This window comes from Sphingobacterium spiritivorum ATCC 33861, assembly GCF_000143765.1.
Classification (GTDB): domain Bacteria; phylum Bacteroidota; class Bacteroidia; order Sphingobacteriales; family Sphingobacteriaceae; genus Sphingobacterium; species Sphingobacterium spiritivorum.
In genome coordinates, this window is record NZ_GL379778.1 from 1 (window position 1) to 57,671 (window position 57,671).

The 57,671-nt window shown below is 39.8% G+C and carries 52 protein-coding genes, 1 tRNA gene and 1 pseudogene; 42 read left to right on the plus strand and 12 right to left on the minus strand.

The genetic code is table 11. The features are described 5' to 3' along the window. Positions 1 to 490, plus strand: a 490-nt coding sequence (locus HMPREF0766_RS20620) for a type IX secretion system membrane protein PorP/SprF (RefSeq protein ID WP_003001810.1), incomplete at its 5' end; no start/stop codon positions are given. A gap of 314 nt (positions 491 to 804) precedes the next feature. On the opposite strand, the gene HMPREF0766_RS22420 is transcribed toward HMPREF0766_RS20620, so the two are convergent. Then, positions 805 to 969: a hypothetical protein gene (locus HMPREF0766_RS22420; RefSeq protein ID WP_003001812.1), complete on the minus strand. Its 165-nt coding sequence runs from the start codon at positions 967 to 969 to the stop codon at positions 805 to 807. 196 nt (positions 970 to 1,165) lie between these two features. Between HMPREF0766_RS22420 and HMPREF0766_RS20625 the strand changes: the two genes are divergently transcribed. Then, positions 1,166 to 3,175, plus strand: a complete 2,010-nt coding sequence (locus HMPREF0766_RS20625) for a hypothetical protein (protein WP_003001815.1) — start codon at positions 1,166 to 1,168, stop codon at positions 3,173 to 3,175. 7 nt (positions 3,176 to 3,182) lie between these two features. On the opposite strand, the gene HMPREF0766_RS20630 is transcribed toward HMPREF0766_RS20625, so the two are convergent. Further along, the gene (locus HMPREF0766_RS20630; protein ID WP_003001818.1) at positions 3,183 to 3,995 is read right to left on the minus strand and encodes a helix-turn-helix domain-containing protein; all 813 of its coding nucleotides are present in this window, start codon (positions 3,993 to 3,995) and stop codon (positions 3,183 to 3,185) included. Positions 3,996 to 4,026: 31 nt separating this feature from the next. Continuing rightward, positions 4,027 to 4,692, minus strand: a complete 666-nt coding sequence (locus HMPREF0766_RS22000) for a hypothetical protein (RefSeq protein WP_003001820.1) — start codon at positions 4,690 to 4,692, stop codon at positions 4,027 to 4,029. 243 nt (positions 4,693 to 4,935) lie between these two features. Between HMPREF0766_RS22000 and map the strand changes: the two genes are divergently transcribed. From map to HMPREF0766_RS20650, 3 genes are all read left to right on the plus strand, one after another. Then, a complete protein-coding gene (gene map, locus HMPREF0766_RS20640) occupies positions 4,936 to 5,688 on the plus strand; it encodes a type I methionyl aminopeptidase (protein WP_003001822.1) in 753 nt (250 codons plus the stop codon). Positions 5,689 to 5,783: 95 nt separating this feature from the next. Then, positions 5,784 to 6,308, plus strand: a complete 525-nt coding sequence (locus tag HMPREF0766_RS20645; protein ID WP_003001826.1) for a HEAT repeat domain-containing protein — start codon at positions 5,784 to 5,786, stop codon at positions 6,306 to 6,308. 17 nt (positions 6,309 to 6,325) lie between these two features. Then, a complete protein-coding gene (locus tag HMPREF0766_RS20650) occupies positions 6,326 to 7,000 on the plus strand; it encodes a leucine-rich repeat domain-containing protein (RefSeq protein WP_003001829.1) in 675 nt (224 codons plus the stop codon). 140 nt (positions 7,001 to 7,140) lie between these two features. Here HMPREF0766_RS20650 and HMPREF0766_RS22205 read toward each other — a convergent pair. From HMPREF0766_RS22205 to prmC, 3 genes and pseudogenes are all read right to left on the minus strand, one after another. Beyond that, positions 7,141 to 7,461 (minus strand): annotated as a pseudogene (locus HMPREF0766_RS22205) (alpha-L-fucosidase); the annotation flags it as partial. A 270-nt stretch (positions 7,462 to 7,731) separates the two neighbouring features. After that, a tRNA-Lys gene (locus HMPREF0766_RS20660) sits at positions 7,732 to 7,804 on the minus strand. 138 nt (positions 7,805 to 7,942) lie between these two features. Next, positions 7,943 to 8,800 carry a peptide chain release factor N(5)-glutamine methyltransferase gene (prmC, locus tag HMPREF0766_RS20665; RefSeq protein WP_003001833.1) on the minus strand — a complete coding sequence of 286 codons (858 nt, stop codon included), beginning with the start codon at positions 8,798 to 8,800 and terminating at the stop codon, positions 7,943 to 7,945. 70 nt (positions 8,801 to 8,870) lie between these two features. Between prmC and ribD the strand changes: the two genes are divergently transcribed. From ribD to HMPREF0766_RS20680, 3 genes are read left to right on the plus strand one after another with little or no spacing between them, the layout of a single operon-like run. Continuing rightward, on the plus strand, positions 8,871 to 9,923 hold the full coding sequence (gene ribD, locus HMPREF0766_RS20670) for a bifunctional diaminohydroxyphosphoribosylaminopyrimidine deaminase/5-amino-6-(5-phosphoribosylamino)uracil reductase RibD (RefSeq protein WP_003001836.1): 1,053 nt from the start codon (positions 8,871 to 8,873) through the stop codon (positions 9,921 to 9,923). Positions 9,924 to 9,955: 32 nt separating this feature from the next. After that, positions 9,956 to 11,254, plus strand: a complete 1,299-nt coding sequence (locus HMPREF0766_RS20675; protein WP_003001840.1) for a DUF2851 family protein — start codon at positions 9,956 to 9,958, stop codon at positions 11,252 to 11,254. Continuing rightward, positions 11,251 to 11,472: a PspC domain-containing protein gene (locus tag HMPREF0766_RS20680; protein WP_003001842.1), complete on the plus strand. Its 222-nt coding sequence runs from the start codon at positions 11,251 to 11,253 to the stop codon at positions 11,470 to 11,472. Before HMPREF0766_RS20675 ends, HMPREF0766_RS20680 begins: the two co-directional genes overlap by 4 nt. Positions 11,473 to 11,475: 3 nt before the next feature. Here the strand turns inward: HMPREF0766_RS20680 and HMPREF0766_RS20685 are convergent, their stop codons facing one another. Further along, on the minus strand, positions 11,476 to 12,126 hold the full coding sequence (locus HMPREF0766_RS20685; protein ID WP_003001844.1) for an ankyrin repeat domain-containing protein: 651 nt from the start codon (positions 12,124 to 12,126) through the stop codon (positions 11,476 to 11,478). Between the two features lie 350 nt (positions 12,127 to 12,476). Here HMPREF0766_RS20685 and HMPREF0766_RS20690 point away from each other — a divergent pair, with 350 nt between their 5' ends. From HMPREF0766_RS20690 to HMPREF0766_RS22310, 9 genes are all read left to right on the plus strand, one after another. Then, the gene (locus tag HMPREF0766_RS20690; RefSeq protein WP_003001849.1) at positions 12,477 to 13,043 is read left to right on the plus strand and encodes a UbiX family flavin prenyltransferase; all 567 of its coding nucleotides are present in this window, start codon (positions 12,477 to 12,479) and stop codon (positions 13,041 to 13,043) included. A 223-nt stretch (positions 13,044 to 13,266) separates the two neighbouring features. Then, positions 13,267 to 14,532 (plus strand): dihydroorotase, encoded by a 1,266-nt coding sequence (locus HMPREF0766_RS20695; RefSeq protein WP_003001850.1) that lies wholly within the window; start codon positions 13,267 to 13,269, stop codon positions 14,530 to 14,532. Between the two features lie 6 nt (positions 14,533 to 14,538). Then, positions 14,539 to 15,207 (plus strand): hypothetical protein, encoded by a 669-nt coding sequence (locus tag HMPREF0766_RS20700; RefSeq protein WP_003001854.1) that lies wholly within the window; start codon positions 14,539 to 14,541, stop codon positions 15,205 to 15,207. Between the two features lie 3 nt (positions 15,208 to 15,210). After that, complete coding sequence (locus HMPREF0766_RS20705; protein ID WP_003001857.1) at positions 15,211 to 15,861, plus strand: DUF4199 domain-containing protein; 651 nt, start codon at positions 15,211 to 15,213, stop codon at positions 15,859 to 15,861. Positions 15,862 to 15,895: 34 nt separating this feature from the next. After that, positions 15,896 to 16,846, plus strand: coding sequence for a glycosyltransferase family 2 protein (locus HMPREF0766_RS20710; protein ID WP_003001860.1), 951 nt, complete (start codon positions 15,896 to 15,898; stop codon positions 16,844 to 16,846). 4 nt (positions 16,847 to 16,850) lie between these two features. Then, a complete protein-coding gene (locus HMPREF0766_RS20715; protein ID WP_003001862.1) occupies positions 16,851 to 17,849 on the plus strand; it encodes a glycosyltransferase family 2 protein in 999 nt (332 codons plus the stop codon). 71 nt (positions 17,850 to 17,920) lie between these two features. Then, positions 17,921 to 18,193 (plus strand): hypothetical protein, encoded by a 273-nt coding sequence (locus tag HMPREF0766_RS20720; RefSeq protein WP_003001865.1) that lies wholly within the window; start codon positions 17,921 to 17,923, stop codon positions 18,191 to 18,193. Then, the gene (locus HMPREF0766_RS20725; RefSeq protein WP_003001868.1) at positions 18,190 to 18,954 is read left to right on the plus strand and encodes an MBL fold metallo-hydrolase; all 765 of its coding nucleotides are present in this window, start codon (positions 18,190 to 18,192) and stop codon (positions 18,952 to 18,954) included. Before HMPREF0766_RS20720 ends, HMPREF0766_RS20725 begins: the two co-directional genes overlap by 4 nt. Before the next feature lie 98 nt (positions 18,955 to 19,052). Further along, positions 19,053 to 19,205, plus strand: coding sequence for a lmo0937 family membrane protein (locus HMPREF0766_RS22310; protein WP_003001870.1), 153 nt, complete (start codon positions 19,053 to 19,055; stop codon positions 19,203 to 19,205). Here the strand turns inward: HMPREF0766_RS22310 and HMPREF0766_RS20730 are convergent. Further along, positions 19,202 to 19,909: a 2-C-methyl-D-erythritol 4-phosphate cytidylyltransferase gene (locus tag HMPREF0766_RS20730; RefSeq protein ID WP_003001875.1), complete on the minus strand. Its 708-nt coding sequence runs from the start codon at positions 19,907 to 19,909 to the stop codon at positions 19,202 to 19,204. The genes HMPREF0766_RS22310 and HMPREF0766_RS20730 overlap by 4 nt on opposite strands. Before the next feature lie 87 nt (positions 19,910 to 19,996). Next, entirely contained in the window at positions 19,997 to 21,046 is a 1,050-nt protein-coding gene (gene queA / locus HMPREF0766_RS20735) for a tRNA preQ1(34) S-adenosylmethionine ribosyltransferase-isomerase QueA (protein WP_003001878.1), read from the minus strand. Between the two features lie 182 nt (positions 21,047 to 21,228). Between queA and HMPREF0766_RS20740 the strand changes: the two genes are divergently transcribed. From HMPREF0766_RS20740 to HMPREF0766_RS20775, 8 genes are all read left to right on the plus strand, one after another. Further along, positions 21,229 to 22,476: an ABC transporter permease gene (locus tag HMPREF0766_RS20740; RefSeq protein WP_003001881.1), complete on the plus strand. Its 1,248-nt coding sequence runs from the start codon at positions 21,229 to 21,231 to the stop codon at positions 22,474 to 22,476. Between the two features lie 52 nt (positions 22,477 to 22,528). Next, the gene (locus tag HMPREF0766_RS20745; protein WP_003001883.1) at positions 22,529 to 23,170 is read left to right on the plus strand and encodes a DUF2306 domain-containing protein; all 642 of its coding nucleotides are present in this window, start codon (positions 22,529 to 22,531) and stop codon (positions 23,168 to 23,170) included. A 54-nt stretch (positions 23,171 to 23,224) separates the two neighbouring features. Beyond that, positions 23,225 to 24,148 carry a YARHG domain-containing protein gene (locus HMPREF0766_RS20750; protein WP_003001886.1) on the plus strand — a complete coding sequence of 308 codons (924 nt, stop codon included), beginning with the start codon at positions 23,225 to 23,227 and terminating at the stop codon, positions 24,146 to 24,148. 124 nt (positions 24,149 to 24,272) lie between these two features. Then, positions 24,273 to 26,729, plus strand: a complete 2,457-nt coding sequence (locus tag HMPREF0766_RS20755) for a glycoside hydrolase family 31 protein (protein WP_003001890.1) — start codon at positions 24,273 to 24,275, stop codon at positions 26,727 to 26,729. 17 nt (positions 26,730 to 26,746) lie between these two features. Then, on the plus strand, positions 26,747 to 28,711 hold the full coding sequence (glgB, locus tag HMPREF0766_RS20760) for a 1,4-alpha-glucan branching protein GlgB (protein ID WP_003001892.1): 1,965 nt from the start codon (positions 26,747 to 26,749) through the stop codon (positions 28,709 to 28,711). Between the two features lie 21 nt (positions 28,712 to 28,732). Then, the gene (locus HMPREF0766_RS20765) at positions 28,733 to 30,154 is read left to right on the plus strand and encodes a glycogen synthase (protein ID WP_003001895.1); all 1,422 of its coding nucleotides are present in this window, start codon (positions 28,733 to 28,735) and stop codon (positions 30,152 to 30,154) included. A 3-nt stretch (positions 30,155 to 30,157) separates the two neighbouring features. Next, positions 30,158 to 31,429: a glucose-1-phosphate adenylyltransferase gene (locus tag HMPREF0766_RS20770; RefSeq protein ID WP_003001899.1), complete on the plus strand. Its 1,272-nt coding sequence runs from the start codon at positions 30,158 to 30,160 to the stop codon at positions 31,427 to 31,429. Positions 31,430 to 31,498: 69 nt separating this feature from the next. Beyond that, a complete protein-coding gene (locus tag HMPREF0766_RS20775; RefSeq protein ID WP_003001904.1) occupies positions 31,499 to 32,029 on the plus strand; it encodes a hypothetical protein in 531 nt (176 codons plus the stop codon). Positions 32,030 to 32,185: 156 nt separating this feature from the next. Here HMPREF0766_RS20775 and HMPREF0766_RS20780 read toward each other — a convergent pair whose 3' ends face one another. Beyond that, a complete protein-coding gene (locus HMPREF0766_RS20780) occupies positions 32,186 to 33,328 on the minus strand; it encodes a pyridoxal phosphate-dependent aminotransferase (protein ID WP_003001907.1) in 1,143 nt (380 codons plus the stop codon). A 323-nt stretch (positions 33,329 to 33,651) separates the two neighbouring features. Between HMPREF0766_RS20780 and HMPREF0766_RS20785 the strand changes: the two genes are divergently transcribed. The 6 genes from HMPREF0766_RS20785 (at position 33,652) to HMPREF0766_RS20810 (ending at position 40,987) form a co-directional block, all read left to right on the plus strand. After that, entirely contained in the window at positions 33,652 to 34,644 is a 993-nt protein-coding gene (locus HMPREF0766_RS20785) for a cation diffusion facilitator family transporter (RefSeq protein WP_003001910.1), read from the plus strand. Positions 34,645 to 34,772: 128 nt separating this feature from the next. Next, a complete protein-coding gene (gene lepA, locus HMPREF0766_RS20790; protein WP_003001913.1) occupies positions 34,773 to 36,563 on the plus strand; it encodes a translation elongation factor 4 in 1,791 nt (596 codons plus the stop codon). Between the two features lie 34 nt (positions 36,564 to 36,597). Further along, complete coding sequence (locus HMPREF0766_RS20795) at positions 36,598 to 37,482, plus strand: bifunctional 5,10-methylenetetrahydrofolate dehydrogenase/5,10-methenyltetrahydrofolate cyclohydrolase (protein WP_003001915.1); 885 nt, start codon at positions 36,598 to 36,600, stop codon at positions 37,480 to 37,482. A gap of 54 nt (positions 37,483 to 37,536) precedes the next feature. After that, on the plus strand, positions 37,537 to 38,055 hold the full coding sequence (locus HMPREF0766_RS22005) for a Tim44 domain-containing protein (protein ID WP_003001917.1): 519 nt from the start codon (positions 37,537 to 37,539) through the stop codon (positions 38,053 to 38,055). 220 nt (positions 38,056 to 38,275) lie between these two features. After that, positions 38,276 to 40,690 carry a heavy metal translocating P-type ATPase gene (locus HMPREF0766_RS20805; RefSeq protein ID WP_003001919.1) on the plus strand — a complete coding sequence of 805 codons (2,415 nt, stop codon included), beginning with the start codon at positions 38,276 to 38,278 and terminating at the stop codon, positions 40,688 to 40,690. 84 nt (positions 40,691 to 40,774) lie between these two features. Continuing rightward, positions 40,775 to 40,987, plus strand: a complete 213-nt coding sequence (locus HMPREF0766_RS20810) for a heavy-metal-associated domain-containing protein (protein WP_003001921.1) — start codon at positions 40,775 to 40,777, stop codon at positions 40,985 to 40,987. A gap of 86 nt (positions 40,988 to 41,073) precedes the next feature. On the opposite strand, the gene HMPREF0766_RS20815 is transcribed toward HMPREF0766_RS20810, so the two are convergent. Then, the gene (locus tag HMPREF0766_RS20815) at positions 41,074 to 41,469 is read right to left on the minus strand and encodes a VOC family protein (RefSeq protein ID WP_003001923.1); all 396 of its coding nucleotides are present in this window, start codon (positions 41,467 to 41,469) and stop codon (positions 41,074 to 41,076) included. A gap of 83 nt (positions 41,470 to 41,552) precedes the next feature. Continuing rightward, the gene (locus tag HMPREF0766_RS20820) at positions 41,553 to 42,533 is read right to left on the minus strand and encodes a helix-turn-helix transcriptional regulator (RefSeq protein ID WP_003001925.1); all 981 of its coding nucleotides are present in this window, start codon (positions 42,531 to 42,533) and stop codon (positions 41,553 to 41,555) included. A gap of 173 nt (positions 42,534 to 42,706) precedes the next feature. Here HMPREF0766_RS20820 and HMPREF0766_RS20825 point away from each other — a divergent pair, with 173 nt between their 5' ends. From HMPREF0766_RS20825 to HMPREF0766_RS20875, 11 genes are all read left to right on the plus strand, one after another. Continuing rightward, positions 42,707 to 44,461 carry an ABC transporter ATP-binding protein gene (locus HMPREF0766_RS20825; protein ID WP_037461072.1) on the plus strand — a complete coding sequence of 585 codons (1,755 nt, stop codon included), beginning with the start codon at positions 42,707 to 42,709 and terminating at the stop codon, positions 44,459 to 44,461. 78 nt (positions 44,462 to 44,539) lie between these two features. Beyond that, a complete protein-coding gene (locus HMPREF0766_RS20830; RefSeq protein ID WP_003001929.1) occupies positions 44,540 to 46,276 on the plus strand; it encodes an ABC transporter ATP-binding protein in 1,737 nt (578 codons plus the stop codon). Positions 46,277 to 46,541: 265 nt separating this feature from the next. Next, on the plus strand, positions 46,542 to 47,069 hold the full coding sequence (locus tag HMPREF0766_RS20835) for a sigma-70 family RNA polymerase sigma factor (protein WP_003001931.1): 528 nt from the start codon (positions 46,542 to 46,544) through the stop codon (positions 47,067 to 47,069). A 54-nt stretch (positions 47,070 to 47,123) separates the two neighbouring features. Next, positions 47,124 to 48,191, plus strand: a complete 1,068-nt coding sequence (locus HMPREF0766_RS20840) for a FecR family protein (protein ID WP_003001934.1) — start codon at positions 47,124 to 47,126, stop codon at positions 48,189 to 48,191. A 57-nt stretch (positions 48,192 to 48,248) separates the two neighbouring features. Further along, positions 48,249 to 51,605, plus strand: a complete 3,357-nt coding sequence (locus HMPREF0766_RS20845; RefSeq protein ID WP_003001935.1) for a SusC/RagA family TonB-linked outer membrane protein — start codon at positions 48,249 to 48,251, stop codon at positions 51,603 to 51,605. 11 nt (positions 51,606 to 51,616) lie between these two features. Next, positions 51,617 to 53,122 carry a SusD/RagB family nutrient-binding outer membrane lipoprotein gene (locus HMPREF0766_RS20850; protein WP_003001937.1) on the plus strand — a complete coding sequence of 502 codons (1,506 nt, stop codon included), beginning with the start codon at positions 51,617 to 51,619 and terminating at the stop codon, positions 53,120 to 53,122. A gap of 165 nt (positions 53,123 to 53,287) precedes the next feature. After that, positions 53,288 to 53,992 (plus strand): response regulator transcription factor, encoded by a 705-nt coding sequence (locus HMPREF0766_RS20855; protein WP_003001940.1) that lies wholly within the window; start codon positions 53,288 to 53,290, stop codon positions 53,990 to 53,992. An 8-nt stretch (positions 53,993 to 54,000) separates the two neighbouring features. Further along, entirely contained in the window at positions 54,001 to 55,356 is a 1,356-nt protein-coding gene (locus HMPREF0766_RS20860; RefSeq protein WP_003001943.1) for a HAMP domain-containing sensor histidine kinase, read from the plus strand. Positions 55,357 to 55,483: 127 nt separating this feature from the next. Continuing rightward, positions 55,484 to 55,999, plus strand: coding sequence for a hypothetical protein (locus tag HMPREF0766_RS20865; RefSeq protein ID WP_003001946.1), 516 nt, complete (start codon positions 55,484 to 55,486; stop codon positions 55,997 to 55,999). Next, a complete protein-coding gene (locus tag HMPREF0766_RS20870; protein ID WP_003001947.1) occupies positions 55,983 to 56,486 on the plus strand; it encodes a hypothetical protein in 504 nt (167 codons plus the stop codon). Before HMPREF0766_RS20865 ends, HMPREF0766_RS20870 begins: the two co-directional genes overlap by 17 nt. Then, a complete protein-coding gene (locus tag HMPREF0766_RS20875) occupies positions 56,470 to 57,255 on the plus strand; it encodes a YoaK family protein (protein WP_003001950.1) in 786 nt (261 codons plus the stop codon). Before HMPREF0766_RS20870 ends, HMPREF0766_RS20875 begins: the two co-directional genes overlap by 17 nt. The last annotated feature ends 416 nt before the right edge of the window (positions 57,256 to 57,671 follow it).

Genomic DNA, 57,671 nt, shown 5'->3' on the forward strand with positions numbered 1-57,671 from the left:
TGGAGATCCGGCGTTTCAGACGGTACAATACGGTACCTTGCTGTACGGGCTATCCGCTTCGCTGGTCAGACCGGACAAGTACTATGTAGGCGTATCGATGCCCCGTTCTATTTTCGGATCCAAAGAATCCGACTATGTGCGTCAGTTTGGTCGGGACAATACCTTCTATGTATCCTCCGGGGTTATTTTTGATCTGGATAATCAGATGTACATCCGTCCGAGCTTACTGGCGAGCTACCGTCCGGTGACCGGGGTTCAGTTCGATGGTACAGTGATGTTATTCTTCCATGAGAAATTCGGTATCGGGGCAGGTTACAGACAACGTGGCGATCTGATGGGAATGGCCGAATTCAATCTGGGCAGACTTCGTATCGGATACAGTTACCAGCAGAATCTGAAGAACAGTGATCTGAACAGATACATCGCAAACAGTACGCATGAACTAGGGTTGTCAGTACGCTTCGGTAACCAAAGCAGATCAAGGTTGTAAGTATCACCACTATTTATTTATAAGCAGAGAGGTTCTAAAGGTAGTTTTAGAACCTCTTTGTTTTTGGAACTTATATCATTAACCTCTCTGCCCTTCGGGCATCTCTCCTTTGGAAGGAGAAAAGGGTTATAACGACATTTTTTACGAAACTTATTCCCTCTCATTTTTAAGGAGAACCTGTTCCGACTCGTTGGAAGGGTTAGGGAGAGGTTCTGTGCTTCTATTGATTAACCTTTCTCCCGATAAATCGGGATATCTCTTTTGAAAGGAGAGAAGGGTTATGAAACTCACATCAACTTTAATATTTAATAACGTTATTTGGCGTCCCCGCCAAATGATACAACTGAAATTACCATACTGTCGGTGAGGACACCGGCAGACGCGGACAAAAATCCTTTCTCCCGATAAATCGGAATCTCTCCTTTGGGAAGGAGAGAAAAGCTAAAACAGACACGTACATATCCTTCAAAACACCTCATAATCCCTGATTTCAGGGATTGTGATGCCCATGCTGATAGGCTAACTTTGAAACATAATGATTCGCATCTATGCGAAAGCATTAATATCCCGATGGGTATGTGTGTTGAATAGTAAAATACTGTATTGTGCACCTGATCAAATGATCAGGTGCCGCAGTGTCAGTAGGAGATGTTTCTTTTAAAAGTCAAGTAAGATATGAACGGTAGATTGAATATAATTTTAGCTTTTAGTTTTACATTTCTGATCATCCTACAAACAAAAGCTCAGCAAATAGCTTCGCGTATACCCAAAGAAGCAAGCCTTGTAGCCGTAATTAATACAAAAGATATTCTAAAGCATAGCAATGCTGATTTGCTCAATGAATTACTTGTCAAGATTAATTTTTTTGACACTTTCCAACAGCAAACAGCACAAAAGCCTGTTCGTCTGGAAGATATGGGGATAGACATGGAGCAGTATAGTTATATGTATCATAAGAATACAGATAGTATATCCTATTTAGGTTATATTTTACCACTCAATAATCGGGAAAAATTTGAAGCGATGCTGCCTTATACGATTGGAAAAGTAGCAACTCAAGACGGATTCCTCAAAGCCACGAATATCAGCGGAACTTTGCTGGCCTGGAATAAAGAAGTACTCTATATATTGTCCGGTGGACTCAATTACAATTTTTTCTATAATGATTCTGTTGCAACACGTTATGGAATTGATAATGTAGATATGGCAGCAACGCCAGTCTATATAGAAAATGGTTCTTATGATGAAGTAGCAGATGCTACGCCGGATTCAACGTATAGCTATACAGAAAATAACATTGATAGTTTAATGAGCACAGGAGCGCCTGATTCCGCTTCATCTGTCATCTATGGAGATATTCGTGATGAAAAAGAAGTAACATTTGAGGCCTATGATTTTGGAAGAGAAAGAGCTGATACTATAGACATAAACGATATCTGGACTGAAGAGGATAAAAATTATTCAGATTCTATCGCACGCATACATGAACATGTACAGCAAAAAAATGACTCCATCCGGAATGCACTTGAAGTTCAATGGATAGATAAGGAAATGCAGCATTTATTATCGGCAAATCATAAAGGATTAGATGAAAAAACGTTAAAATCAATTCATGAAAAAATGCCGTTGTTGCGGGCCTGGGTCAAAAATGTAGACGAATTATATTTGGGACTGCTGCCATTAGCCTATATGAGTTCCTGGTATTACGGATTTAAACCATATTATTTCAGATACGGGTATGGGCAAGCCTTTCTGGATCTGCAGCTTGAAGAACATACTCTGAAACTAAAAACAAGAGTAGATTTGGATAAAGATTTGCTGCAGATTGCAAAGCATATTTATAATCAAAAGCCCAATCCTAAGTTCTTTCGCTATTTCACAGCGCAAACAGTAGGTTTTCTATCCTTGAATATCAATTCCGAAGCCTATATGAAGGAGCTGCCCACATATATCTCCAAGCGCTTTGGTAATCTGTTTGGTAAAGAACCTGAAATTGCTCCGTTTTTGGCTTTAGCAATGGATGTTGCTTTTGATGAACAGGCATTAGCCAAAATAATGCCGGGCGATCATCTGGTACTCCTCAACGGAGTGACAAAACTAAAGACTGAGTATACAGATTATGAATATAATAATGACTATGATCTGAAGGAAGTAAAGCGTACAAAAGAAGAGACAGTTCCACGCTTTGTCTGGATGTTTACATCTAAAGATCAGCGTCTGCTGCTGAGTGGCCTGCAACTGGCTGTAGCTATGAAAAAAGCTACTTTAGATAATGATATTTTTGAAATTGAACGAAATAGTGGTCGGGGATTTCCGATATATATGATGTGTCAGGAAGATCTTGTGTTTGTATCCAATGACCGGACGGAGCTGGAGGAAATAAAGGAAGGGAAAACTCAATCAGTGGCGAATAAGCATTTTGAAAGGATAATCAGGAATAATAAATTTTCAGCAGTCGTACAGACGAAACGCATTCCGACCATACTTAAAGACATGGATATACCTGTTTCGCAGGATTGGCAAACAAATGTAGATGAGCTGGCAGGATATGGGGATGTCACCATCACATCCAAAGGGATTGTTAATAATCAGATTGTTGGAGAGATCGGTGTCTCTTTTCCTCCACAACAGCGCAATGGACTGGAGTTTTTGTTAAAAAAGATGTCACATTATACTTCCGAATAATATCCTTTTACAGTAATCCGGTTTTAAAATACGCTTTAGGAGATTGACCTATATATTTATTGAAATCCTTTAATAGATGATTGCTGTCGTAATAGCCGATTTTGTAAGCGACATCATTCAGAGACAAGGAAGGGAAGGCTTCCAACAAAGTGTAAGCTTTCAAAAAACGTTGAATCTGTATATATTGTTGGGGTGCAATTCCCAAATGCTTTTTAAAGGCGCGTTGCCACCACTTGTAATTTATATGCTGGATAGTGGGAGAGGAGCTTTTCCCTATTTCTTCCAGTCTTTCCTGCAGCAATGCAGGTATTTTTGTACTGGGTATATGCTGGCCGGATATAAAATTGACCACAGCCTTTATCCGTGATTTTGCATCAGTAGCCTGATAATAAGTATTTATAAATGATCTGAAAAACGGCTCAGATGAGTTGGTCAGATCATAAACCGATTGAGATGCAAAACAATCAGGCTGAAGATCAAACAACCGAAAAAATGCAGGTGCGTGAAAACGAACGATTCGGATGGTACCCTCCGGTTTTGCAGACTGTAAAAAGTTTCGTTGTATAAGACCTCCGCACATCCATGCCGAACCCAATGTAATCTGTGTCGTTGTGCTTTTTACTGTTACTGTGTCTGAGCAGGAGGGCATAAGGATCAGAGCCGGATAACCGTCACTAAACAATGCAACTTGTTCACATAGCATGCTGCCGTCAAAGTCATAAATACCCTCAATAGAACTTCCACTCCCGTTTTCGAGAGGAATTTGAATATAGTTTTCTTTATTTTGTGCACGTATGGCAGTAAGAAAATTTATCGGCATCACGACAAAGTTAACAAGCTAGCTTGTGTTACTAATTGAATTTTTTTAACACTTCTTTTATTTCAAAGTTTTCTTTTTCCAGTTTTCTTAAGTTTTTCTCCATATCAATCATATGTAGAGTCAGTTCTTCAATCTTTTTAAGTAATGTAGCCTGATTTGCACCTAAATCAATCCCATTTTCTGAAACATCTTTAGCAGAAGGTACATCAGGTAAGTGACCGTTTTCCTGAATAAAATAAGCAATCTTACTTAAAGGCATTAATTGATATGATGGTTTGAAGACATAATCCGGCCAATTTAAATTCTCAACTTTCATTTCCTTAGCCCTGATGTTCCCGTTAACTGAAAGTTTTTCCAGAGGCTGGAGAGTACCAATACCAACATTACCTGAAGTGGTTAGTGTCATCACATCATTCCAATATCCGGCAGTAAGAGTCAGATTCGTATTACTTTCTGTACCAATTTTAGCATTATAACCAATATGGCTAAACATTCCTAATTTGATTCCTGCATTTGTTGTTACTAGAAGTTTTGCATGTTGAGGTCCTTTTAATTCCAATACTTTATCCCATAATTGAGAATTATCCGGATATAAAGTTCCTATTCCTACATTTCCGTCTTCGGGAAAAATATTTGTCTGTCCATAAGACAGAGAGAACAACATTGCAAACAAACTGGTTGAAATTAATTTTTTCATATAATTTATTATTACTGTCTCATTGTTAATGAGGGTGATTTAAAATAGTGAAATGATGTTTTTTTTACTTTAAAGCGAATTTCAGGTTAATTTTTTAAAAATACTTTCTTTTTGTGTTGATTCAAAACTAAATATGGTTTAATTGTTATAAAACTAAAGAAAATTATGGAAATGTCCGGATTTTACGATTTATCTCCAACATCTCCTCCTTATTTTTGTTTCTTATCCATAAGGCAATAGTATATGATTATATCCGATGATAATGAACTGAAGAAAATGAAAGCTGTAAGTCAGGCAGTAGCTGTGACTTTGCTGAAAATGCAACAATTTGCCAGACCGGGAATATCGACTCAGGAACTGGATGAATTCGGTGGTGATATATTGAGCGAGTTTGGTGCACGATCTGCTCCCCGATTGACGTATGGTTTTCCGGGATATACCTGTATCAGTCTCAATAATGAGGTCGCACACGGAATACCTTCACCCGGTAGAATTCTTCGGGATGGAGATCTGATCAATATTGACGTCTCTGCTGAGCTTGACGGGTACTGGTCTGACAATGGCGGATCTATTGTTGTAGGGGAGGATTTGCATGGACATACTCCTTTGGTTGACGCTTCAAAAAATATTCTCTTATCTGCTATATCCCGTATTAAAGGAGGAGTCAGGATCAACGAAATTGGTCATTACATTGAAACTGAAGCTAGAAAAAGAGGATATCTGGTCATCAAAAATCTGGGAGGTCATGGCTTAGGGAAAGCATTACATGAAGAGCCTTTTGATCTTTTGAATTATAAAGATCCGGATGACAAAAGACGGTTTAGAAAAGGAACAGTTGTCGCTATAGAAACATTTATCAATACGCAATCTACGTTGGCTATTGAACAAGCAGATGGATTTACTTTATTGGGTAATAAGGGAGGGTTTGCAGTTCAACATGAGCATACTCTTGTTGTGACTGATGAAAAACCTATTATACTGACAGCTGTTGAATAGTAAAAAAGATTTTTACCTGTTCGGATTAAAACGGATTTTTCTTAATTTAATTCTTCGAATATCGATATGTGCGATAAGAATCAGTTATAATAAATATGACCATCGAAGAGCTTTTTAAAGAAAAAGAAATCAAGTCTAAAGAGAAAACAGAAACGATCAGTAATTGGATTTTAGAAAAATCACTTGCTGTTGAAGAACTTCTTGTTTTTGTTGAAAACCAAAGAGACCCTGTAAAAGCGACCTGTATAGAGGCTTTGGAATACGCTACCCGGCATCATCCCGAACTTGCTGACGAACATGTGCTGCTATTTGTAACACAATCCTTGCGTTCAAAAGTTCCCCGTATAAAATGGGAAAGTGCAAAGGTTATTGGGAATATTGCCCATCTGTTCTCTACAAAACTGAAGGAGTCCATTTCCAATTTGTTGGATAATACAACGCATGAAGGCACTGTAGTGCGATGGAGTGCTGCATTTGCATTGGGGCAGATTATCAGATTAAAAACTGAATACAATGTAACATTATTGCCTGCTGTGGAGGAGGTATGTGAACAGGAGCAGAAGAAAAGTATTCAGAAGATCTATCAGGAGGCATTGAACAAAATAAAAACTAATCCCTGATATAAAAGTGAGGACTGATGGAGAAATATAAGGTAGACTACAGCGAAACTTCTCATTTTAAAGGTATTCGGATAGTATATGAATATTTGGAAGAAGGACTGGATTATGCCCGGGAAAATGGAATTCCTGAGGTTTGTGTATGGACAGATGGAGATTGGAACAAGCTGACAATTAATTTTGACTTTCTGAAAGACAGAGATTTTATTGAAACCTTTCATTGGTTGGTGCCGATGTCAAAAAAGTCAGATATTAACGGATTAAAGTATTTTCATAAATTGAAGAATCTGTGCTGGAGTGTTGCAGGAGAATTTAATCTGGATCTTTCAATTTTTCCGATTCTGGAGAAACTGAATATTGGCTATGGACCGAAAATTCACGGATGGGACAAACTGACATCTTTAAAAGAACTTTTGATTGGTAGTATTAAGCAAGCTGACCTTTCTTTTCTAAATCACGCTATCAATCTGGAATACCTGCGTATTATCGGTGGCTCATTTGAATCTATAGAAGGTCTCGAACATTGCAGTAAACTCACTACGCTGTTTCTCCAAAAGTGTAACGCACTAACCAAACTTCAGTCTACTATTTGTTATTTGGACAAACTGCAACAACTGAATCTGGAGGGTTGCAAAAAGGTGAATACTGAAGAACAACTTGCAGGTTTGGCAATAAAATATGTATCCATTATATAAAGTTCCGGTGATTAATATTCCTCTTATTGAGACAAAGTTTGAACCTGTTTTAATTTCAGAAGACAATACTAACAGGACCCATGCCATCAAAGTATAACAATTTCCGAAACACCTGCTTATCTGGAAATATATTTTAGAAATTATCTTTTCGCTTTTAAAAGTTTCCCGGCCTCTTTTAAAATAATTACACTTTGAGCCGGAACAACGTCATTACCATCCGGACCGATATTGATCAATAGATTTCCTCCCTTTTTGTTAATTTCCTGCAGTTTATCCACGATCTCTTTAGAGGTTTTCCAATCATTATCGGATTTTTTATAGCCCCATGAGTTATTCATTATGTAACACGCTTCCCAATAATAATCTAAACCTGTTGCTGGGTGTTCCTGCTCAGGAGTGCCAAAATCTCTATTTAATTCTTCCCTTTTTGCTACCCGGTTAATAATATTAAACTTATTCTTGAGATTTTCAAGATGATTATATCAGACTTAACAACACAAGTAAATCAGCAAAATGAAAATAATTGACAAACTTGCTTGGATACAAGTAAAAGACAAATATTATATCTCAGGTTAAAGCAAAACTAGCGTTGCAAGATGTTATTTTAGCGAGTAGAATAGAAACCTTTGGGTTTACTCACCGAATTACTCACTAGATTTTTGAGAATAGGTGCGAATTTTGGGATGTCCTGTAAAAGTAAAAAGCCTCAACTTTCGTCGAGGCTTTCTCTGTGATCCCGCTGGGATTCGAACCCAGGACCCATACATTAAAAGTGTATTGCTCTACCAGCTGAGCTACGGAATCCTTTCTTTTTGTGAACCGTTTCCGTTTCTGAAAGTGATGCAAAGATAGAATTTCTGTTAATATCCTCCAAATAATGCCTGCAATAAAATTTGATTTTTCATGTAACTGCCTAAAAGCTAAAAACATTAATTTGAAAAATTATCTGCGTGCATGGATCATACGGTCTGCTCCGTGCATATCTTTAATCAATTCTACAGTTGAAAATCCCTTTTTCCGTAACATATTTGCCGTTTCAGGTCCGTAGTATTGATTGATCTCAAAATAAAGATCACCTGACGGCTTCAAATGAACCAAAGCAAAAGAGGCAATAGTCTCATAAAAAAGCAGAGGTGTGCTCTCTTCTACGAAAAGAGCGAGGTGCGGTTCAAATTCTAGTACATTGCTGTGCATATCCTCTTTTTCCTTAGGTGTGATATAAGGAGGATTGCTGACAATAATGTCATATAACTGTTCTGTAAACAGATATTCCCATTCCAGAATGTCAGCATTTACAAAATGAATATCCGTCCCCAATTTTTTTGCATTACGTTTAGCCACAGCAATCGCTTCTTTGGAAATATCCAACGCGCTGACATGAGCAGAAGGCATATGCTTCTTCAGTATAACAGGGATGCATCCACTACCAGTCCCGATATCTATAATCTTTAGCGGGACAGCAGAAGAACGGTGATGTCCTATGATCAGGTGTACCAATTCTTCGGTTTCCGGTCTCGGTATGAGTACAAACTCATTTACTTCAAATATTTCACCATAAAAATCAGCCTTTTTCAATATATGTTGAATAGGTTTACGTCTTAACAGCTCCTGTAGTATACGATCCAGCTGAATCTTTTGTTCTTCGGTAACTGCTTCAGTGTTCCGAACAGCGTATTGCATTCTGTTTATACCCGTTACTTCTTCCAGAGCAAGAAAAAAAAGAGATTTAGCCTCTTCAAGGTCATATATTTTTGTCAATTGTGCTGTAAAGTATAGTTCGTATTGTTGAAGTGAATTCATAGCTCAAAAATACAATTATTCTTAGAGAACCATATAGCAGTTATCTGCCATCTAATTGATACTTTTGTATATGAATATGCAAGAACGATACATGCAAAGATGTCTGGAGCTCGCCCTACTTGGTGCGGGTACTGTGAGTCCTAATCCTATGGTCGGAGCTGTGATAGTCCATGAGAATAAAATCATTGGTGAGGGCTATACTTCGCCCTATGGCGGTCCACATGCAGAAGTCAATGCTATTCAACAGGTGAAGGATCAGTATCCGGATTCAGCAGACCGCTTGCTGGAAGAATCCGATATGTATGTCAGTCTGGAACCCTGTGCACATTTTGGAAAAACACCTCCCTGTGCTAATCTTATTGTAAAGCATAACCTCAGAAAAGTCTATATCGCCTGTATGGATCCGTTTGCTCAGGTCAACGGTAAAGGTCTCGGAATCTTGCAGGAGGCAGGGATAGAAGTAGAAGTCGGCTTGTTAGAGAAAGAAGCCCTTTGGTTAAACAGACGTTTTTTTACACGCGTCAGGCAGAACAGGCCTTATATTATCCTCAAATGGGCAGAGACAGCCGATGGATATATGGCAAAGAATACCGATGAACAAGCCTGGATCAGTAATGAAGCCAGTAAGCAACTTGTGCATAAATGGAGATCTGAAGAAGATGCTATATTGGTAGGAACTCGTACCGCATTGATCGATAATCCGTCACTGACAGTGAGAGAGTGGGAGGGAAGTAATCCCAAACGTGTCCTCGTAGATAAGCAGTTGTCAGTACCTGAGACTGCAGCTATCTTTTCCGAAGATGCAGATACCATTGTGTTCAATGCAGTCAAGACCGACTGGCAGGGGCGTATCAAGTATATCGAATTGGAAAATTATGATTTATATCTGCCTCAGAATATCCTGTACCAACTATACCTGATGGATATTCAGTCTGTTATTATAGAAGGAGGAGCTAAGACTCTTCAGCACTTTATCGATGCAGGACTATGGGATGAAGCCAGAGTGATCAAAAGTAAAGTGTTTTGGGAAGACGGTATAAAGGCGCCTGTTATCGAAGGTGAACTGAAAGAACAGCATACTGTAGCTTCTGATGACGTTTATTTAATCGTAAAGAAAAATTAGTTTTATTTTAAAGAAATGTGTATTTTTAAGGTATGCGAATACCGGAAAAATTACTTCATTTCATCTGGCGGTTTCGTTTATTTGACCAATATAATCTTCAAACGCTTCAAAAAGACGATATTAAGATAGAAGATGTAGGTCATTATAATCTGAATGCAGGGCCTGATTTTTTGCATGCTAATATAAGAATTGGCAAAGAGGAATGGAATGGCCATATCGAGCTGCATGTCACTGATAAAGCCTGGTATTTGCATCAGCATGATAAAGACAAGTCTTATGACAATGTTATTCTGCATGTGATATGGGACGGAGATGAAGAAGTACGCAGGTCTGATGGCACTTCTGTCCCCACACTCTGTCTGAAACCGCTAATCAGATCGGATCTTATTACAAAATATGAGTTTATCATGGGCAATTCAAATGCCTGGATTCCCTGTGAAAAGCAGATTGGAGATGTAGAACCATTATTTGTAAAACAATGGTTATCCCGGATAGCTGTAGAGCGTTTTCATGATAAGTATGATATCCTGATCAAACAATTCACCGGCTATGGATGTGATTTTGAAAAAATGGCTTTCGTTATGCTTGCACGGGCTTTCGGACAAAAAGTCAATGCAGACTCCTTTCAGGAACTGGCAGAGCTCATCCCTTTTACACTGATCCATAAATACAGGAATGATGTAATGAAATCAGAAGCATTGGTTTTGGGAATAGCAGGTTTTTTAGGAGAAAGCGAGGTTTTTGAAGATAGCTATGCCGGCAATCTTCATAAAGAGTATCAGTACCTCAGGAAGCTCCATCGACTGCCGGAGATGGATAAAAGCCGATGGAAATTTATGCGTATGCGACCCTATAACTTTCCCACATTTCGAATTGCACAGCTCGTCTCACTGTACCGGCAGCAGGAAGGATTATTTTCCTATATTATGGAGTTGGAAACACTTGCAGAGCTGAGGGTATTATTTGAAAAGATAAAACTTTCTGAATTTTGGGAAAGACATTATACGTTACAAAAGTCTGCTGTAAAGCATAGTACAAAAATGGGTAAATTGGCTGCAAGAACGCTGATTATCAATAGTATTGTGCAATTATTATTTTTGTATGGTAAATATTTTGATCAGGAAATGTACATTTGTAAAGCTATGGCATGGTTAGAGGAGCTGGAAGCAGAATCCAATTCTATAGTAAATAAATTTGCAGCTATAGGAGTTCCGGCATTATGCGCAGCAGATTCGCAGGCATTAATACATTTGAAGTCCCATTATTGTGCATTTAAGAAATGCCTGGATTGTCAAATAGGTTTACAGATATTAAAACCCATACGATCATGATAGAAAAGATTTTATACTATTTTGAGCAGCAATCGTTCGGAGTATGTGCTTATTTGGGAGAAAAATTCTCAATTTCTATCGCCAAGTTAAGACTGTTTTTTATCTATGCCACTATCATCGGCGCAGGATTTCCGATTCTTTTTTATTTATTTGCCGGTGTACTTCTAGACTTTCGGGCCTACGTAAAAAAGATGCGTAAGCATTTGTGGGATAGTTAATGGTTATGCCTTTAGGATTTCGGATATCTCTTTAAAACCTTTATCAGCGGCCATATCAGAAGCCGTAAGGCCCATGTCGCTTCTGGCCGAAATATCCGCACCGTTTTCTAAAAGCACAATAATCAGATCGATATTGCCGTGTTGTGCTGCCAGATGAAGAGGCGTGATCCGTGATGATTGCGCAATGTTTACATAAGCGCCGGCCTCTATCAGCATTTTACTTATCGTACTGTTATTAGCATTGAGTGCCGCATGGAGTGGATATACATTGTATCCGTTTTGAGAAGGAATATTTGGATCAGCATGGTTTTTCAGCAGAATCCGGATAATATCCTCTCTGGAGAAGTGTGTAGCTATCCCTAAAGGTGTAAACCCCTGAGTAGAAAGTTCATCTACGATCTCCGGTTTCTGCAAAATAATAGCTTCTACATGTTGCGTGAGACCTGCTGCACAAGCTTCGTGAATGGTGATCGATGTGATGTATTTTAAGATAGTTTGTACAATTTGAGTTTTATTGTAGTAACATGCCAGCATTAAAGGGGAAATATCATGACTGGTATTCTGTTTTACCAGGTCCGGATCGTTTCGTAACAACAATTCCAAATCCTGATAGTTGCCCGTTTCAATATACTCTTCTAATACCGATAAACTCATTGAATCTTGTTTTAATGATACGAAATAAATAAAAAATTGTTAATTATAAAATGAAATGTTAATAACATTCCAAGTGTGGATATTTTTTGCCAAATGAGGCTGATTGAATCCCTGTTTGATTTTGTTATACATATGTATCTTTTTACCTATACAACAATATTTAATAGGGCTGTAGTTATACGGCTACATTTTAATAATTTAAGATTAAAAAAATTTTGAATGATCGACAATTAAAGTACATTTGTACAGGCCCTCCCCAAGGGCATGTTTTTCATAGGTAGATGTAGGGTCGAATATTTCTTATTCGACCCTTTTTTTTAGCTTTGTGTTTCAATTTAATAGAAAAGACCATGTCAAATAAAATAGTGGTGGCGATTACCGGTGCCAGTGGTTCTATATATGCTAAGGTATTGTTGGATACACTGGTCCGCATCAAAGATCAGTTTGAAGAGATAGGAGTAGTGATGTCTGATAATGCAAAGGATGTATGGAAATACGAATTGCAGAATACAGCATATGAGGATTATCCCTTTACATTTTATAGCAAGAATGATTTTTATGCCCCTTTTGCTTCCGGTTCTGCAAGATTTGAGACAATGATCATTTGTCCCTGCTCTATGGGTACATTAGCACGTATCGCGCATGGTACTTCTTCGGATCTTACAACACGTGCAGCTGATGTTATATTGAAAGAGCGTCGCAAACTCATCCTTATCGCAAGGGAGACCCCGCTAAGCAAAATTCATTTGCAGAATATGCTGGCTGTGACCGATGCAGGAGGTATTATATGCCCGGCCAGTCCGTCTTATTACAGTCTTCCAAAAGATTTCGAAGAATTAGCCCGAACCGTTGTGGACAGAGCCTTGTCACTGGCCGGCATTGTTGTGGAATCCTATCAGTGGGGGACAAAAAAATAAGCAGATAATATTCCTGCAATAGTAGCTCTTTTAATAGTATTTTGTACATTTGTTTTCTAAATGACGCAGCACCTCGCTACAATTGTTTGTTATCTTCCTTTCTTTTATTCTTCAAAAGAAAAATCCATTTTTTATTTTATGTATGGTTGTTTAAAACAAATGATGTTCAGGTCAGGTGTTGTATATTTAACAGGACTTCATCAAGCAAATAGATTTTAATTTCATGAGTACATTATTAATCACTTCTGCAACTGTTATTTTGCCAGGAAACGAGCATCACCGCAAAGAGGTGGATGTATTGATTGAGAATGGTAAGATCGTAAAGATTGGTAAAAGAATAAAAGCATCGGATTCGGCAGCTAATGTCGTAGATGCAAAAGGCGCATTCTTGGCACCCGGATTTTTTGATCTTAACGTTAACTTCGGAGAACCCGGACTGGAAACCAAAGAAGATATACAGACCGGTACAGCTGCTGCCGCTGCAGGAGGGTTTACAGGAGTGGCTGTTCAGCCCAATACTGAACCTGCCATACAGAGTCGTTCGGAAGTAGCCTTGGTAATCAATGCTGCAAAAGGAAATCTGGTCGATGTATATCCTGTAGGAGCGATCAGTAAGAAGCGGGAAGGTAAAGAACTTGCAGAGCTGTACGATATGCAACAAACCGGTGCTGTCGCTTTTAGTGACGGCAACAGAAGTGTACAACAAGCAGGCCTGATGAGTCGCGCTCTTTTGTATTCCAAAGGATTCAACGGTTTGATCATATCACATCCGGAAGATGAATCCATGGCTGGCGGCAATCAGATGAATGAAGGAGTTGTCAGCACTTATCTGGGTATGAAAGGGATTCCTAATCTCGCAGAATCATTGATGTTGTCACGCGATCTTTATCTTGCTGAGTACAATGAGTCTCCTATACATTTTTCTACAATCAGTACTGCTGAAGCCGTTGACCTCATTAAGAAGGCAAAAGCTAAGGGGCAGCAGGTGACGTGTGATGTAGCAGCGCATCATCTTGTGTTGTCTGATAAGGAAGTGGAAGGATTTGACAGTAATTATAAGGTAAATCCTCCACTACGTACCAAACAGGATATTAAAGCGTTACTAAAAGGACTGAAAGACGGTATAATCAATGCGGTTGTATCTCAACATACACCTCAGGAGGTAGAATATAAAAAAGTAGAATTCCACATCGCTAAAAATGGAATTATAGGTTTGCAAACCGTACTTCCGTTACTGGTACAGGCGGGATTAGACGAAGAGATTATTGTTGAAAAACTGTCGATAGGCCCGCGTAAGGTTTTAGGATTGGAAGTTCCTTCACTACAGGAGGGAGAAGCAGCGAACATCGTATTGTTTGATACAAAACAAAAATGGACATTTGATACCGCACAGAATAAATCCAAATCTGAAAATTCTCCTTTCTTCGGACAGGAAATGACAGGTAAGGTATTACTGGTATTCAATAATGGTAAAATATTTAAAAATTAATCAATTATGAATGTTAAAATAGCTCGTGCAGTGACGCAAGGTCTGGAGACCTATGCTGCCAACGAAGGTCATGATCATCAGGAATTGTTGAACCGGCTTCATCAGGCTTTTGATGCTCAAAAACCTTTTCTGGAAAAAGTAGATCTGTTAGATGCAGCTTTTGACGATCATATGCGTTTTGATGAATTAAGAGAGATCTGCTTTGATCTGTTGCTGATGAACTTCTTCTCTGAAGATGTACAGAAGCTGGAAGAAGATTACCTGGATTCGCCGGAATGGGAAAGTATAGAAGACCAGACCATCGACAGAGGAACTGAATTACTTAATATTTTTCTTTATCTTCGTGAGTGTGCTGATGATGAAATTGAACCCGAACTGGAGGACTATTTGAAAGAATTCCTTCTTGTAGATGAAGATGAATTTCAGGATGAGCACCGTATTTATGAAAAGGTGATTGCTAATCAGATCCTGGTGGATAGCAGTTATGCAGAGATTGCAAAAGTTGCCGAAACAGTGGATAATCAGGACGAACTGTATGAAGTATTCTATCCTATGATGAGTTTCTTTTCGGAGTCAAATCCTTCTGAAAAACAACTGGAAGAATATAAAAGTGCTGCTTTAAACAAATCACTTGATTTGGCTCTTTATCAGATTATTATTAACTATAACAAATAAATTATGACCGACCAACTTTCACTTCAAGAACCCGACGGTAAAAAACAGAGTATAACCTATGGATTGTATCTTGGTGTTATTGCACTTGTACTGGGTATAGTAACGATGTACATTTCTAAAAGTACAACTTCCTTAATGGTACTATTTGGTGTTTCTGCTGTACTTAACTTAGTAATTTTTCTTGTTGTTGCAGTGTTATTTTCGATTAGTATCAGAAAAAGTATTGGCGGATACTGGTCATTTTCTGAAGCCTTGAAAAAGATCTTCATTATGTTTGCTGTTGCTGCGCTTCTTTCCTCTTTAGGTTCTTTTGCTTTTACAAAATTTGTCGAACCTACTATTCAGGAAGAAGTAATCAATAATACCAGTAACCTGACGATCGAAATGTTGGAGAAAACAGGTGCCGGAGATGAGCAGATAGACGAAACCATTGCAAAACTGGATGAACAGAAAGCGGAGATTTCAAAAATGTCGTTCTGGCAATTTTTCAAAGGAATAGGTGTTACAATGATCTTCTATTTTGTCTTAGCTCTGATTCTGGCTGCTATTTTAAAGAAAGAAAAACCTTTTTTTCAGCAACATCCTAACGTTGATCCTAATACCGATCCGAATGCAAATTATGGTGCATGGCCGGATCAGAACAATCCCAACTAATACGATAAAAAAGTTAAGATATTTAGCATAGAAAATGGATATTTCGGTAGTCGTTCCACTATTTAATGAAGAAGAATCGTTGCCAGAGCTTACCGCCTGGATCGATCGGGTTATGCAGGCCAATAATTTTTCATATGAAATTATTCTGGTTGATGACGGGAGCAATGACAGCTCCTGGAAAGTGATTGAGCGGCTTAAAGAAGGAAGCGATAATATCATAGGGGTGAAGTTTCGGAGAAACTACGGTAAATCTGCAGCATTGAATGTAGGTTTTGCAGCTGCTCAGGGTGATGTTGTCATCACTATGGATGCCGATCTGCAGGACAGTCCGGATGAAATTCCGGAACTTTATGACCGTATTATGCGTCAGGATGCAGATCTTGTATCCGGGTGGAAACAAAAACGATATGATCCGCTGACGAAGACGGTTCCTACCAAACTATTCAATGCCGTAACACGTAAAATGTCAGGTATTGACAATTTACATGATTTCAATTGCGGATTAAAGGCTTATAAAAAAGATGTTGTTAAGAGTATCGAAGTGTACGGTGAAATGCATCGTTACATTCCGGTATTGGCAAAATGGGCTGGATTTTCAGCTATACAAGAGCAGGTTGTACAACATTATCCCCGTAAATACGGTACCACAAAATTCGGCCCCGGAAGGTTTGTCAAAGGCTTTCTTGATCTGTTATCCATCTATTTTGTAGGTAAATTCGGTAAAAGACCTATGCACTTCTTTGGTTCAATAGGAGTGATCAGCTTTCTGATTGGTATTTTTATTACTTTTTACCTTATCGTGGACAAACTGATGAGTATTGCGAATCATTCCCCGTATCGCAATGTTACCGATCAGCCTTTGTTCTTTTTATCGTTGGTCGCTATCCTGATCGGTACACAGTTATTCCTGACCGGATTTGTTGCTGAGTTGGTATCCCGTAATGGTAGTGAACGAAATAAATATCAGATAGACCGGGTAATCTAATCTCATGTTCTTTTCCATTATCATTCCGTTATACAATCGTCCGCAAGAGATTGACGAATTGCTCGACTCGCTGCTAAGGCAGCGTTATAAGCATTTTGAAGTCATTATTGTAGAAGACGGTTCGCAGAAGGATGCCAAGACTATTGTAGAGCGTTATCAGGATAAGCTGGATGTACATTATTACTTCAAACCTAACGAAGGGCAGGGGTTTGCCCGGAATTATGGTTTTGAAAGAGCAAAGGGAGATTATTTTATCATTTTTGATTCCGATGTTATTGTTCCATCAGATTATCTCCATGAAGTGATCATTGGTTTACAAAGGGACCATTTTGATGCTTTCGGAGGGCCGGACGCTGCTCATGAATCCTTTACCCCGGTTCAGAAAGCCATCAGTTATTCCATGACTAGTCCTTTTACAACCGGAGGTATACGCGGAAATAAAAAACACATCGGTCAGTTCAACCCGAGGAGTTTCAATATGGGTATCTCGCGTGAAGTATGGGTGCGTACAGGTGGGTTTAAACTGGCCAGAAGATCAGAGGATATAGAATTCAGTATCCGTATGATTGAACAGGGATTCAAGGTAGGACTCATTCCAGAAGCATATGTCTATCATAAAAGAAGAACCAGCTTTTCTCAATTTTTCAAGCAGACAAATTTATTTGGAAAGGGGAGGATAGATATCTATAAATTATTCCCCAAAGAATTAAAGCCTGTACATGCTTTGCCGGCATTATTTGTGGTCGGACTCGTGATTTTAGTGTTGCTCAATCTGCTGAATGTAGTAGTTGCAGGAAAATCAGGACTTATTCTATTTCTCACATCCATCGGTAATTGGGGATTGGGATTGTATACATTGCTGCTCTTTTTTCATGCGCTGTATACTACCAGAAGTCTGCAGGTTGCATTTTTAAGTGTGATCGCCGCTTTTACCCAATTGATTGCCTATGGCAGCGGATTTATTGAAAGCTATATCCGCGAAGTCATACTGGTCAGCAAATAGAAAGTTGGGATTCCGTTTTGAATTCTTCTTGAAGGTTATTAACTTGGTTTGTTCATTTAAAAGAGTATATTTTGCTGCCTTTTACACAAAATAGTTTAGATAAGATAGAAGCATTGTTTAAAGAGTTTGGATTTAAACTGCGTTATGAAAAAGGTAATTTTCGTACAGGAGCCTGTGTGCTTCAGCATTCGAAAGTTATCGTAGTCAACAAATTTTCAAATCTGGAGGTCAAAATTCAGTCTCTGATCCAGATTCTTCATGAAATTCCGGCAGATGAGGCTTTATTAGATGAAAAGCAACGAACGCTTTATCAGGCAATCAGGCAAACAAAATTATCGATTTGAAAATTACTTTTTTAGGAACCGGAACTTCGCAGGGTGTCCCTGTTATTGCGTGCCATTGTGAGGTGTGTCAGTCTGCTGATCATCGCAATAAGCGGTTGCGCTCTTCAGTGATGATAGAATTTGAAGGAAATAATGTAGTGATCGATACCGGGCCTGATTTCAGATATCAGATGCTGAGGGAGGAAGTAAATCATCTCGATGCCATTTTGATGACGCACTCTCATAAAGATCATATTGCAGGCCTTGACGATGTGAGAGCATTTAATTATCAGCAAAAACAGTCTATTCCTATATACGGTACTCAGGCACTGCATGAAGCCCTGAAACGTGAATTCTACTATGCTTTCTCCGATATCAAATATCCCGGAGTTCCTCAATTAGAACTTCGTGAGATTGACGACAGCCAATCCTTTCATCTCTATGGAAAAGAGATTACTCCCATAGAAGTCATGCATTTCAAGATGCCTGTGCTGGGGTATCGCATAGAAAATTTTGCCTACATTACGGATGCAAAAACCGTATCAGATGAATCTGTTGAAAAATTAAAAGGAGTTGAATATTTAGTCATCAATGCCCTGCAGAAGGAGCCTCATATCTCTCATTTTACACTGGAAGAAGCCGTTGAGTTTGCTAATCAAGTGAATCCAAAACAAACCTATCTCACCCATATCAGTCATCGTCTGGGACTTCATGAAGAAGTTTCCAAAGAACTGCCCGACCATATTCAATTAGCTTACGACGGACTTTCAATTAAGCTTTAACAGGATTTTTTAACATCATACTCAAACCTTTTTGACATCGTAGCGTTTTAATATTACAAACGTCTATTTATGTAAATTTTAAATTAAAGGAGAATATTATGGGTAACATTTTGTATTTAATCGCGGTCATTTTAGTTATTATCTGGGCGATTAGCTTTATAGGAGGATATTATACAGGCGGTATTATTCACGCGTTGCTGGTGATAGCTATCATTGTTATTTTATTGAGAATAATTAGAGGAAATGCTTAACCCCTTAGATTATTAAGATACAATTGGGCGATCTGGATATCCTCAGGATAGGTAATCTTCAAATTTGAATGATGCCCTTCCAGTAAGGTAACCGGATGGCCTGATTGTTCTACTACAGAAGCATCATCTGTAAATAAAGCGCTTTCCTTTTGCTGATACGCTTTAAAAAGTAGCTCAGCATTAAAGGTCTGAGGCGTTTGGACCATCCAGACCTGATCACGATCATATGCTGAATTGATCAGTTTTCCATCTTTTTCTTTTTCCAAACGTATAGAATTGGTACTTTTTACAGCGACAACTACAGCCTGTTTGAGTGCTGCCAGTTCATAAGCGTGATCGATAATTTCCGGACGGATCAGTGGTCGAGCCGCATCATGTACAGCAATAAGATGTTCTGAAGGTCGCGCCATACGGGTACAGATATAAGTAAGACCATTACGAACACTCTGGAAACGCGTGGCTCCTCCGTATACAATATCATGAGGGATATCAAAGTTGTAATCCCTGCACAGATCTGTCCATAAGCTCTCCATATCCGGATGAAGTACAAGTACAATATGTGGCTTGGTATTACACGAATAAAAAGCCTGAATGGTATGCATGAGCACAGGTTTATCCTCCAGAATCAGGTATTGCTTTGGCAAAAGCTGATTCATTCTGCTACCTGTACCTCCTGCCACTATTATAACATATTGCTGAGCCATGTTTCTACACTTTGTTCTTACAAAAATAAAAAACGCGAACAACAGTTTGATAGTGTTCGCGCTTCAGAATAAGATTATTTTATACGATTAGATAATCAGCATCGCATCTCCGTAACTGTAGAATCTGTATTTTTCTTTTACAGCTACTTCATAAGCATTCATTACATTTTCATAACCCGCAAATGCAGCTATCATCACCAGTAATGTTGATTCCGGAGTATGAAAGTTTGTGATCATAGAATTCGCAATGCTGAAATCGTATGGAGGATAGATAAATTTACTTGTCCAGTCAGAAGCCGCTTTCAGGTGTCTGTCAGCTGAAACGGATGACTCGATAGCACGCATAGAAGTAGTACCTACAGCACATACTCGTCTTTTGTTATCAATACCTTTATTAACAATACGCGCAGCTTCTTCCGTAATGATAAACTGCTCGGAATCCATTTTGTGTTTCGTCAGATCTTCCACTTCCACAGTACGGAAAGTACCAAGACCAACGTGAAGAGTTACTTCCGCAAAATCAACACCCTTCAGTTCAAGACGTTTCATCAATTCTCTTGAAAAGTGCAGACCTGCAGTCGGAGCAGCTACAGCACCTTCGTTCTTTGCATAGATTGTCTGGTATCTGTATTTGTCTTCAGGAGTAGCTTTACGTTTGATATATTTCGGAAGAGGAGTTTCTCCTAAAATCTCAATATTACGTCTGAATTCTTCATCTGTACCGTCAAACAGGAATCGGATCGTACGACCTCTGGATGTCGTATTATCTACGACCTCAGCAACCAGCAAATCATCATCACCAAAGTACAATTTGTTACCCACACGGATCTTACGAGCCGGATCTACCAGTACATCCCATAAGCGCAACTCCTTATTAAGTTCGCGAAGTAAGAATACTTCTATAGTAGCCCCTGTTTTCTCTTTGTTACCATACATACGAGCAGGGAATACTTTTGTATTGTTTAAGATCATGACATCTTTGTCATCAAAATAATCTAAAACATCTTTAAAAATTTTATGCTCTATTTTTCCGCTATCACGGTGAAGGACCATCAGACGTGCTTCGTCACGTTGTTCCGAAGGCTCAGATGCTAACAAAGATTCTGGAAGATTGAACTTAAATTGAGATAATTTCATTTTTTATTGTTGAAATTTTAATAAATAACGATTTGCTTTCAAATCTGCTCCCTTCTAAGAAGGATTTAAAAAAGCATACAAAGTTAAGCATTTCCGAACTAAAAATATTATATTTCAACATTATTATTCCCCTTTACAGGAATTATTCGTTTATATTTACGGAATAGATTTTTACGCCATACATGATAACCGTTTTCAGACTTCTTAAAGAAAGTTTTGGTTTTGCAATTTCCGCCCTTAGAGATAATAAGACGCGGACATTTTTATCCCTTCTGGGGGTGACTATAGGTATTATGACTATTATAGGTGTTTTTTCGGCTGTAGATACCCTTCGCAACAATCTCGAAGAATCTGTTCGGAAAATAGGAAGCAGCACATTATATGTAGATAAATGGCCATGGGACGGAGGTCCTGATTTTCCCTGGTGGAAATATATCAATCGCCCTGAACCCAAATACAATGATTATCTGGCGCTCAAAAGCAGAATGACTACAGCAGAGCATATTGCTTATGTTTTTAATATCGGTAATAGTGTAGCTAAATTCAAAAGTAACAGTGCTACTAATATTACAGTTAACGCCGCTACACACGAATACTATCAGACACAAAGTGCTGAAATTATTGAAGGACGTAATTTTACGGAGACAGAATCTAATGTTGGTTCTATGGTCGTGGTGCTGGGAGCGACCATTGCAGAAGGATTATTCCCTTCCGGAAATGCTCTGGGGCAGAAAATCTCACTATTGGGACGCAAGTTAACAGTTGTAGGAGTTTTGAAAAAGGAAGGAAGCGGGATGCTGATCAATACTTCCTCTGATGATATTGCATTTATACCTTTCAGTCTGGGACGCAATCTGGCTAATTATGAGCAGTATAATCCCAGTATTGTTATCACCGTCAAACCTACCTATACACTGGAGGAGGGCGAAAGTGAGTTGAAAGGATTAATGCGCTCTATTCGTCGTATTGCACCGCAACGGGAAGACGATTTTTCCCTTAACAAAACCACGCTGATCACGGCTCAACTCGATCAGATGTTTACGGTAATCAATCTGGCCGGATTCTGTATTGGTATCTTTTCTATTCTGGTAGGAGGCTTTGGTATTGCCAATATCATGTTTGTAAGTGTCAAAGAACGGACGAACCTTATCGGGATCCAAAAGGCACTCGGAGCAAAAAAATATTTTATCCTTACCCAGTTTCTTTTTGAATCTATTTTGCTTTGTCTTATCGGTGGAGCTGTGGGACTCATCATGGTTTACGGAATTGCATTCGTGGTTAAACTGGCAACAGGTTTTGCAGTACTGGTGAGTCTCAAGATGGTTATTATCACCTGTTTTCTTTCCACATTTATCGGACTGATATCAGGGATGATCCCGGCATTTATGGCGGCCAATATGGATCCTGTTGAAGCGATCCGCAGTAAATAATAAAATAATTACCGGATTCATTTTTGATTAGATAAAATCTTATTTTTAGGAAGTGGAAACATCCTATAAAAATCTGACGATCCAGTTGTTTTGGCTGTTGATATTCAGCTATAGCTGCTATCTGATGGCGGAAATCACCTGGAGATATCGTTTTTTTGAGCTTGACGTTGCTTTTTTGCAAATCAAACAAACCGAAATTCAGCATGTTTCTTGGTATAAATACATCTTTTATACGCATGTATGCACAGCGATCTTAGCCCTTCCTGCTGGTTTTACACAGTTTAATTCCCGTCTTCTATTATGTTACCCCCGGATTCACAGAAGGGTAGGTTATCTGTATGTTGGTATAATTTTGTTTCTGGCTGCTCCTTCCGGGATATTAATCGGTTTGCATGCAAATGGAGGTATTACTGCACAGGTGGCATTCGTTTTGTTAGGACTGTTATGGTTTTACTTTACCTTAATGGCCGTGCTGACAATCCGAAAAGGAAATGTCCGCAGCCATCAAAAATTTATGTACAGGAGCTTTGCGCTCACCTGTTCGGCATTGACACTACGGTATTGGAAAGTAGTGATCGTATATTTTTTTCAACCTAATCCCATGGATGTCTATCAGATTATTGCATGGCTGGGCTGGGTGCCAAACTTATTGATTATTGAATGGTTTATATATAGAAAATTTAACAAATTATGAAAGATCAGGTAGCATAGGGTACCTGAATACAAATGAATTCAATCTAATATAATTATGAAAAGAGTAATGTTGATCGCTTGTATGGGATTGCTTGTCATGGCATCCTGTAAGGATAAGAAAAAGGACCAGAGTAATGCTGCCGCTTCCTCATTAAGTAAAGACAGTGTGAAGATGGCAGAAGAGATACATAAAGAGTTGTATGGCAATTGGGTCGGAGATTTTGTGATCGATAATGACGTATTCGATCAGATAGCAGGGGATGAAGAGTTGCTGCGATCATTGGATAATTTGCCCAAAATAAACCTGACCATTAAACGTATAACAGCGGATACTGTACTCGGACAGAATATAGTGAGAGGTAATATGCGCCCGGTTATAGGGAAAATAGAAGATAACGGAGGAAATATTTCTTTTATACTGGATGAGCCGGGAGATAAAAAGTCTGACGGAAGATTTGAATTTAAAGTAAAAGGAGATACACTAATCGGAAGCTGGAGGGCATTTGATAGTTCGGTAAAAGTGAAGAAGAGAAACTTTAAGTTGCTCAAAAAACAATTTGCCTACAATCCGAATCTGATGCTGCCTGACGAAATAGAACTGGTCGATTGGCGCAATTCAAAAGAAAAGCAGATTACAGAACAAGACGGAGACAGCACTTATTCGTATGTTACTACTTTATATAGAGCGGCGTCACCTGTAGTGTACAAGATCAATGCGTCCAAAGAAAAGCTAACGGAAGCTAAATTGAAAAATCTCAAAAAATTAGATTTGGAAATTATCCGCAATACGATATTTGCCAGACATGGGTACGCATTTACAAAAGTAGGAGTGCGTCAGTTTTTTGATCCTGTAGAATGGTATGTTCCCATTTCAAATGATGTTTCTGCGCAGCTATCATCTCTGGAGAAGGATAATATCCAGTTGTTGAAAAAGTTTGAAAAATATGCGGAAGATAATTATGATAGCTTTGGTCGCTAAGGGCTGAAGCGGTTGTATGAAGTTAAATTATTTTATTGTTAATGTGGCTGTTATTAAGAAAATTACTCGTATCTTAATAACAGCATTTTTTTATAGCAAATTTTAATAATAGTTTGTCACAGACATGGAAGAAGATCAAATACCAAAAGAACTGGAGTTAAGTCCTGCAACAGATACATCGCTGGACGAAAATATTCATCATGTTAATAATCCGGTTTTAGATTTGCCGCATATTGAAAAAAAATACCTTGGCACAGCTACATCTTATGTGAAGCAGAAAGATGGATACATCTTTACAGACGGTAGTGCGAAAGTGGAGATAAAAGTTGTCAGTGATGAGATCATTCGGGTCAGATTAGCACCTAAGGGATCTTTTCTGGAAGACTTTTCTTACGCGATCTCGGATCTCAATCAGCAGTCAGCACTTTTCGATATCGAAGAGGACGAAAACTTTTACTGCGTCAAGACAAATATGGTTCATTGTAAGATCCAGAAGAAAGATTTTTTGATTTCTTTTGAAGATCACAACAGTAAAATTATCAATGCAGATTATACTTCCATGCACTGGGAGGAGAATGCAGATTTTGGAGGATACTATGTCTATTGCACCAAACATGCCTTTAATCAGGAAGTGTTTTTCGGAGCCGGCGATAAGGCTACAAACCTTAATCTGAGGGGCAGACGCATACAGAACTGGAATTCGGATACGTATTCCTATGCTTTTAATCAGGATCCCTTATATAAAACCATTCCGTTTTATATTGGTGTGAATGATGGTGATGCATATGGTATTTTCTTTGACAATACATTCAAGACTTATTTTGATTTTGCAGCCGAGCATCAGGAAAGAACCAGTTTCTGGTCTGAGGGTGGCGAGCTGCAATATTACTATATACACGGTCCTCATATGATGGACGTAGTAAAGCGGTATCATAGTATTACAGGTACGCATTATATGCCGCCGCTTTGGGCTATTGGCTACCACCAGTGCAGATGGAGCTATTATCCTGAAAATATGGTCAGAGAGGTCGCAAAGCAATTCAGACAGCGAAATATTCCGTGTGATGCAATTTATCTAGATATAGACTATATGGATGGTTATCGTTGTTTCACCTGGAATAAACATTACTTTCCGAATCCAAAGAAAATGATCTCGGATCTGGCTTCTAATGGCTTTAAGACCGTAGTGATGATTGACCCGGGTATCAAGGTAGACGATAGCTATTGGGTATTTAAAGAAGGGCAGGAGAAAAAGTATTTCTGCCGCAGAGGGGATGATTATTTTATGGAAGGTTTTGTGTGGCCGGGACGTTGTCAGTTTCCTGATTTTACAAATCCTGCTGTTCGCGAATGGTGGGGCGGACTTTATAAAGGGCTGGTAGAAGATGGTGTGGCCGGATTCTGGAACGATATGAATGAGCCTGCAGTATTCGGAAGAGGTACATTCCCGGATGATGTACGTCATTATTATGAAGGACATCGCGGATCACATCGCAAAGCACATAATATCTACGGTATGCAGATGGTACGTGCAACATATGACGGCTTGAAAAAACTTTATCAAAACAAACGTCCTTTTACGATCACACGTGCGGCGTACTCAGGCACACAGCGTTATTCATCTGTATGGACAGGAGATAATATTGCTACCTGGGAACATCTCAAGATAGGTACGCTGCAATTACAACGTCTGTCCGTATCCGGATTGTCTTTCTGCGGAACAGATATCGGGGGATTTACAGGAGAGCCGGACGGCGAACTTTATACACGTTGGATGCAGTTTGGTGTGTTTTCTCCTTTTATGCGGGTGCATTCAGCAGGAGATACACGTGACCGCGAGCCCTGGAGTTTTGGTGAAGACTGGGAAAAGATCAATAAGAAGTTTATTGAATTGAGATATAAGCTATTGCCTTATATATACTCTGTGTTTTGGGAGCAGCATAAGTACGGACTTCCGATACTGAGACCAGTAGCTATGCTGGAACAGCATATCCCTAAAAATCTGCAACGCGAAGAGGAATTTGCTTTTGGTGATAAGATTCTGGTGTCTCCGGTTCTTAATCCGGGTCAGAAAAATAAAATAGTTTATCTGCCGGAAGGAAACTGGTATTATTATTTCGATAATACGGGCTTTGAAGGTGGGCAGGAATATACTATTGAGACCCCGCTTGATGAAATGCCGGTATTTGTAAAGGCTGGAAGTGTGATCCCCGAATACCCGGTGATGCAGTATACAGGAGAGAAAAAACTGGAACATCTCCAACTGAATGTATACTATACTGCAGGAGAAGAAGATTCTTATATCTATGCCGATCACGGTGATACTTTCGCTTACGAACAGAATATTTATTCTGAAAAACATTTTATTGTAGACGGTACACAATCTTTGCTGACCATTACACAACATGTCGAAGGATTGCACTCTGAACGATTCGATGATTTTCACATCTATTTAATAGGATTACCTCAGGAGCCGGTATCTGTTATACAGGACGGACTGGAGATCAAAATACAAAGAGACAATGAAAACCGTCTTTTTGTAGTGGTTGAAAAAGAGTTTAGAAAATTGATTATTCAATAATGTAATCCAAACTGATTATGAGCCAACCGGTAGAAGTTTATTCACTGTTTACGAACTATGATGTCAGCCTGTTTCGTGCAGGAAAGCTGTATAAGCTCTATGAAAAATTCGGATCTCATGTCCTTACCGTAAGTCATGTGGAGGGTGTATATTTTTCTGTCTGGGCTCCAAATGCCCGTAAGGTATCCGTTATCGGAAACTTTAACGGCTGGAATCCGCATAGTCACAGCTTATTTGTGCGTTGGGACGGCAGCGGAATATGGGAAGGTTTTATTCCCAAAATAGGAAACGGTGAGGTTTATAAATATCATATAGAAGCAAATTCCGGAGAAATCCTTGAAAAAGGTGACCCCTATGCCTTGCAATGGGAAGTACCGCCAAGTACCGCTTCTGTCGTATCTACAAACTGGTATGAATGGGACGACGAGGATTGGATGCAGCAACGATATGTAAACAACGGACTTAATCAGCCTTTTTCTGTATATGAAATGCATCTAGGATCCTGGATGCGAGATCCGGCAGATCCGGCTCGTCTGCTGAATTACAGAGAGATAGCTGATAGGCTGGTGCCGTACATCAAAGAATTGGGATTTACCCATGTCGAATTTCTTCCTGTCATGGAACATCCGTATTACCCTTCATGGGGGTATCAGATCACCGGTTATTATGCTGCTTCATCCAGATACGGAAGTTCACAGGATTTGATGTACCTTATTGAACAGTTGCATAAAAATGGCATCGGGGTTATTATGGACTGGGTACCTTCCCATTACCCGGGGGATAGTCACGGACTACATCGTTTTGACGGAACACATCTGTATGAGCATGAGGATCCGCGTAAAGGATTCCATCCGGACTGGAAGTCTCATATTTTTAATTACGGACGAAATGAAGTACGGGCATTTCTGATCAGCAATGCAATTTACTGGCTGGAACGTTTTCATATTGACGGTATACGTGTTGATGCTGTAGCATCTATGCTTTACCTTGACTATTCGAGAGAAGAAGGGGAGTGGATACCAAATGAATTTGGCGGAAGGGAAAATCTGGAAGCTGTAGATTTTCTGAAAGAATTTAATGAGGCTGTTTACAACTATTTTCCCGATGTACAGACCATCGCTGAAGAATCTACTTCGTGGCCGGGTGTAAGCAGACCTACTTACACCGGAGGTCTGGGATTCGGCATGAAATGGATGATGGGCTGGATGCATGATACGCTGAGCTATTTTAAAGAGGATCCTATAAACCGGAAATATCATCACCATAAAATGACATTTGCTACAGTGTACGCATATCACGAAAATTTTATGCTGCCACTCTCACATGATGAAGTCGTGCACGGCAAGCAGTCTCTGATCTATAAAATGCCCGGCGATGAATGGCAGAAATTTGCTAATCTGCGTGCATTATACTTGTATATGTTTACATTCAGTGGTACCAAGCTCCTGTTTATGGGAGATGAGTTTGCACAGACTCAGGAATGGAATGTAGAGCAATCGCTGGATTGGCATCTGTTGGATTATGCTCCTCACAAAGGGATGAAATCATTTGTAGCAGATCTGAATGCCTTTTATAAAAATCATTCAGCCTTATATCAGCGCAGTTTTGAACATTCCGGATTTCATTGGATAGAACTCGGGGATGCAGATCAGTCTGTCTTTGTATATGCACGTAAGGGCTATGACGAGGAAGATCAGATCCTTGTTGTCCTGAATCTGACACCAGTTGTCAGACCTGCTTTCCGTATAGGTGTCCCATTGGCCGGAGAATGGGAAGTTGTTCTCAATTCGGACGACCTTAAATATTTTGGAAGCGGAGCTTCCGTACATACCACAGCTTCAGAGCATCTTTCGTGGATGGGACAGCTGTATTCTATTACGGTGGATCTTCCTCCTTTGTGCGGAGTTGCGCTGAAAAGAAAAACTATTGTCAAAGATGTTCCAGCAGCTAAAATGTTGTCTTCAAGAAGTCCGGTTGTTTGATTTTTTTAATTTCTAAAGATTATGATGAATGTTATTCACCTGAGTGTTGAGTGCTATCCTGTGGCCAAAGTAGGAGGGTTGGCCGATGTGGTGGGAGCATTGCCCAAATACCAGAACCGGTTAGGTATCCATGCATCAGTAGTAATGCCCTGGTATGATAAACCCTTTATTTTACAACATTCTTTTGCTGTGATTGCGACAGGCAGGTTCACCATGGGATCTGCAACGATACCCTACGAGGTCTGGAAAGAACAGGATCAGGTATTGGGTTATGAACTTTATATGATTCGGATACCGGGGTATCTGGACCGTGCAGATGTGTATGGGTATGCTGATGAAGGAGAACAGTTTATTGCTTTTCAGCATGCCTTTCTGGACTGGTTGGTTCAATCGGATCAGACGCCGGATGTAGTGCATTGTCATGATCATCATGTAGGCCTTATCCCGTTTCTGATGCAATGGGGTAACGATTTTGAGCGTTTACGGAAAGTTAAAACAGTTCTTACGGTGCATAACGGCCAATATCAGGGTTGGATGAATTGGAGCAAAGGTATTCTTTTACCAGCTTTTGATACATGGAAATGGGGCCTTTTGGATTGGGACGGGCTTATTAATCCGTTGGCTGCAGCTGTCAAATGCTGTACCGCATTTACGACAGTTTCTGAGGGATATCTTCGGGAGCTCTATACAGATGCCAACGGATTGCAGTCGCTCTTTGCAGACGAATCTGGCAAAGGCTACGGCATTGTAAATGGTATTGATACTGAAATCTGGGATCCGCAAACGGATCCTGCTGTAAAAGTTCATTATCAGGCTAAAAATGTAACCTCAGGGAAAAGGGCAAATAAAGAAGCTTTCTGTAAAGCCTATGGCTTAGATCCGAAAGTGCCTTTGCTGGTTTTTATAGGTAGGTTTGCAACCGAAAAAGGGGCAGATTTATTGAATGAAATTATTGTTAATTTATTTGAGGTTAAAAACGAAAAATTAAGTATATTTATTTTAGGTTCCGGCGATCAGGAAATCAGAGCATCGTTAGAAGGATTAACAGGTCATTATGAAGGGCGTTTTGCAGCGTTTTTCGGTTATGATGAATCTCTTGCACATTGGGTCTATGCATCGGCCGATTTGTTGCTTATGCCATCGCGTGTTGAACCTTGCGGACTTAATCAGTTATATTCACTTCGGTACGGTACTGTACCAGTTGTGAGGACCATCGGCGGACTCAAGGATACTGTCATTGATATTGCTGCTGAGAACGGTTATGGTATTTCATTCGATGAGGCCACAGTAGAAAGTGCAATAGCGGGCATACAACGTGCTATCCTTTTTGCGGAAGACAAAGCCCGGTTCGATAAGAACAGGAAGAAAATAATGTCCCTTGATTTTTCATGGGATTCATCGGCTAAAAAATACATTCATTTATATAACCAGATAAATAAATAGATTATGTTGCCAAAAGTCGTTTCCATAGTATTGGGCGGAGGACGTGGTACGCGTCTTTATCCCCTGACCCATGAGAGGTCCAAACCAGCTGTTCCGATTGCCGGCAAATATCGCCTGGTAGATATTCCTATTTCGAACTGTCTTAATTCGGGATTCAATCGCATATTTGTATTGACCCAGTTTAATTCAGCCTCGCTGAATAAGCATATCAAGAACACATACAATTTTAGCGGCTTTAGCAAGGGGTTTGTAGATATCCTGGCTGCGGAGCAAACGAACGATGGTGATCGTTGGTTTGAAGGTACTGCAGATGCTGTGAGACGTACACAAAAGTATATGTACAATGTGGATTACGATTATGTGCTCATCCTCTCCGGAGATCAGCTTTATCAGATGGATTTTTCTGAGCTCATAGATTTTCACATTAAGAACAAAGGAGAGGTCACACTTGCTACCATTCCGGTATCCAAAAAAGATGCCCCGGGATTTGGAATACTGAAAGCAAATGATCAAAATGAGATCACTTCTTTTATTGAAAAACCAAATGCCGGATTACTTCCCGACTGGACTTCAGAGGTGAGTGACAATATGAAGGCTCAGGAGCGTAATTATCTTGCATCTATGGGTATTTATGTCTTCTCAAGAGGTGTCCTTAATCAGTTGCTCAACGAAAACCCGGGAATGGACTTCGGTAAGGAAATTATTCCGGATGCGATAGGGCTGAAAAAAGTTTTAAGTTACCAATATGACGGATATTGGACAGATATCGGTACGATTGATTCCTTTTTTGAGGCTAATATAGGATTGACAGATGATATTCCGTTATTTAATCTCTTTGACAAACACACGATCTTTTCCAGAGCGCGTATGCTGCCACCGTCGAAGATATCCGGTACGACACTGACCAATAGTATAGTTGCAGATGGTTGTATCATTGTAGCTCAGAGTATTGAAAAATCTGTTATCGGAATACGTTCCAGAATAGGGAAGGGCACTAACTTGCATTCTACCTATATGATGGGCTGTGATTATTATGAACATCTGACAGAAGTCATCGAGTTGATAAACACTCAGGCGCCACCGCCTGTAGGAGTAGGCGAAAACTGCCATATAGAAAAAGCTATTCTTGATAAAAACTGTAGGATAGGAAATGATGTTTATATAAAAGGAGGTACGCATTTGCCGGATGGGGATTTTGATACCTATACTATTCGTGACGGGATCGTAGTGGTAAAGAAAAATGCTGTAATTCCGCATGGTTTTAAGATAGGATAAGATAAAGGGGAAATTATCCTTAAATAAGTATAACTTTTTACTCAAAGATATTACAATTAAACACTACCTATGATAGATGCTGAAAGAATATTAAAGGAAGAGCAGATGTATTTCGCGAAAGAAATCATCTGCAATATTCCTTGTCATATCGGATATGTCAAGAGATTCCGCTGGCGCTGGATGGCTACACAGCTTAATACTTTTGTCTTTATTGCAGAGGTGAATGGTACGATGACGCAACTGATGATGAGATCTTTTTCAAAGGCTTGTTATGACTATGCTATTCATAACAATAAAGGCTGGCCACGTGGATTGCAGTCCGGAGTCGGCGCTATAGCGATTCTGGTTGGAGATGAGATCACGCAGGACGGAGCTGCCTATTGCATGGCAGATCCCAATGCTCATTTCTCTGCTTTCGAAGTTCCGGTAGCCTATCTGAAAAAATATAAGCAGCCTGTGCATTTCCGGGGTACACAGATCTGGGGAGCAATATATTATCCGTATTTCTCTGAAATAATCCGGCGTATCTGCGGAAAACTCGCTGCCAGTCAGCCTCAGGAGTCCATGCCACCGCCATTGCCATCTGCAGATCTGGGATAGCAATAAGTAGATTTACTGCTTTCTACTTTACAGGTACAAAAAAACGCCATTTCAACCGGGAAAGAATTCTAAAATATGCGTCTTATTTTAGCAGACTGTTCCACAAGCCGAGATGGCGAAAAGTTATATCAGGTACTGAAAAGTACCTGTTTGTTTTTAGCTAAGTTTTGATAAAGCTTCTTTGATTCTTCTGAGCGCTTCTTTCAGGTTCTCATCTGAAGCGGCGTATGAAAGACGAATATAATTGTTGTTTCCGAATGAATCACCACCTACAGTAGCCACATGTCCTTCATTTAAAAGATACAAAGCCAGATCAGCAGAATTTTGGATAATATTTCCATTGCTGTCTTTTTTTCCAAAGAAAGAACTGATTTCCGGGAAGAAGTAAAAGGCACCCTGAGGAAGATTTGTTTTTACACCAGGGATATCATTCAACAGGTCATATACCAATTGACGTCTGCGTGCAAATGCTTCTTTCATCTTATTGACACTTTCCAGTCCGCCTTCGTAAGCAGCAATACCTGCCCGCTGTGAAATAGAGCATGTTCCTGAAGTCGTCTGTCCCTGCATTTTATCATTGGCAGCAGCGATTTCCTTGTTTGCTGCTATATAACCCAGACGCCATCCAGTCATAGCAAAGGCTTTTGAAAAACCATTTACAACGATTACTCTGTCTTTAATGCTTTCAAATTGTGCTATAGATTCGTGCTGATCTACAAAATTGATATGCTCGTAGATTTCATCTGATATAATGTAGATCTCAGGATGTTTTTCAAACACCGCTACCAAACCTGCCAGCTCTTCTTTACTGTATACCGAACCTGTCGGATTACATGGAGAAGAAAACATAAATACTTTAGATTTAGGTGTGATTGCTGCTTCTAGCTGAGCAGGTGTAATCTTGAAATCCTGATCAATTTCAGTATCTATAAATACAGATTTTCCTTCAGCCAATACTACCATTTCAGAGTAAGAAACCCAATATGGAGTAGGAATAATGACCTCGTCACCCGGGTTGACCAATGTTAACAATACATTTGAAAGGGACTGTTTAGCACCTGTAGAAACTACAATCTGCGAAATATCATAATTCAGTCCGTTCTCATTTTTCAATTTATTGACAATCGCTTGTCTTAGTTCAGGATATCCCGGAACAGGAGAATAGCGGGTGTAGTTTTCGTCAAGAGCTTTCTTAGCGGCTTCCTTAACGTTGTCCGGCGTATTGAAATCCGGTTCTCCAACACTTAAACTGATGACATTGACTCCTTTTGCGGCTAATTCACGACCAAGTTTTGTCATTTTTAGCGTAGCTGATTCGGATAAATTATTAATCCTATCTGATAAAATTGATGTTGTACTCATGGTATCACAAAGATATTATATAGAATGCAAATAATGAGTTAATTTCTTGAAAAAAGAAAAACAAATTCAGGAAATTATATCAAAATCTATAATTATCAACCAAAACTAAAGAAGTTTAAAATAACTCGTAGTTTTGTTTACTCAAAAATGAGAGTTAGGGCTACTGATTTTCGTAGATTTAGCCCCCGCTTTTTGATCGGTGATCCGGCAATTAAAAAATACAGAATATACACTAACGTATTTTTTTGTAAAAATCTTAAATGATGTCCAGAGAAAAAAGATTAGTACTTCTATCCTTGCTGACGGGCCTTGTTCTGATGCTGATCAAGTTTACAGCTTATCTCATTACTGATTCCAATGCGATATTTACAGATGCAGCAGAAAGTATCGTGAATGTAGTAGCATCGGGCTTTGCATTTTACAGTATCTATCTGTCTGCACGGCCCAGAGACGAAAATCATCCTTACGGACATGGAAAAGTAGAGTTCTTCTCTGTCTTTGTGGAGGGAGGACTTATCTTTATTGCAGGACTGATTATTCTCGTTAAAGCTGTTTATAATCTTTTTTTTCCTAATGAACTGTTCAATCTTTCAGAAGGTATAGGGTTGATTGCTCTAACCGGCCTTATCAATTTTATTGTCGGCCTGTATCTTGTCAAAAGAGGACGCGCGCTCAAATCTTTAACGATTGAAGCGGATGGAAAGCACCTGCAGGTCGATGCATACAGTACTTTTGGCCTTATCACCGGTCTGTTGCTTATTACCTGGACTGGTCTGGTCTGGATAGATATCGTGATCTCCTTAATGTTAGGTGCTTTTATATTATTTAACGGATATCGTTTGTTACGAAAGTCAATCGGCGGATTAATGGATGAGTCTGATCTTGAACTTGTCAATGAAGTCGTAGATACTTTGAATACAGTACGGCGTACAGAATGGATAGATATCCACAATCTACGGGTTCAGCGTTACGGAAATGAGTTGCATGTGGATTGCCACCTGACACTTCCTAGATATTATAAACTGGATAGGGTACATGACGAAATTTCAGCTCTGGACAATATCGTAAATGCTAAATTATCTACCCGGACCGAATTTTTTGTGCATGCAGATCCCTGTCTGCCTGAATGTTGCAGCTATTGCGGAATAGCAGATTGCCCTGTACGATCAGCAGCATTTACTAATGATATACAATGGGATATTCAAAATGTCACCCGTAATAAAAAGCATTTTGAGAGCATAGATCCTTCGTGAAAATCAATTGTAAAGGCGGGTAAAAGCAGGATATTGTAAAAAAAACTTATCATACCCTATCTTTTCGAAGCTAAATATGCTGTGAAAAAAGTATCTTTGCTGTTTAAAAAGCGATTTTAAAATCTTATATGAAGCATATTCGTAATTTCTGTATTATTGCCCATATTGACCATGGTAAGAGTACATTGGCAGATCGATTACTGGAATTTACTAACACCATTAGTCAACGTGAGGCGCAAGCGCAATTGCTTGATAATATGGATCTTGAGCGTGAGCGTGGGATTACCATCAAGAGTCATGCGATTCAGATGAATTATAAAAAAGACGGTGAGGAGTATATTCTAAACCTAATTGATACACCCGGACACGTCGATTTTTCCTATGAAGTTTCCCGTTCTATAGCAGCCTGCGAAGGTGCATTATTGATCGTAGATGCTTCCCAGGGTATCCAGGCACAGACTATTTCCAATCTTTATCTTGCATTGGAACACGATCTGGAAATCATTCCTATTTTAAATAAAATGGACTTACCGGGAGCTATGCCTGAGGAAGTTAAAGATCAGATCATTGATCTCATCGGAGGAAACAGAGAGGACATTATTCCTGCGTCCGGAAAAACCGGGCTGGGGGTTCCAGATATTTTAGAAGCGATTGTAAAACGTGTACCAGCTCCTGTTGGAGATCCCGACGGACCTTTACAGGCATTGATTTTTGACTCTGTGTTTAATTCGTTTCGCGGTATCATGGCCTACTTTAAAGTAGAAAATGGTGAAATCCGAAAGGGAGACCGTGTCAAGTTTATTGCTACAGGCAAAGAATATTTTGCGGATGAGATCGGGACATTGAAATTGAATCAGGTTCCTAAGGATGTTATCAAAACAGGAGATGTGGGCTATATTATTTCAGGTATCAAAGAAGCCCGTGAAGTAAAAGTAGGGGATACCATCACACACAGAGATCGCCCAAGTCCGAATGCCATTCAGGGATTTGAGGAGGTTAAACCAATGGTTTTTGCCGGTATTTATCCTGTAGATACTGAAGACTACGAAGAATTACGCGAATCTATGCACCGTTTGCAGTTAAATGATGCATCTCTGGTATTTGAACCGGAATCTTCTGCTGCACTGGGTTTTGGTTTCCGATGTGGTTTCCTCGGAATGCTGCATATGGAGATTATACAGGAACGTCTGGAACGCGAATTCGACATGACTGTTATCACGACAGTACCCAACGTATCTTATAAAGCATATCTGACTAAAGATAACGAAGAAGTCATCGTTCATAACCCTTCAGATTTGCCTGATCCAAGTAAACTGGATTCGATTGAAGAGCCTTATATCAAAGCTAACATTATTACAAAGGCAGAGTTTGTCGGCCCCATTATGTCACTTTGTATTCAAAAAAGAGGTGTCATTGTAAATCAGTCTTATCTGACTTCGGATCGTGTTGAATTAATATTTGAGATGCCGATGGGAGAGATCGTATTTGATTTTTACGATAAACTGAAGACTATTTCTAAAGGCTATGCTTCATTTGATTATACCCAGATCGGGTACCGTACTTCGGATCTGGTCAAACTGGATATTCGTCTGAATGATGAGCCGGTAGATGCCCTTTCTTCATTGATTCACAGATCAAATGCATACGATTTCGGTAAGAAGATTTGTGAGAAACTGAAAGAATTATTACCACGTCAGCAATTTGAAATTCGAATCCAGGCTTCTATCGGAGCGAAGATCATTGCGCGTGAGACGATCAGTGCTTTACGTAAAGACGTTACTGCCAAATGTTACGGAGGAGATATTTCCCGTAAACGTAAACTTCTGGAAAAACAGAAAAAAGGTAAGAAACGCATGCGTCAGGTAGGGAATGTCGAAATTCCGCAATCTGCATTTATGGCGGTGCTGAAATTAGATTAATAGCATCATAAAAAAATCCTATTCCTATTATAACATGAATATTTTAGACGGAAAACTCGTTTCTGCAAAAATTAAAGAAGACATTAAAGCCGATGCTGCAGCCTTTACCGCACAAGCGGGGCGTAAACCTCATTTGGTAGCTATACTGGTTGGTAATGACGGCGGTAGTGAAACCTATGTTGCGAGTAAAATGCGCAATTGCGAACTTGTTGGTTTTGATTCTACAAATATCCGATACGATGTCGATATTACAGAAGCAGAACTGATTGCCAAAATTGAGGAAATCAATGCGGATGATACGATTGACGGACTGATTGTTCAATTACCTTTGCCAAAGCATATTGATCCGGACAAAATCACTGAAGCTATAGATTACCGTAAAGATGTGGATGGTTTCCACCCCATCAATCTGGGACGTATGCAGCGTAATTTGCCTTGTTTTATTCCCGCTACTCCGTACGGTATTATGCTGATGCTCGATTATTATAAAATTGAAACAGCGGGTAAACATGCTGTAGTTGTAGGACGCAGTAATATTGTAGGATCTCCTATGAGTATCCTATTGGCTCGCAATGCTAATCCGGGAAATTGTACAGTGACATTAACACATAGCCGTACCAAAGATCTTAAAGCTGAGGTGCTTCGTGCTGATATTATCGTTGCTGCTATTGGCAAGAAAAATTTTGTGACAGCCGATATGGTTAAAGAAGGAGCGGTAGTGATAGATGTAGGTATTAACCGTGAGGATTCTACAGAGACAAAATCCGGCTTTAAACTGTATGGTGATGTGGATTTTGAGCATGTAGCACCTAAATCTTCCTGGATCACGCCGGTACCGGGGGGAGTAGGATTGATGACTATTGTGGGATTGCTGAAAAATACATTGGAAGCTGCCAAAGGTAATATCTACCAAAAGTAAAATTTTTGGTACAAAAATTGTTCAATTTGGTCTTTAAACTAAATTAAATTGAATATGAAAAAAATTGCACTTTTAGCGGTAGTTGCCACAGCTCTGACTATGGCATCATGTAATAATTCATCTAATCAGCACGCCGGACACGATCACGCAGATCACGATTCGATAACTGCAGGTGACCATGTGGATGCTGCAATTGCAGATCTTCAGAAAGCTGAAGCAGATGCAAAAGCAAAAGCTGAACAAGCTAAAAAAGATTTAGATGATGCTATTGCCCGCGGAGACAAAAAAGCTGAAGAAGCTGCCCGTAAAGCCTCTGAAGAAGCGAATACTGCCTGGGAAAAAACTAAAACAGCCTTAAAAGATGCCGGTCAGGACATTAAAGAAGGATTGGATAAAGCTGCAGATGCTACAGGTAAGGCAACAAGTGATGCTGTTGAAGCTACTAAGGATGGTGCCAATAAAGCAATAACCGAAACAAAAGAAGCCGCTGAGAAAGTTGGAGATGCAACTAAAAAAGCAGCCAGCGATGTAGAAAACAAAGCTAAAAAAGTAGGTGAAGCCTTAAAAAACTAAGATCAGTATAAAACATACTGATTATTAATTTTAATTGGAGCGTCTGATCGAAAGATCAGACGCTTTTTTTTTGTGTATACAAACCTCCTGTTATGTCTCAATTTATGATACATTTTTTAAGAATTCAGATAATGATATACATATACACTACAACTATATAACACAATTAACGCTCTTATTTCTGAAATTTGCAGTGTTCAAGTCGTAAAGAATAATATACATGACAACAGATACTAAAACTCCGATTTATATTCCGCTGACAGATGTGGAAAGTGACCACGGTGCACTTATTATTGATAAAGAATTAGATAAAATCTCCGGTATACAAACGCACAAGGTCGAGCTAAATAATCAACGTGCTGTAATTACGGCTAAAGATCCTGAAATCATAAATAAATCTGTTTCCGCTATCCGGAATCTTGGATATGAGGTGATCACTACACGTAAAACATATCCGGTACTGGAAATGACCTGCGCATCATGTGCCTCCAGTGTAGAAAGTTTGTTGAAATACCTGCCAGGTATAGTTCGTGCAGATGTCAATTTTGCCACAGCCTCTGTGGCCGTGGAGTACTTTCCAAATATGACCAATCCAGATCAAATACTGAAAACTGTACAGTCTGGGGGATATGATCTTTTGATAGAAGATGAAGATGATCAGGCGGCAACACTGGAAGAGATCCATCAGGATAAATTCAATAAGTTAAAAAGGAAAACTATCGGTGCAGCTATTATAACCTTGCCGGTAGTGATCATTGGTATGTTTTATATGGATATGCCTTATGCAAATCCAATAATGTGGCTTCTTTCTACTCCTGTCGTGCTTTGGTATGGAAAGGATTTTTTTAAAAATGCCTGGAAGCAGGCTCAGCACCGTTCTGCAAATATGGATACACTGGTCGCTTTGGGGGCCGGAATTGCTTATGTTTTCAGCGTATTTAATACCGTTTATCCATCCTTCTGGACAGATCGTGGTATACATGGTCATGTTTATTTTGAAGCGGCAGCTGTAATTGTGACTTTTATTTTGCTCGGGAGATTGCTTGAAGAAAAAGCTAAAGGTAATACTTCATCTGCTATTAAGAAACTGATGGGTTTGCAACCTAAGACTGTAACTATCATCAGAGATAACGGAGAGCAGCAAGTCACTCCTATTGCCAATGTACAGGTCGGAGATATACTATTGGTCAAACCGGGGGAACAGGTCGCTGTGGATGGATTGGTGATCAGCGGACAGTCCTATGTAGATGAAAGTATGCTGAGCGGAGAACCTGTTCCTGTAAGTAAACAGGAAAATGAATCTGTGTTTGCCGGAACGATCAACCAGAAAGGTAGCTTTCAGTTTAAGGCAGAAAAGGTCGGATCTGAAACGATGCTGGCACAGATCATCCGGATGGTACAGGAAGCACAGGGTAGTAAAGCTCCTGTACAAAAACTGGTAGATAAGATTGCCGGAATATTCGTGCCGATTGTGATTACCATTTCTATAATTGCCTTTATTACCTGGATCCTTGTCGGTGGAGATAATGGTTTTTCACAGGGACTCATAGCATTGGCTACTGTATTGGTCATCGCGTGTCCTTGTGCATTAGGCCTCGCTACTCCTACAGCTATCATGGTAGGTATCGGCAAGGGCGCTGAGAAAGGTATATTGATCAAGGATGCTGTAAGCCTTGAACTGGCTAAAAAAGTAACGGCTGTGGTACTGGACAAAACGGGTACCATTACGGAGGGGAAGCCTGTAGTCACAGATAATCTTTGGTATACCGAAAACCAGGATATCAGGCGGGTTTTACTCAGTATAGAAAAGCAATCAGAGCATCCACTCGCAGATGCTGTTGTCAAACATCTGGCAGATAGCAGCATACTGACAATCTCAGATTTTGACAGTTTGACCGGTAAAGGAGCGAAGGCAAGTTATCAGGGTATGATTTACTATGTAGGTAATCGTAAATTGATGCAGGAACAGGGGGTACATATTCCGGATGAGGTTGCTGAAACTGCAAATGAATGGAGTAATGAATCTAAAACCGTTATTTGGTTTTCAGATGAGCAGCGTGTCCTGGGACTATTTGCAATAGCGGATCAGATCAAGGAAACTTCGATAAAAGCTATTCAGGAATTAAAGCAGGCCGGTATAGCGGTGTATATGCTCACCGGAGATAACGAAGCAACAGCCAAAGCTATTGCTGCAGCTACGGATATTAATGCATATAAAGCAGAGGTACTCCCTCATGAAAAGGCTGAATTTGTAAAGCAGCTTCAGCAACAGGGCAAGATTGTAGCTATGGTTGGTGACGGAATCAATGACAGTACGGCTCTTGCACAGGCAGATGTCAGTATTGCGATGGGTAAAGGAAGCGATATTGCTATGGATGTGGCTAAGATGACCATTATCTCTTCTGATCTTACCAAGATTCCTGAAGCCATCCGTCTTTCCAGACAAACGGTAGCCACAATCCGTCAGAATTTGTTTTGGGCATTTATCTATAATGTTATCGGTATTCCATTAGCAGCTGGCGTATTATACCCTGTAAATGGTTTTTTACTTAACCCGATGATCGCTGGTGCTGCAATGGCGCTCAGTAGTGTGAGTGTAGTAAGTAATAGTTTATTGTTGAAAATGAAAAAATAATATTATACATCATTACCATAATGATGTAAATCAGAATAAATAAAAAGTAGTGAAATTTGTAGTACAAGAATAAATTAAATACTCATGAACGATACATTAAAATTCAAAACCAATATCAAATGTAGTAGCTGTGTGGCTAAAGTCACTCCATTTTTAGATGCAGAGGAAGGTATAAAGCAGTGGCAGGTGGATACTACCACTGCAGATAAGATTCTAACGGTAGAAACAAATGGTATGACTGAAAGCGAAATTAAAGAAGCTGTAGAAAAGTTGGGTTTTAAAATCGAGTCTGTCTGATAAAAAATTTTCCGGTGGTTTGTTGAATCGTATGGAGGTGTTTTAAAAAACATTCTCCATACTTTTGTTATAGGACTTTTGTCCGTTTAATGTGTTACTGTGGTACAAAGTTCAATCAGAAATCCATCGGTATCTCTTAGATACACGACCTGCTGTCCCCAGGGCTTGGTTGTAAGTGGAGAGACGACCGTAGCACCGGCAGAGATTGCCGTTTCAAGTACTTCGTCAATCTGTTCAGTAACAAATCCTATTTCTACAGCAAAGGGCTTCATTTGCAGATTTGCTTCCGTAAACCCTTCAGGAAGATTGGATGCAGCTAATTCTTTAGAAGCAAAAGATAAAGTCGTTTCGCCGGTAAGCAGTTCAGCATAGTCATTATGAGCCGTGATGAATTTTCGCTCCAATCCAAAAGCTCTTTCATAAAACTGAATTGATTTCGTAACATCAGATACGTAAAGTATTGTATAACCTAATTTTACCATATGGAATTAATTCAAGATAAGTGAACGCTAAAATTAGAGAATAAAAGTCAGAATTGCCGGGACATCGCAACCGCTGAAGGATATTATTTTTTTAGCAGGCTGGGGGCAATTCCGAATTTTCGCTTGAATGCTACTGTAAAGTGCTGTGGATTTTTGTAGCCGACAGCATCAGCGACTTCGCTGATGTTCATATGCTGTTCCCGGATCATTTTATGTGCCTGCTCCATCTTGGTATCATTCCAAAATCCGAAAACTGTTGTGCCGAATAGTTCCTTAAATCCTTTTTTTAATAAAAAATCATTTGTACCGACAATCCTTGCCAGGTCTGTGAGACTATAGGTCTGATCTATGTGTTCCAGAATAAACTCTCTCACAGCATATATTTTTTCAATATCTGATTTTTTGAGGGAAGAATGCAAAGAATTGCCCGAGTTCATCTGTTCCAACTGTAAAAGCAAGAGTTCGATGACTTTTGCCTCGAGAAACATTCGCTTAAAAATTCCTTTACGGTCACAGTTGATGATTTCCTGAATGATCTGTAACATCTCCAGATTGATCAGATTATTATGTTTATGGAGAAATGTAGAGCGTCCGGCTGCTATTGCATTATGAAAATAATTGAACAAAGAACCCTCTTCAGGTAAATAACGTTTGAAAAAAACGGGATGGAGATTGACCTCAAATACCTTTAAATTCTGTTGTTCCCATTGAATCTGACCGGATATATTATTGGCGTAAATAATATTATGTTGATTGCTGCTAAAGTTAAGATGATGCTGAATATCTTCTGAAGAAGTTATACTGTCACCACTTAGTGTAAAGTGCATTTCGACCGTTTCAAAATCGCTTTCAAAATGGATTCTGGTTTTTTTTGCAAGTGCAATATCACCATATCCTATATGAATACCATCAAAATACACTTCTTTATAAAAACCTTTTCCAAACAGATTATCAATATGCAGACATTCTTCTCTCATATCGGGGTCTGAAGCGTGGTGTGCATTAGGATAGTCCTTGTACAGTACAAGATCCGGAATGTCATCTGCATATAGATTTATGACCATGTTGTATAGATAAAATGTGCTGGTCGGCGAATTAATCCGTTATTCGGCATTTTTTCTCCCTGACGCGTAAGGATCAGGTTGACCTGATGTAATACCTTTGCAAAGGTATGAAATTATTTAGAATCTTTCTAAATAAAATAAAGAAGATTAGTTACATAAAAATAAAATCAAACATGGATACAGCTGCAAAAGCGAGAAAAAAGGGAATTGTCCGGTTGCTGGAGATAGCCGGCAAAGAAAAGAAGCTATTGATTATTTCGGGTCTGCTGGCCATTTTACATGCACTATTGAGTCTGGTGCCCTATGTGCTTGTTTTTTATATTGTGCGGGAACTTACAAAAGATACAGTAGATTTTGGATCTTCTGGTCAGTATATACGTTATGCTATTCTTACAGCTGTGCTGAGTATGACCGTTCTATATATTTCCGTTATAATCTCTCATCTTGCGGCCTTTAATATTCTTTTTGAATTAAGAAAATTCATGATTGCTAAGATTGGAAAGCTTCCGATTGGTTATCTTTTTAACCGAAGTTCTGGTGCTTTACGTAAAATACTGGCTGATGATGTGGAACGTATAGAGACATTTATAGCACATCAGATCCCTGATTTTGTAAAAGGGGTAACATTACCGGTTGTTACTATTTTCTTCTTGTTTACGCAGGACTGGAGATTGGCTCTCGTTAGCTTTATTCCGCTAATTATACTGGCAATATGGATTCCCCGTGCATATGGTGGTAAGAACAAAGAACTTATACGCAATTATCATCAATCACTGGAAGATATGAATGTGGGTATAGTGGAGTATGTAGGTGCTATTCCGGTGATGAAGATCTTCGGAACATCCGCGGAGACTTTTGAGAAATACGGGAATACGGTTCGCCGCTTTAATGTATTTGTTGGTGAATGGATCAAAAACAGCACACCTGCCTTTGCTGTTTTTATAAGTTTTGTGAGTAATGCGATGTTGCCTGTCCTGATTGCGGGTCTGTATCTCTATTTTAACCATGGAGTCACCTTAGCTACTCTTTTGCTTTTTTTGATTCTGGGTACCGGATATATCAAGCCATTGTTTGTCCTGAATAATATGGGAATGCAGTTGTCTGTTATCAATCGTGGAGTAGAACAATTGGATGAACTGCTGGATGAAGAAGGACTCGTTGAAAAAGAAGTTCGACAAACTCCGGAAGTATTTGACCTGCAGTTTGAGAACGTTTCCTTTTCATATGATAATAAGGTTTCTGTTCTAAAAGATATTAGTTTCAAAATTCCTGAAAAAGCTGTTGTAGCTCTTGTTGGTCCTTCGGGGGCAGGTAAGAGTACGGTCGGGCAGCTTATCCCCCGATTTTGGGATATCCATAGCGGCAGTATCCGTATTGGCGGAATAGATATCAAAGAATATCCTGCTGCACAGTTGATGGAGCTGGTTTCTTTTGTCTTTCAGGACAGCTTTATGTTTCAGCAGTCGATGTATGAAAATATACGTATGGGAATGGATAAGACTTATGAAGAAGTTATGAAGGCTGCCAAAGCAGCACAGATTCATGAAGAGATCTTGTCTCTCCCTGAAGGTTATGAAACTTTATTCGGACAGGATGGGGTACACCTGAGTGGAGGTGAACAGCAACGGATCCAATTGGCCAGAGCCATTCTAAAAAATGCTCCTGTTCTGATTTTGGATGAAGCAACAGCTTTTGCAGATCCGGAAAGTGAGTATAAGATACTGCAGGCATTCAGCGAACTGATTAAGGATAAGACGGTTTTGATTATTGCGCATAGGCTCAGTACGATTACGGACGTAGATTCGATACTGGTATTTGATAAAGGAAACCTGACGGATCAGGGTACGCATGAAGTATTGCTGGAAGAAAGTGAGTTATACCAACGTATGTGGAATGCACATACAAGGGCTAAAGAATTTGTAATATAATGGATAATATGCCTTTTAAGGACATGACTGTCCTGACCTTTTAATTGAATAATACATAGTATATAAGTATAAAATAATATGATACAACATTTGAGATATGTGACTGCTCTGAATCACGGAGGAACACGCAAGATGATTTTTTGGGAGATTTTGCACAGCATCTTTGTGGCTGCACCTTCAGGTATTTTGCTGGTCGTAATCTGGGAACTGTTTTCTGATAAGCCGGACATGACAAGAGTATCAGGAGCTGTGATCCTGATGAGTATAATGCTGATCACACAGTTTTTTATTGCTTCGAAGACAATGGTAGGTTCTAATTTGCTGGTATACGGGCTTGCGAATCAATTGCGGATCAGGCTTGGCAATCGTCTTCAGAAATTTTCTTTAGGTTTTTTTAAGCAGAAAGATCCGGGAGAGATAGCTGGTATTGTGTTGCAGGATGTTGCCAGTTTTGAAGGGATTTTTGGACACAGTGTCGGAAACCTGGCATCAGCTGTTTTCGGAACAACAGTTTTATCCATCTTTCTGTTTGCTTACGACTGGCGTCTGGCACTTTGCCTGCTCGCTGTGCTTCCGTTGATATATCCGGTATTGCTGATTTCCAATAGTCTGGTTTCTTCCTTAGGCAAAAAACAGATTGCAGCACGCAATAGTGTTGGGGCTAAATTTCTGGAATATGTACAGGGAATTCTCCATCTCAAATCTTATGGTTTGGTCGGGGATAAGAACAAAAATCTTGAAAATGCTTTTGATGAACTGCGAAAAAGAAGTATACGTCTGGAAGCTGTTCCAGGACCGTTTCTGGTCACCGCTTCTGTATTTTTTGAGGTTGGATTTGTCGTTATGTTAGGTCTGGGATTGTATTATCTTTCGAAGGGCAGCATTACTATTCCTGTGTTGATCACTTTTCTGATTATGGGCTATAATTTGTATACCCCATTAAAGGTATTAATGGTGGACTACCTCACCCTGCGGTATATGAATGAGAGTCTCGGCCGGATTATCAATGTACTGGAAGAACCTACTATGGAAACGGACAGAAATGAGTTTCCGACGCGTTTTGATATCGAATTTGATCAGGTAAGTTTCGGTTATCAGGATCGTATGACAGTACGTGATCTTACATTTCATGTTCCCGAGCAGTCCATGCTTGCATTGGTCGGTCACTCCGGATCCGGTAAGACGACGATTGCTTCGCTGATCGCCCGTTTCTGGGATGTCAATAGCGGATCTATAAAAATAGGAGGGGTAGATATTCGTCATATTAATCAGGACAGGTTCTATTCGCTGATCAGTGAGGTGTTTCAGGAGGTTTACCTGTTTGATGATACGATTTATAATAATATAAAGATTGGAAAGCCGCATGCCAGTTCAGAAGAGATTATTGAGGCTGCTGAAAAAGCAATGGTGCTGGATTTTGCATGGGAATTTCCCAATGGTATGTATACACGTGTGGGTGAGAAAGGATGTATGTTGTCCGGAGGACAAAAACAACGTATCAGCATTGCAAGAGCCTTGCTGAAAGATGCTCCCATTGTACTGCTCGATGAAGCTACTGCAAGTCTGGATCCTGAAAATGAGATCTATATTCAGCAGGCTATTCAGGAACTCGTCAAATCCAGAACAGTAATAGTCATTGCTCATAAGTTGGCTACTATTCAGAAAGCTCAGCAGATACTGGTGCTGCAAAATGGAGCAATACTGGAAAGAGGGACGCATGAAGAGCTGATCAGCAAGCAGGGAAAATATGAGAAACTCTGGAATATCCAGCAACAATCCGGTGGCTGGAAAGTGAAAAGCAGCGTGCAGGGCTGATAAATCTTACAAAACAGGTTAGCTGCAGACCGATTGACTGTATTTTTTTATTGGCGTTTAGTGTTTGAGGCCAGATCATATTTTGATCTGGCTTTACTGTTTGGTTATCAGAGGTAATGATGAAAAATTAAAAAATCATTTCTATCTTTATATCAACCGCATGGCTGTATGTGAATATTGCAAAGTGTAATGTTAACATACGCTTTATATTGCGGTAAAATGATAAACCTATTTTTAGCCACTGTTCACACGTTAATATTTAGTTATGTCGGCTGATTTTACTGATCAGACCTCTGATTTTACCACTTTTGAATCGCTTTACAAAGCATGGAATACCCGTGTGTATGCCTATGTGCTCAAAAAAACGGGTTCAACCTTTGTGGCTGAAGAGGTTGTACAATTGGTATTTATCAAAATATGGAAGAACAGTCAATATGATCTCAAACATATCAAGTGGGAAGCTCAGTTATTTTGTGTTACACGCTCAGTCATGATCGATTATATGCGGCAATCTGCACGATACAGCCGTAACGATAGTTTGTGGGAAGGATCTTCGGATTATCATTATCAGACAGAAGTGGAAGACCGTGAAAATATGGAACGCTTAAGGCAAGAGGTCGACCGTATGCCTCCCATGCGTCAGACTGTATTCCGGATGAGTCGCTTTGAACATCAGACTTATGCCCAAATCGCAGAACGTCTGCAGATCTCTGTCCGCACCGTAGAGAACCATATCGCTTCTGCTCTGAAGGTGCTCAAAAAAAACTTATTCTTTCTGCTATTCTTTTTTTAATTTTTTTTCACTGCTGACTAGGGGGAATGCGTACTGACATCGTATACCTATCAGATGAACATCAGTAGAGAACTAATCAATAAATTTTTAAGAGGCCAGTGCACGCCCGAAGAACATGCTTTTGTACGGGCATATCTGGAAGAGCATGGCGAAGATGCAGCAGCTTTCTTCCCGGAAGAGGAGTGGACCGAATGGTCTGAAGATAACTCGTATGATGAGTCACGACAGGATGAAATCTTTCAACTGATTGTTCAGCAGTTGCAGGAAGAAGAGGTACAACCACGTCTGTATCTTTCATTTTTGTACAGAGTGGCAGCTGCCGCTATATTGCTTCTTGTGTGTGCTCTGGGAGAGCGTGCTACCCGGCATGATCAGGCTCCGCTTATAACAGGAATTCAGAGAGAAATTCCTACACTGTATCGTATCAATGCGAGTAATCAACCCATGAATATTGTCATGAGTGACAGCAGTTCGGTATTACTTTATCCGAATGCGGAACTGCGCTATGCCGAAAATTTTAAATGGAAAAACAAACGTGAGATCTGGCTGGTCGGAAAGGCAAAGTTTTCTGTTCACAAGGATAAGACAAAGCCATTTATGGTGTATTCGGACCGGCTTGTTACGACGGCACTTGGTACACAGTTTATAGTAGATGCTCCCCGGCAGGCTAAACATGTGGCAATACGATTGTTAGAGGGTTCTATTCGTGTGGAAGATTATCAGGAAAAAATAAATGGTCAATATATAAGTCAGATCCTCCGGCCCGGAGAAGAAGTCAATATTCAGTTGTCAACGCTTTCGCTATTGGCTGATGTTCTGAAGAAAGCTCCTGTATCACCAGATCAAAGAAATGCCTCTGCTGTTTCAAAACCTGAAGAACTGGCATTTAAGAATAAGAAGCTAGCCGAAGTACTCAGCGAAATAGACAAGGCTTACGGTACGGATACGCGATGGTCAATAGCGGGTATAGAAAAGCTTCACTTTTCAGGAAGGTATGAACGTAATGCTGATAATTACCGGGTCATCCTGAATGATATAGCCGTGCTGCATCACCTGATCCTGAAGATTGATGATAACGGCAAGGGAGCACAGTTGAAACAAGAAATAAATAAATCCGAATAACAGAATATTCATGTATAAGCGATAACATTTACAGTAACAACTTTATTGAATCAGATTATGAAAAAAAACAGACTTTTTGTACCGGGCATGGGGCTTACCTTTCATTTATGGATAAAGCGGCCATCCTTAAATCCAAAGTTGTCTTATGCTTTGGCCATGTCTATACTGATCGGAGTATCGGTCGCAGAGGCGCAGACGAATGCATCCGTATCCGGTCTGGTGCGTGATGAGCAGGGAACGAAAATATCCGGTGCTACTATTACGATAGAAAATAAATTGACGGCTTTTCGTAAAAGCAGTACAACTGATGCGGAAGGTGTATTTGTATTTGAAGGAATACCCGCCGGCGAAGGATATACTTTTATAATCAGTTCATTGGGCTACAGTAAAAAAGAGCTTACAGGCTACACAATCAAAAGCAATGACAAACTTGCCATCAGTGTTACGCTGGAATCCAGAAATGATGTGCTGGAGGAAGTTGTCGTGACGGCTTTGGGTATCAAACGGGAGAAAAAAGCTTTGGGTTATACTGTTGCTGAATTAAAGGGGAATGAACTTACACAGGGGAAAGAAGCGAATGTGGCCAATGCCCTGTCGGGTAAGGTAGCCGGTGTACAGGTAAGCCGTGCAGCATCAGGAGCCGGTGGTTCATCGAAAGTGATTATCCGTGGTAATAATTCACTGATCGGCAATAGTCAGCCGCTTTATGTCGTGGATGGTGTGCCGATTGACAATCAGAATTACGGTGCCGCAGGAAGTTCCGGCGGAACAGATTACGGAGATGGTATCAGTAATATTAATCCGGAGGATATCGAAACGATATCGGTTCTGAAAGGTCCTAATGCTGCTGCACTGTATGGACAGCGGGGTTCAAATGGTGTTATTCTTATTACCACTAAAACAGGAAAAGCCGGCAGAGGATTAAATATCAATTTCAATAGTGATTTTTCTATAGGGACGGCCCTTGTGCTTCCGGATTTTCAGAATGTATACGGGCAGGGATTAAACGGTAATTTTACACATTTTAGAAAGACCGACGGGAAAATTGTAACAATGGCAGAAGCTATTGCCAACAATTACTCCGGTATGCCCAAAATGAGTGCCGGCCGGGACAGATTGATGCGGTCATCATGGGGAGCGAAAATGGAAGGACAGCAGTATGAGGATCAGTTTGGAAATGTCTTAAGTTTCACTCCGAAACCGAATACATACGGCGATTTTTTTGATACGGAGAAACAATTTGTAAATGATCTGAGTGTAGACGGGGGTAATGAAAAGATCAACTACCGTTTTTCGTATGCCAATACAAATATCAAGGGATATGTACCGACTAACACTATAAACCGTAACAGTCTCAACCTACGCACACAGGCCAATATCACAGATAAATTCAGCATAGATGTCAAAGCTAATTATATTATGCAGGAAGGCGTTAACCGGCCTACATTATCTGATGCATCGGACAATCCAGCTTACCTGCTGATCTCGCAGCCCAGAAGTATGGGAATGGATGTACTGGCCGATTATAAATGGACGAAGCATGATATTGATAATCAGCTGGGTTTTTCAAACTTATTTGAGGGATTGGAGAAAACCTATGCAACCAACAGTTCTACAGCCAATCCGTACTGGACCATACATGAAAACAGAAATACGGACAGACGTGATCGTTTGATTGGTTTGTTAAGACTGTCGTATGAGTTTGCGCCCTGGTTACGACTCACAGCTACCGGAGGTACGGATCTGTATACGGATCAGCGGTTCCGTTATCGTCCGATCGGAACATACCAGAGTCTCAATCGCAAAGGCGATATCCGGGAGGAAATTATCCGGTCCAGAGAAAACAACCTGGATGCATTGCTAAGTTCCAGTTTCAGTGCGACGGAGGATATCAAGATCTCACTCAATGCCGGGGCCAGTCATCTCAGCCGGTTTATGCGAAATACCGGAAACACAGGTAATCAGTTTATTGTTCCGGATCTGTACGTGATCAATAATACCACTACAAATTCATATATCTTTAATCTTATTGAGTCGGAGATTAATTCGGTTTACGGATCGGGACAGATCAGCTATAAAGATTATGCTTTTCTGGATTTTTCAGCACGAAACGATTGGTCTTCTACTTTATCCAAGAATAATAATTCCTTTTTCTATCCGTCTGTCAGCGGAAGTTTGATTCTGTCGGATATATGGAAATTCAATCCAAAAGCGCTTTCATTCCTGAAAGTCAGAGCTTCATGGGCACAAGCCGGTAGTTCAGGTAATCCCTATCAGCTTACAGGAGCTTATAGTCTGAATCAGTATACACACGGAGGTGTGCCACTGGCAACTTTTACAGAAGTAATTCCTGATCCGGATCTGAAAAATGAACTGACTACTTCAGTCGAGTTTGGTGCTGACCTGCGTTTTCTGAATAACCGGATGAACTTTTCTTTTACTTATTACAATGCCAATACCAAAAATCAAATCTTAGATATTCCGATTGCACCTTCAAGTATGTTTAAGGTGAACCGTATTAATGCCGGAGAGATCTCGAATAAAGGGATAGAATTTGTACTGGGTGGTACGCCAGTCAAAACATCCGGTGGATTTCAGTGGGAAACATCTTTCAACTTTAACCGCAACCGCAATATGGTTAAATCTCTGGCTCCCGGAGTCGATGTTTTCCTGTTGGGATCGGATAGGGGGATCAATGTGGTAGCTGAGGTAGGTAAGCCGTTCGGACAGCTTATAGGTACGCAGTTTGCCTGGATCAAAGATGAAAACGGAAACAGACTGATTGATCCTAATACAGGTCTGCCGCTTCGTACTGCAGGACGTGTCACTACTGATCTGGGTAATGCACAACCGAAATGGCTGGGCGGATTCTCTAATACATTCCGTTATAAAGGTATAGCCTTATATGCACTGGTAGATATCCGTCAGGGAGGTTTAATCTTTTCTCAATCTAACCGGGAGCAAATTATCTACGGTGTATCTAATAAGACAGTCGAAGGCCGTGACGGTACATATGTGGCATCAGGATATCTTGGTACTTTACAGCCGGATAATACCTGGAAAAACTCAGGTGTGCAGAATACGATGCAGGTGCGGGCACAGGATTACTGGAATGTGGTGGCAGGAGAAAAGGAAGTGATGGTATCCGAGGAAATGCTTAATGACGGAAGTTATATTGCTATGCGCGAAATCAGCCTGTCCTACAGTCTTCCAAAAGGTATACTGCCTCCGAAATATATACAAGGCGCTAAAGTCGGAGTATACGGGCGCAATCTATTCTATTTTCAGCGTAAAACAGATGGATTTTCTCCTGAATCGGCTTCATTCAATACCAATAACTCTTCGATCGGTATAGAGTCAACTTCTTTACCGATGATGCGTAATATTGGAATCAATTTATCTGTAAACTTTTAATATCCGGAAAAATGAAACGTAGTAACATATATAAAGTAAGTTTGGGACTATTTATCGGTTCTGTCTTATTAAACAGCTGTACAAAAGATTTTGAACAGATCAATAAACCGCCGACCTCTGTCACGACAATAGATCCGGGTCTTCTGCTGTCACGTTCTCTTCGGGACGGTAGTTTCTATGAGTCCGGCGAATTGCCGAATAATAAATTTGGATCATGGGTACAGCATTGGGCGGGAGGTCCGATTGTTCCGACATCGAGATATATCGAAGCACCGGAGAATGCGATCTGGTCACAGCACTATGATTTGCTGAAAAATCTGATGCAGATCCGTCAGGAATTAAAAGGTAAAGAAGATCTGCCGGAAGGTCGCAGTAAACTGGCGATAGCGCGAATCTATGAAATCTATATCTGGCAACGTATGACAGATCTGTTCGGAGATATACCTTTTTCTGCTGTAACGCAGGATGCGGGAGCAATACAGCGTACACCGGCATTTGACAAACAGGAGGATATCTATCCGGTGCTGATCCAGCAACTGGATGCAGCTCTTGCCAGACTGAATGCGTCTGACAATTCGTACGGAACAGCCGATTTTTTCTACGGAGGTAATGTGTCGAAATGGGCAAAGTTTGGGAACTCTCTTAAACTGAAACTGGGTATGCGTATACGGTACGCCAATGCCCAACTGGCACAGAAGACGGTTACGGAAGCTATTGCATCTCCGTATGGATTATTGAGTTCAAATGCAGACAATGCTGCGGTTCCGACTTTCAATAATGCGCAGGCCGAAAACTACAACCCCATGTTACGTCAGTTTATTACCGGTAGTTCGGATATTCGTTATCTCGCTAATACCCTGGTTACCACACTTAAAAATTACAATGATCCCCGATTACCTTTGATAGCAGCTCCTACAGCTAGCTCTGCCGGTACCGGGACAGATAAGTATGAAGGAATAGGAGTGGCGCTTACGGATAATCAGTTAGCACAGGTGATTCGCGCTAATTACTCTACGGCATCCACAAAAACCTGGTTTAGTATCTCTTTTGCACCAATTCCGAGTTACGCGCTTACGTATTCTGAAGTTGCTTTTTTCAGAGCAGAAGCAGCTTTCTTGGGTTGGGATCAGGTAGATGCAGAAAAAACATTTCAGGATGCTGTAAAGGCAGCTTTTGCCGTGTCACCCTATAATATGGCTACTGTTCCGCAGACCTACGTCGATCAGGTTTTATCTTTTAACGGTTTATCTGCAGATCAGCGGTTAGAAAAAATCCAGACCCAAAAATGGATACATTTGTTTGGTCGTAATTTTGAAGCTTTCGCGGAATGGAGAAGAACGGGTTATCCTGTGTTGACTCCGGGACCTATGCAAGGGTCTACAAACGGCAAGATTCCGCGTAGAGCAATATATTCTTCAGAAGAGGCTCAGCTTAATGAAGCAAATTATAAAGCTGCTGTGGAGCGGATGTCTAACGGTGATTCATTCCTGTCCAAAGTATGGTGGGATAAGAAATAGTATATAATATCACATTGGAGGGGACTTTGCTGAAAGTCTCCTTTTTTATGTTTTCTTTTACAGAATAAAGAAAAGTTAGGGATAATTGGTAAATCAGTGCTAAATAATTATTTTTATAGCTTGGGGTATCTGTTGAAGATATAATAATAGAGAAGAAGCTAAGAAATGAACGAAATACTGTTAGTAGAGGATGAACAAAATGTCGCTGAACTGGTTATTCAGGGATTGGAAGAGGACGGATATAAAGTCATTCATGCTATGGATGGTCTTAAGGCATTAGAAATTGTACGGACAAAGGCTGTGGATCTGGTTATTCTGGATATTTTGCTACCTCAAATGAACGGGCTGGATGTGTGTAAAGCTATCCGGGATTCGGGATATACAGATCTTCCTGTACTGATGCTTACTGCTCTTGGAAGTCCCGAAAATGTGGTGCTTGGACTGGATAATGGCGCGGATGATTATATGTCAAAACCCTTTAAATTAATCGAATTAAAGGCAAGAATAAGAACGCTACTGCGCCGTAAGTCAGAGATTTCAAAATCTGTACAAAGCCAGATGAAAAATGAAGTATATCGTTACAGTGTGTTAAAACTTGATGATTATCAAAAAGTAGCTTACTGTAATGATGAGGAGCTCAATCTGACTTCTACTGAATATCGTCTTTTACAGCTTTTTATGCGATCACCCAAAAAAGTCTTTATGCGAAGCGAATTGCTGGATGAAGTATGGGGGATTAATTTTGATATAGGCTCAAATGTTGTGGATGTATATGTCAACTACCTGCGCCGTAAAATAGAAAAACACAGCCCGATGAAATTGATTCATACGGTAATCGGTATGGGATATGTTCTCAAAGGAGATGAATAAATAAATTTATGCGTAGTTACAACAAGACACTTTACTTTTCTATTGGCATCCTGATTGTTTATACCGTTCTGTTTGTCACATTCATCTTTTATTCTATTTCTAATTTTGCATTCAGTGATTTCTATAAACGATTAGAACTGCGCCGTAAGCTTGCTGCAGAGCGCTTGCTCAAGACCGATCATAGCGGGGATCAGCAGCATCTTCAGACTGAATATGTTGAGAATCTGTTCAATCAGAAGGAGTTTATGGCGGAGATTGATAAGCAGGGTAATTTTCGTTCTATTGTGGCGTTTCCCGCCGATCTGTCCGGACAGATCAGTAAAAACGGTCCCAGTAATTTTAAAGACGGCAAAATCTTCTATTCTACTAATATCTACCAAAAGGATGGTCGTCATTATCTGATCGGGGTATCTGCCGAAAATTATTTCTACACCCATCATCTGGCTTATCTTCGTAACCTGTTGTTTATCAGCCTTCTGTTTGCCTGTTTGCTGATCATTGTTATTTCAATGATTGTAAAGCGTTCTTTTCTGAAGCCTATTCACAAAATCATCAAGGAAGTCGAAATTATCGGATCGGAGAATCTGTATCTCAGGCTGAATGAATCAAAAGATAAAAGCGTACTTAACAAACTGGCCGCTACTTTCAACAGCATGCTCAACAGGATAGAAACTTCTTTTGAAACACAGAAGAACTTTATAAGTAATGCTTCGCATGAATTAAATACACCACTTACTTCCATCATTGTGACAGCTGATCTCGCACTTTCCAAGCAGAGGACAGATGATGAATACAGAACAGCACTTTCCCGAATTATGGATGCAGCCGGACATCTGGAGAAAAAAACGCATGCCTTGCTGTTACTGGCGCGTACAGGCTATGAAGGAAATAAAATCAATTTCAAACCCACGCGTGTCGACCAGGCCGTAATGGATGCTGAATTAATGGTCAAGCAAATAAACAATAAGTTCAGGATTAAAACAGATTTCAGTTTGTTGCCGGAAGATTCCATGCGTCTGAAAGTAAATGGTGTACTTCCTTTGTTGCATCTGGCCTTTTCTAATATTATTTCCAATGCCTGCAAGTATTCTGCGGATCAGACTGCATATATCGCTTTGGGAGCCTCAAAGGATAAGGTTGTTATTGTTATCAAAGACAATGGTATCGGTATTCCTGAGAAAGAACTCAAACATATCTACGATCCTTATTTCAGAGCTTCCAATACGCTTAATTATTCTGGATACGGGATAGGTTTGCCACTGGCCCGTAATATTATACATATGCACAACGGTCAGTTGCGGGTGAGCTCGGTTGAAGGACAGGGAACGACTGTCACTATCGAATTACCTTCTCTTTTTGTCTGATTTTAATCCGGTTTTAATCCGTTTTAAGCATTTTAATCTCATTTTAATTTCTTCCTTAAAAGTCTAATGGACTTCTAATGTGCGGTTAATGCTGCTGCAATAGTGCTGTCTTACTTTTGTAAGTACTATGGCAAAGGCAAAAAGAATATTGATACCGACGGATTTCAGCATCCATTCTTTACAGTTTCTGATTACCGTATTAGAAGAGGAGCCGGCGGCTCAGGTAGAGGTTGTACTCGCATATGGTATGCGTTCCGGTTCGTTCATGACTGAACTATTTATTTTTTCCAAAGAAGAGTATCTGCAAAAGGTACAATCTGAAGAATTTATAAAAGGATGTCAGATGATAGAAAACCGTTTCGGTGAAAAGGTCAGTGGACTGTATGCAGATGTGCTTACTTCTGATAACCCTAACTATATCCGAAACTACCTTAAAGGAAATCATATTCACGAAGTCATATTACACGAAGAGCATTACAGTACCTGTACGCACAAACATTATCTGGACCTTCACCGTCCTATGATGAAAGCTGCACCTTTTTTATCGGTATTGTCTGACTCTTCACTTTCAGAGAAACAGCATGCTGAACAGAATGAAATTGCTGATTTATTTTTTAGAAGTCAATATGATGTTACGTATTAGTAAATCTACATTAACGAAGGTCAATTATGTATTGATTATTTCCTTGTTGATGGTTGCATTGACAGGAGTATTGTTTTCCAGAAGCCCTGAAAAACTTATTCAGGGGGAATGGGAAGAAGTGGGATGGTATTTTGAAAAGTCTGATTACAATAATAAGACCAGTAGTCAAAGTGGTTATATCAATGAACAGATGAAGTTGGAAATCTTTGATCAGGTGGTGCCTTATCATATGAATGTATGGCATTTTGCAGAGAATGGAAGCATTCTTTCTGAGCAGGACACAGATAGCCTGCAATGGTATATCAAAGGTCGTGGTCATATTCTGGAACTCCGTAAGGATGGAAGGAAAATTGAGAGTTTTCAAATTCAGAACCTGACAAGAGATAAGATGGAATTGCATTTTAATCTTGATCTGCAAGTCAAAGGAGTTGTAAAAATAGTTTTAAAAAGAAAAGAATTAGAAAATAATTATGCTAAGAAAGTATAGTAATCATAGAACGCAACAGGACAACATGTGGCTGGGAGGCTTGACAGCCTTCTCAGCAGGCATGACTAATGTCGTGTCGGTGATTGTCTTTTTCTCCTTTACCTCTAATATTACGGGGTATTATGCTGTTTTTTCACAGGAGGTATCCAAAGGCAATTGGTATCAGGGAGCCGTCGTACTTTTGTGGATCTTACTTTTCTTTATCGGAAGTCTGGTTTCCAATAGTTTGATTATTCACGGTAAAGGCAGGTGGAGTCAGTATGTATCGCATGCCGTGCCCATCATGCTGGAGATTATCAGTATACTTGGTGTGGGAATCTACCTGGAATTCTTTTATCAGGAGACCTTACAGGAAACAGAATTTTTAGTAGGGGCCTTATTATTTGCGATGGGACTTCAAAATGGTCTTACAGCAAGTATTTCCAATTCTGTGATTAAGACGACGCACCTTACCGGTCTGTCAACGGATCTCGCTATTCTGGTATCAATGTTTGCCAAAAGGGAAAACCGTCGGAATAAGGCATTGGTGCAGAAATTTCACTTGTTGCTCACGATATTATTTGCGTATATCATTGGCGGACTGACCAGCGGACTGGTTTACAACTATATCGGGAATAAGGCTTTTTATGTCGTTTGTTTTGTATTGCTGGTTATTGCTTTTTATGATTATTATAAATTGAAAATGATCAGATACCATTATGAAAGAAGACATCGCAAAAGAGAGAAAGTGGAAGCAAAAAATCTGATGCCTGAACAGATGGAGATATAATGGAGGAACGATCCTAACAATATGACGGCCGTTCTTCTTGCAAACAGTGTACGTTAAAAATATTTATAATTGAGTTTTTTTAGTTTTTCAGGGTAAACCGGTGCTTTTAAAGTTGGCTGATTTCAGTAGTAGATCAGTCAACTTTTGCTTTGTGTTCGGGTATTAGGGGGGATCAATTCAAATCGCTCTGCTAACTCCGGTTTACTGCAGGGACGGCTTATCATAACCTCTTCTCTTCTGAAAACAGTCGTGTCATGGTGAGAAACCCAAAGTTTATCCGCTTCCTAAGAATCGCTCTTGTATTTTATTTTTGAAATAACGTTACTCTTCTTATTTTCCGCATTAAAAAGTACAGCTCATAAAACAAATACTTAAAACAATGAGATGCAGTTTATATTCTGATTACATATTTTACT

Bases quoted from the DNA above. Each gene is read 5' to 3' on its own strand.
- HMPREF0766_RS20840 (WP_003001934.1), top strand. From the start codon at position 47,124: ATGAACATCAGTAGAGAACTAATCAATAAATTTTTAAGAGGCCAGTGC.
- HMPREF0766_RS20740 (WP_003001881.1), top strand. From the start codon at position 21,229: ATGATAACCGTTTTCAGACTTCTTAAAGAAAGTTTTGGTTTTGCAATT.
- HMPREF0766_RS22000 (WP_003001820.1), bottom strand. From the start codon at position 4,692: ATGAAAAAATTAATTTCAACCAGTTTGTTTGCAATGTTGTTCTCTCTG.
- map (WP_003001822.1), top strand. From the start codon at position 4,936: ATGATTATATCCGATGATAATGAACTGAAGAAAATGAAAGCTGTAAGT.
- HMPREF0766_RS20825 (WP_037461072.1), top strand. From the start codon at position 42,707: ATGGATACAGCTGCAAAAGCGAGAAAAAAGGGAATTGTCCGGTTGCTG.
- HMPREF0766_RS20765 (WP_003001895.1), top strand. From the start codon at position 28,733: ATGATGAATGTTATTCACCTGAGTGTTGAGTGCTATCCTGTGGCCAAA.
- HMPREF0766_RS22420 (WP_003001812.1), bottom strand. From the start codon at position 969: ATGAGGTGTTTTGAAGGATATGTACGTGTCTGTTTTAGCTTTTCTCTC.
- HMPREF0766_RS20815 (WP_003001923.1), bottom strand. From the start codon at position 41,469: ATGGTAAAATTAGGTTATACAATACTTTACGTATCTGATGTTACGAAA.
- HMPREF0766_RS20715 (WP_003001862.1), top strand. From the start codon at position 16,851: ATGTTCTTTTCCATTATCATTCCGTTATACAATCGTCCGCAAGAGATT.
- HMPREF0766_RS20810 (WP_003001921.1), top strand. From the start codon at position 40,775: ATGAACGATACATTAAAATTCAAAACCAATATCAAATGTAGTAGCTGT.
- HMPREF0766_RS20650 (WP_003001829.1), top strand. From the start codon at position 6,326: ATGGAGAAATATAAGGTAGACTACAGCGAAACTTCTCATTTTAAAGGT.
- queA (WP_003001878.1), bottom strand. From the start codon at position 21,046: ATGAAATTATCTCAATTTAAGTTCAATCTTCCAGAATCTTTGTTAGCA.
- HMPREF0766_RS20750 (WP_003001886.1), top strand. From the start codon at position 23,225: ATGAAAAGAGTAATGTTGATCGCTTGTATGGGATTGCTTGTCATGGCA.
- ribD (WP_003001836.1), top strand. From the start codon at position 8,871: ATGAATATGCAAGAACGATACATGCAAAGATGTCTGGAGCTCGCCCTA.
- HMPREF0766_RS20850 (WP_003001937.1), top strand. From the start codon at position 51,617: ATGAAACGTAGTAACATATATAAAGTAAGTTTGGGACTATTTATCGGT.
- HMPREF0766_RS20695 (WP_003001850.1), top strand. From the start codon at position 13,267: ATGAGTACATTATTAATCACTTCTGCAACTGTTATTTTGCCAGGAAAC.
- HMPREF0766_RS20860 (WP_003001943.1), top strand. From the start codon at position 54,001: ATGCGTAGTTACAACAAGACACTTTACTTTTCTATTGGCATCCTGATT.
- HMPREF0766_RS20805 (WP_003001919.1), top strand. From the start codon at position 38,276: ATGACAACAGATACTAAAACTCCGATTTATATTCCGCTGACAGATGTG.
- HMPREF0766_RS20875 (WP_003001950.1), top strand. From the start codon at position 56,470: ATGCTAAGAAAGTATAGTAATCATAGAACGCAACAGGACAACATGTGG.
- HMPREF0766_RS20855 (WP_003001940.1), top strand. From the start codon at position 53,288: ATGAACGAAATACTGTTAGTAGAGGATGAACAAAATGTCGCTGAACTG.
- HMPREF0766_RS22310 (WP_003001870.1), top strand. From the start codon at position 19,053: ATGGGTAACATTTTGTATTTAATCGCGGTCATTTTAGTTATTATCTGG.
- HMPREF0766_RS20865 (WP_003001946.1), top strand. From the start codon at position 55,484: ATGGCAAAGGCAAAAAGAATATTGATACCGACGGATTTCAGCATCCAT.
- HMPREF0766_RS20820 (WP_003001925.1), bottom strand. From the start codon at position 42,533: ATGGTCATAAATCTATATGCAGATGACATTCCGGATCTTGTACTGTAC.
- HMPREF0766_RS20830 (WP_003001929.1), top strand. From the start codon at position 44,540: ATGATACAACATTTGAGATATGTGACTGCTCTGAATCACGGAGGAACA.
- HMPREF0766_RS20845 (WP_003001935.1), top strand. From the start codon at position 48,249: ATGAAAAAAAACAGACTTTTTGTACCGGGCATGGGGCTTACCTTTCAT.
- HMPREF0766_RS20870 (WP_003001947.1), top strand. From the start codon at position 55,983: ATGATGTTACGTATTAGTAAATCTACATTAACGAAGGTCAATTATGTA.
- HMPREF0766_RS20700 (WP_003001854.1), top strand. From the start codon at position 14,539: ATGAATGTTAAAATAGCTCGTGCAGTGACGCAAGGTCTGGAGACCTAT.
- HMPREF0766_RS20780 (WP_003001907.1), bottom strand. From the start codon at position 33,328: ATGACAAAACTTGGTCGTGAATTAGCCGCAAAAGGAGTCAATGTCATC.
- HMPREF0766_RS20770 (WP_003001899.1), top strand. From the start codon at position 30,158: ATGTTGCCAAAAGTCGTTTCCATAGTATTGGGCGGAGGACGTGGTACG.
- HMPREF0766_RS20630 (WP_003001818.1), bottom strand. From the start codon at position 3,995: ATGCCGATAAATTTTCTTACTGCCATACGTGCACAAAATAAAGAAAAC.
- glgB (WP_003001892.1), top strand. From the start codon at position 26,747: ATGAGCCAACCGGTAGAAGTTTATTCACTGTTTACGAACTATGATGTC.
- HMPREF0766_RS20685 (WP_003001844.1), bottom strand. From the start codon at position 12,126: ATGAGTTTATCGGTATTAGAAGAGTATATTGAAACGGGCAACTATCAG.
- lepA (WP_003001913.1), top strand. From the start codon at position 34,773: ATGAAGCATATTCGTAATTTCTGTATTATTGCCCATATTGACCATGGT.
- HMPREF0766_RS20705 (WP_003001857.1), top strand. From the start codon at position 15,211: ATGACCGACCAACTTTCACTTCAAGAACCCGACGGTAAAAAACAGAGT.
- prmC (WP_003001833.1), bottom strand. From the start codon at position 8,800: ATGAATTCACTTCAACAATACGAACTATACTTTACAGCACAATTGACA.
- HMPREF0766_RS20680 (WP_003001842.1), top strand. From the start codon at position 11,251: ATGATAGAAAAGATTTTATACTATTTTGAGCAGCAATCGTTCGGAGTA.
- HMPREF0766_RS20690 (WP_003001849.1), top strand. From the start codon at position 12,477: ATGTCAAATAAAATAGTGGTGGCGATTACCGGTGCCAGTGGTTCTATA.
- HMPREF0766_RS20675 (WP_003001840.1), top strand. From the start codon at position 9,956: ATGCGAATACCGGAAAAATTACTTCATTTCATCTGGCGGTTTCGTTTA.
- HMPREF0766_RS20755 (WP_003001890.1), top strand. From the start codon at position 24,273: ATGGAAGAAGATCAAATACCAAAAGAACTGGAGTTAAGTCCTGCAACA.
- HMPREF0766_RS20795 (WP_003001915.1), top strand. From the start codon at position 36,598: ATGAATATTTTAGACGGAAAACTCGTTTCTGCAAAAATTAAAGAAGAC.
- HMPREF0766_RS22005 (WP_003001917.1), top strand. From the start codon at position 37,537: ATGAAAAAAATTGCACTTTTAGCGGTAGTTGCCACAGCTCTGACTATG.
- HMPREF0766_RS20645 (WP_003001826.1), top strand. From the start codon at position 5,784: ATGACCATCGAAGAGCTTTTTAAAGAAAAAGAAATCAAGTCTAAAGAG.
- HMPREF0766_RS20625 (WP_003001815.1), top strand. From the start codon at position 1,166: ATGAACGGTAGATTGAATATAATTTTAGCTTTTAGTTTTACATTTCTG.
- HMPREF0766_RS20730 (WP_003001875.1), bottom strand. From the start codon at position 19,909: ATGGCTCAGCAATATGTTATAATAGTGGCAGGAGGTACAGGTAGCAGA.
- HMPREF0766_RS20835 (WP_003001931.1), top strand. From the start codon at position 46,542: ATGTCGGCTGATTTTACTGATCAGACCTCTGATTTTACCACTTTTGAA.
- HMPREF0766_RS20785 (WP_003001910.1), top strand. From the start codon at position 33,652: ATGATGTCCAGAGAAAAAAGATTAGTACTTCTATCCTTGCTGACGGGC.
- HMPREF0766_RS20775 (WP_003001904.1), top strand. From the start codon at position 31,499: ATGATAGATGCTGAAAGAATATTAAAGGAAGAGCAGATGTATTTCGCG.
- HMPREF0766_RS20710 (WP_003001860.1), top strand. From the start codon at position 15,896: ATGGATATTTCGGTAGTCGTTCCACTATTTAATGAAGAAGAATCGTTG.